This is a genomic window from Kribbella rubisoli, from assembly GCF_004217145.1.
Taxonomy (GTDB): Bacteria; Actinomycetota; Actinomycetes; order Propionibacteriales; family Kribbellaceae; genus Kribbella; species Kribbella rubisoli.
Map to the genome: position 1 here is coordinate 509,718 of NZ_SHKR01000011.1, position 53,439 is coordinate 563,156.

At 67.4% G+C, this 53,439-nt stretch carries 64 protein-coding genes (2 of these 64 running past the window's edge); 36 read left to right on the top strand and 28 right to left on the bottom strand.

Translation table 11 applies throughout. From position 1 onward, the window contains the following. Together EV645_RS05090 and EV645_RS05095 are read right to left on the bottom strand one after the other, a co-directional pair. Positions 1–602, bottom strand: the 5' portion of a protein-coding gene (locus EV645_RS05090; protein WP_130440227.1) for an ABC-2 family transporter protein. The gene continues 151 nt to the left of window position 1, outside the view; only the first 602 of its 753 coding nucleotides appear in the window; it begins with the start codon at positions 600–602; its stop codon lies off the left edge, out of view. Then, positions 599–1,567: an ABC transporter ATP-binding protein gene (locus tag EV645_RS05095; protein WP_130440229.1), complete on the bottom strand. Its 969-nt coding sequence runs from the start codon at positions 1,565–1,567 to the stop codon at positions 599–601. Before EV645_RS05095 ends, EV645_RS05090 begins: the two co-directional genes overlap by 4 nt. Positions 1,568–1,629: 62 nt before the next feature. Between EV645_RS05095 and EV645_RS05100 the strand changes: the two genes are divergently transcribed. After that, entirely contained in the window at positions 1,630–2,556 is a 927-nt protein-coding gene (locus EV645_RS05100) for a helix-turn-helix transcriptional regulator (protein WP_130440231.1), read from the top strand. 3 nt (positions 2,557–2,559) lie between these two features. On the opposite strand, the gene EV645_RS05105 is transcribed toward EV645_RS05100, so the two are convergent. Next, a complete protein-coding gene (locus EV645_RS05105) occupies positions 2,560–2,919 on the bottom strand; it encodes a VOC family protein (RefSeq protein WP_130440233.1) in 360 nt (119 codons plus the stop codon). Between the two features lie 51 nt (positions 2,920–2,970). Here EV645_RS05105 and EV645_RS05110 point away from each other — a divergent pair, with 51 nt between their 5' ends. Continuing rightward, positions 2,971–3,558, top strand: a complete 588-nt coding sequence (locus tag EV645_RS05110; protein WP_130440235.1) for a nucleotidyltransferase family protein — start codon at positions 2,971–2,973, stop codon at positions 3,556–3,558. On the opposite strand, the gene EV645_RS05115 is transcribed toward EV645_RS05110, so the two are convergent. From EV645_RS05115 to EV645_RS05125, 3 genes are all read right to left on the bottom strand, one after another. Next, positions 3,538–3,759 carry a hypothetical protein gene (locus EV645_RS05115; RefSeq protein WP_157997006.1) on the bottom strand — a complete coding sequence of 74 codons (222 nt, stop codon included), beginning with the start codon at positions 3,757–3,759 and terminating at the stop codon, positions 3,538–3,540. The genes EV645_RS05110 and EV645_RS05115 overlap by 21 nt on opposite strands. Positions 3,760–3,824: 65 nt before the next feature. Further along, the gene (ychF, locus tag EV645_RS05120; RefSeq protein ID WP_130440239.1) at positions 3,825–4,901 is read right to left on the bottom strand and encodes a redox-regulated ATPase YchF; all 1,077 of its coding nucleotides are present in this window, start codon (positions 4,899–4,901) and stop codon (positions 3,825–3,827) included. Positions 4,902–4,943: 42 nt separating this feature from the next. Then, the gene (locus EV645_RS05125) at positions 4,944–5,474 is read right to left on the bottom strand and encodes a GNAT family N-acetyltransferase (RefSeq protein WP_130440241.1); all 531 of its coding nucleotides are present in this window, start codon (positions 5,472–5,474) and stop codon (positions 4,944–4,946) included. A gap of 67 nt (positions 5,475–5,541) precedes the next feature. Between EV645_RS05125 and EV645_RS05130 the strand changes: the two genes are divergently transcribed. The 9 genes from EV645_RS05130 to EV645_RS05170 all read left to right on the top strand — a co-directional run bounded on the left by EV645_RS05130 (position 5,542) and on the right by EV645_RS05170 (position 13,305). Further along, the gene (locus tag EV645_RS05130) at positions 5,542–6,408 is read left to right on the top strand and encodes a DUF817 domain-containing protein (RefSeq protein WP_242000221.1); all 867 of its coding nucleotides are present in this window, start codon (positions 5,542–5,544) and stop codon (positions 6,406–6,408) included. A 79-nt stretch (positions 6,409–6,487) separates the two neighbouring features. Further along, positions 6,488–7,261, top strand: coding sequence for a polysaccharide deacetylase family protein (locus EV645_RS05135; protein WP_130443517.1), 774 nt, complete (start codon positions 6,488–6,490; stop codon positions 7,259–7,261). Positions 7,262–7,284: 23 nt separating this feature from the next. Beyond that, positions 7,285–8,289 (top strand): methyltransferase, encoded by a 1,005-nt coding sequence (locus EV645_RS05140; RefSeq protein WP_130440243.1) that lies wholly within the window; start codon positions 7,285–7,287, stop codon positions 8,287–8,289. A 40-nt stretch (positions 8,290–8,329) separates the two neighbouring features. Beyond that, a complete protein-coding gene (locus tag EV645_RS05145; RefSeq protein ID WP_130440245.1) occupies positions 8,330–9,499 on the top strand; it encodes a DNA recombination protein RmuC in 1,170 nt (389 codons plus the stop codon). Between the two features lie 46 nt (positions 9,500–9,545). After that, entirely contained in the window at positions 9,546–10,085 is a 540-nt protein-coding gene (locus EV645_RS05150) for a DinB family protein (RefSeq protein ID WP_130440247.1), read from the top strand. A gap of 97 nt (positions 10,086–10,182) precedes the next feature. After that, positions 10,183–11,355 carry a glycoside hydrolase family 64 protein gene (locus EV645_RS05155; protein ID WP_130440249.1) on the top strand — a complete coding sequence of 391 codons (1,173 nt, stop codon included), beginning with the start codon at positions 10,183–10,185 and terminating at the stop codon, positions 11,353–11,355. A gap of 39 nt (positions 11,356–11,394) precedes the next feature. Further along, positions 11,395–11,733, top strand: coding sequence for an ArsR/SmtB family transcription factor (locus EV645_RS05160; protein WP_130440251.1), 339 nt, complete (start codon positions 11,395–11,397; stop codon positions 11,731–11,733). Beyond that, positions 11,730–12,179, top strand: a complete 450-nt coding sequence (locus EV645_RS05165; RefSeq protein ID WP_130440253.1) for an SRPBCC domain-containing protein — start codon at positions 11,730–11,732, stop codon at positions 12,177–12,179. Before EV645_RS05160 ends, EV645_RS05165 begins: the two co-directional genes overlap by 4 nt. A gap of 7 nt (positions 12,180–12,186) precedes the next feature. After that, positions 12,187–13,305, top strand: coding sequence for an aromatic ring-hydroxylating oxygenase subunit alpha (locus EV645_RS05170; RefSeq protein WP_130440255.1), 1,119 nt, complete (start codon positions 12,187–12,189; stop codon positions 13,303–13,305). Here EV645_RS05170 and EV645_RS05175 read toward each other — a convergent pair. Further along, positions 13,289–13,897, bottom strand: coding sequence for an NAD(P)-dependent oxidoreductase (locus EV645_RS05175; RefSeq protein ID WP_130440257.1), 609 nt, complete (start codon positions 13,895–13,897; stop codon positions 13,289–13,291). The genes EV645_RS05170 and EV645_RS05175 overlap by 17 nt on opposite strands. Before the next feature lie 75 nt (positions 13,898–13,972). On the opposite strand from EV645_RS05175, the gene EV645_RS05180 reads away from it, so the two are divergent. The 3 genes from EV645_RS05180 to EV645_RS05190 all read left to right on the top strand — a co-directional run bounded on the left by EV645_RS05180 (position 13,973) and on the right by EV645_RS05190 (position 15,610). Continuing rightward, positions 13,973–14,332, top strand: a complete 360-nt coding sequence (locus EV645_RS05180) for a winged helix-turn-helix transcriptional regulator (RefSeq protein WP_130440258.1) — start codon at positions 13,973–13,975, stop codon at positions 14,330–14,332. A gap of 93 nt (positions 14,333–14,425) precedes the next feature. After that, on the top strand, positions 14,426–14,968 hold the full coding sequence (locus EV645_RS05185; RefSeq protein WP_130440260.1) for a SigE family RNA polymerase sigma factor: 543 nt from the start codon (positions 14,426–14,428) through the stop codon (positions 14,966–14,968). A gap of 3 nt (positions 14,969–14,971) precedes the next feature. Next, positions 14,972–15,610, top strand: coding sequence for a hypothetical protein (locus EV645_RS05190; protein WP_130440262.1), 639 nt, complete (start codon positions 14,972–14,974; stop codon positions 15,608–15,610). On the opposite strand, the gene EV645_RS05195 is transcribed toward EV645_RS05190, so the two are convergent. Both EV645_RS05195 and EV645_RS05200 read right to left on the bottom strand, forming a co-directional pair. Further along, positions 15,603–16,643: a 4-hydroxy-3-methylbut-2-enyl diphosphate reductase gene (locus EV645_RS05195; protein ID WP_130440264.1), complete on the bottom strand. Its 1,041-nt coding sequence runs from the start codon at positions 16,641–16,643 to the stop codon at positions 15,603–15,605. The two genes, EV645_RS05190 and EV645_RS05195, sit on opposite strands and share 8 nt — an antisense overlap. A 139-nt stretch (positions 16,644–16,782) precedes the next feature. Further along, positions 16,783–17,280: an HAD domain-containing protein gene (locus EV645_RS05200; RefSeq protein WP_130440266.1), complete on the bottom strand. Its 498-nt coding sequence runs from the start codon at positions 17,278–17,280 to the stop codon at positions 16,783–16,785. A gap of 46 nt (positions 17,281–17,326) precedes the next feature. Between EV645_RS05200 and xseA the strand changes: the two genes are divergently transcribed. Together xseA and EV645_RS05210 are read left to right on the top strand one after the other, a co-directional pair. Continuing rightward, positions 17,327–18,541 (top strand): exodeoxyribonuclease VII large subunit, encoded by a 1,215-nt coding sequence (gene xseA / locus EV645_RS05205; RefSeq protein ID WP_130440268.1) that lies wholly within the window; start codon positions 17,327–17,329, stop codon positions 18,539–18,541. Between the two features lie 17 nt (positions 18,542–18,558). Then, positions 18,559–18,753 (top strand): exodeoxyribonuclease VII small subunit, encoded by a 195-nt coding sequence (locus tag EV645_RS05210; protein ID WP_242000381.1) that lies wholly within the window; start codon positions 18,559–18,561, stop codon positions 18,751–18,753. A 6-nt stretch (positions 18,754–18,759) separates the two neighbouring features. On the opposite strand, the gene EV645_RS05215 is transcribed toward EV645_RS05210, so the two are convergent. Beyond that, positions 18,760–19,422 (bottom strand): TetR/AcrR family transcriptional regulator, encoded by a 663-nt coding sequence (locus EV645_RS05215; protein ID WP_130440272.1) that lies wholly within the window; start codon positions 19,420–19,422, stop codon positions 18,760–18,762. A 40-nt stretch (positions 19,423–19,462) separates the two neighbouring features. On the opposite strand from EV645_RS05215, the gene EV645_RS05220 reads away from it, so the two are divergent. Next, positions 19,463–20,068: a flavodoxin family protein gene (locus EV645_RS05220; RefSeq protein WP_130440274.1), complete on the top strand. Its 606-nt coding sequence runs from the start codon at positions 19,463–19,465 to the stop codon at positions 20,066–20,068. Positions 20,069–20,093: 25 nt separating this feature from the next. Next, positions 20,094–20,414, top strand: coding sequence for a DMT family transporter (locus tag EV645_RS05225; RefSeq protein ID WP_130440276.1), 321 nt, complete (start codon positions 20,094–20,096; stop codon positions 20,412–20,414). 19 nt (positions 20,415–20,433) lie between these two features. Here EV645_RS05225 and EV645_RS05230 read toward each other — a convergent pair whose 3' ends face one another. Beyond that, positions 20,434–21,090, bottom strand: coding sequence for a nucleotidyltransferase family protein (locus EV645_RS05230; protein WP_130440278.1), 657 nt, complete (start codon positions 21,088–21,090; stop codon positions 20,434–20,436). 165 nt (positions 21,091–21,255) lie between these two features. After that, positions 21,256–21,870, bottom strand: coding sequence for a DUF4245 domain-containing protein (locus EV645_RS05235; protein ID WP_130440280.1), 615 nt, complete (start codon positions 21,868–21,870; stop codon positions 21,256–21,258). 149 nt (positions 21,871–22,019) lie between these two features. On the opposite strand from EV645_RS05235, the gene glpX reads away from it, so the two are divergent. From glpX to EV645_RS05250, 3 genes are read left to right on the top strand one after another with little or no spacing between them, the layout of a single operon-like run. After that, the gene (gene glpX, locus EV645_RS05240) at positions 22,020–23,054 is read left to right on the top strand and encodes a class II fructose-bisphosphatase (protein WP_130440282.1); all 1,035 of its coding nucleotides are present in this window, start codon (positions 22,020–22,022) and stop codon (positions 23,052–23,054) included. Then, positions 23,051–24,001, top strand: a complete 951-nt coding sequence (locus tag EV645_RS05245; RefSeq protein WP_130440284.1) for a carbohydrate kinase family protein — start codon at positions 23,051–23,053, stop codon at positions 23,999–24,001. The genes glpX and EV645_RS05245 overlap by 4 nt, the downstream gene beginning before the upstream one ends. A gap of 1 nt (position 24,002) precedes the next feature. Then, positions 24,003–24,473: a hypothetical protein gene (locus EV645_RS05250; RefSeq protein WP_130440286.1), complete on the top strand. Its 471-nt coding sequence runs from the start codon at positions 24,003–24,005 to the stop codon at positions 24,471–24,473. Here EV645_RS05250 and EV645_RS05255 read toward each other — a convergent pair. Next, the gene (locus tag EV645_RS05255) at positions 24,470–25,138 is read right to left on the bottom strand and encodes a FadR/GntR family transcriptional regulator (protein WP_130440288.1); all 669 of its coding nucleotides are present in this window, start codon (positions 25,136–25,138) and stop codon (positions 24,470–24,472) included. The genes EV645_RS05250 and EV645_RS05255 overlap by 4 nt on opposite strands. Before the next feature lie 185 nt (positions 25,139–25,323). Between EV645_RS05255 and EV645_RS05260 the strand changes: the two genes are divergently transcribed. Then, complete coding sequence (locus EV645_RS05260; protein WP_242000222.1) at positions 25,324–26,652, top strand: 2-isopropylmalate synthase; 1,329 nt, start codon at positions 25,324–25,326, stop codon at positions 26,650–26,652. After that, complete coding sequence (locus EV645_RS05265) at positions 26,640–27,428, top strand: ABC transporter ATP-binding protein (protein ID WP_130440290.1); 789 nt, start codon at positions 26,640–26,642, stop codon at positions 27,426–27,428. Before EV645_RS05260 ends, EV645_RS05265 begins: the two co-directional genes overlap by 13 nt. Here EV645_RS05265 and EV645_RS05270 read toward each other — a convergent pair. Next, entirely contained in the window at positions 27,370–28,179 is an 810-nt protein-coding gene (locus EV645_RS05270) for a hypothetical protein (RefSeq protein ID WP_130440292.1), read from the bottom strand. The two genes, EV645_RS05265 and EV645_RS05270, sit on opposite strands and share 59 nt — an antisense overlap. Positions 28,180–28,319: 140 nt before the next feature. Here EV645_RS05270 and EV645_RS05275 point away from each other — a divergent pair, with 140 nt between their 5' ends. Continuing rightward, complete coding sequence (locus EV645_RS05275; protein WP_130440294.1) at positions 28,320–28,754, top strand: hypothetical protein; 435 nt, start codon at positions 28,320–28,322, stop codon at positions 28,752–28,754. Next, positions 28,745–29,275 carry a hypothetical protein gene (locus EV645_RS05280; protein ID WP_130440296.1) on the top strand — a complete coding sequence of 177 codons (531 nt, stop codon included), beginning with the start codon at positions 28,745–28,747 and terminating at the stop codon, positions 29,273–29,275. Before EV645_RS05275 ends, EV645_RS05280 begins: the two co-directional genes overlap by 10 nt. On the opposite strand, the gene EV645_RS05285 is transcribed toward EV645_RS05280, so the two are convergent. Continuing rightward, positions 29,268–29,972 carry a DUF1707 SHOCT-like domain-containing protein gene (locus EV645_RS05285; RefSeq protein ID WP_130440298.1) on the bottom strand — a complete coding sequence of 235 codons (705 nt, stop codon included), beginning with the start codon at positions 29,970–29,972 and terminating at the stop codon, positions 29,268–29,270. The genes EV645_RS05280 and EV645_RS05285 overlap by 8 nt on opposite strands. A 95-nt stretch (positions 29,973–30,067) precedes the next feature. On the opposite strand from EV645_RS05285, the gene EV645_RS05290 reads away from it, so the two are divergent. The 3 genes from EV645_RS05290 to EV645_RS05300 all read left to right on the top strand — a co-directional run bounded on the left by EV645_RS05290 (position 30,068) and on the right by EV645_RS05300 (position 32,620). Further along, entirely contained in the window at positions 30,068–30,379 is a 312-nt protein-coding gene (locus EV645_RS05290; RefSeq protein ID WP_130440300.1) for a hypothetical protein, read from the top strand. Between the two features lie 102 nt (positions 30,380–30,481). Next, complete coding sequence (locus tag EV645_RS05295) at positions 30,482–32,146, top strand: fumarate hydratase (protein ID WP_130440302.1); 1,665 nt, start codon at positions 30,482–30,484, stop codon at positions 32,144–32,146. Between the two features lie 45 nt (positions 32,147–32,191). Next, positions 32,192–32,620 carry a nitroreductase/quinone reductase family protein gene (locus EV645_RS05300; RefSeq protein ID WP_157997007.1) on the top strand — a complete coding sequence of 143 codons (429 nt, stop codon included), beginning with the start codon at positions 32,192–32,194 and terminating at the stop codon, positions 32,618–32,620. Positions 32,621–32,622: 2 nt separating this feature from the next. On the opposite strand, the gene EV645_RS41765 is transcribed toward EV645_RS05300, so the two are convergent. The 3 genes from EV645_RS41765 to EV645_RS05310 form a co-directional block, all read right to left on the bottom strand. Further along, positions 32,623–32,781: a hypothetical protein gene (locus EV645_RS41765; protein WP_157997008.1), complete on the bottom strand. Its 159-nt coding sequence runs from the start codon at positions 32,779–32,781 to the stop codon at positions 32,623–32,625. A gap of 576 nt (positions 32,782–33,357) precedes the next feature. After that, positions 33,358–33,936, bottom strand: a complete 579-nt coding sequence (locus EV645_RS05305) for a DUF402 domain-containing protein (protein ID WP_130440306.1) — start codon at positions 33,934–33,936, stop codon at positions 33,358–33,360. An 83-nt stretch (positions 33,937–34,019) separates the two neighbouring features. Then, positions 34,020–35,423 (bottom strand): class II fumarate hydratase, encoded by a 1,404-nt coding sequence (locus EV645_RS05310; RefSeq protein ID WP_130440308.1) that lies wholly within the window; start codon positions 35,421–35,423, stop codon positions 34,020–34,022. A gap of 78 nt (positions 35,424–35,501) precedes the next feature. On the opposite strand from EV645_RS05310, the gene EV645_RS05315 reads away from it, so the two are divergent. Next, a complete protein-coding gene (locus EV645_RS05315) occupies positions 35,502–35,879 on the top strand; it encodes a DUF3224 domain-containing protein (RefSeq protein WP_130440310.1) in 378 nt (125 codons plus the stop codon). On the opposite strand, the gene EV645_RS05320 is transcribed toward EV645_RS05315, so the two are convergent. After that, positions 35,864–36,508: a spermine/spermidine synthase domain-containing protein gene (locus EV645_RS05320; protein ID WP_198681470.1), complete on the bottom strand. Its 645-nt coding sequence runs from the start codon at positions 36,506–36,508 to the stop codon at positions 35,864–35,866. The two genes, EV645_RS05315 and EV645_RS05320, sit on opposite strands and share 16 nt — an antisense overlap. Positions 36,509–36,783: 275 nt before the next feature. Here EV645_RS05320 and EV645_RS05325 point away from each other — a divergent pair, with 275 nt between their 5' ends. Next, complete coding sequence (locus EV645_RS05325; protein WP_130440312.1) at positions 36,784–37,644, top strand: hypothetical protein; 861 nt, start codon at positions 36,784–36,786, stop codon at positions 37,642–37,644. Between the two features lie 41 nt (positions 37,645–37,685). On the opposite strand, the gene EV645_RS05330 is transcribed toward EV645_RS05325, so the two are convergent. The 3 genes from EV645_RS05330 to EV645_RS05345 all read right to left on the bottom strand — a co-directional run bounded on the left by EV645_RS05330 (position 37,686) and on the right by EV645_RS05345 (position 42,103). Beyond that, a complete protein-coding gene (locus EV645_RS05330; protein WP_130440314.1) occupies positions 37,686–38,390 on the bottom strand; it encodes an aggregation-promoting factor C-terminal-like domain-containing protein in 705 nt (234 codons plus the stop codon). Between the two features lie 171 nt (positions 38,391–38,561). Beyond that, the gene (locus EV645_RS05335; protein ID WP_130440316.1) at positions 38,562–39,893 is read right to left on the bottom strand and encodes a PhoH family protein; all 1,332 of its coding nucleotides are present in this window, start codon (positions 39,891–39,893) and stop codon (positions 38,562–38,564) included. Positions 39,894–41,323: 1,430 nt separating this feature from the next. Then, positions 41,324–42,103 (bottom strand): isoprenyl transferase, encoded by a 780-nt coding sequence (locus EV645_RS05345; protein WP_130440318.1) that lies wholly within the window; start codon positions 42,101–42,103, stop codon positions 41,324–41,326. 260 nt (positions 42,104–42,363) lie between these two features. Between EV645_RS05345 and trhA the strand changes: the two genes are divergently transcribed. Next, complete coding sequence (gene trhA, locus EV645_RS05350; protein WP_130440320.1) at positions 42,364–43,059, top strand: PAQR family membrane homeostasis protein TrhA; 696 nt, start codon at positions 42,364–42,366, stop codon at positions 43,057–43,059. Between the two features lie 20 nt (positions 43,060–43,079). Here trhA and EV645_RS05355 read toward each other — a convergent pair whose 3' ends face one another. The 3 genes from EV645_RS05355 to EV645_RS05365 form a co-directional block, all read right to left on the bottom strand. Next, positions 43,080–43,409 carry a hypothetical protein gene (locus EV645_RS05355; RefSeq protein WP_198681471.1) on the bottom strand — a complete coding sequence of 110 codons (330 nt, stop codon included), beginning with the start codon at positions 43,407–43,409 and terminating at the stop codon, positions 43,080–43,082. Positions 43,410–43,450: 41 nt separating this feature from the next. Further along, a complete protein-coding gene (locus EV645_RS05360) occupies positions 43,451–44,374 on the bottom strand; it encodes a phosphotransferase family protein (RefSeq protein WP_130440322.1) in 924 nt (307 codons plus the stop codon). A gap of 396 nt (positions 44,375–44,770) precedes the next feature. Then, complete coding sequence (locus tag EV645_RS05365) at positions 44,771–44,959, bottom strand: hypothetical protein (RefSeq protein ID WP_130440324.1); 189 nt, start codon at positions 44,957–44,959, stop codon at positions 44,771–44,773. A gap of 519 nt (positions 44,960–45,478) precedes the next feature. Between EV645_RS05365 and EV645_RS05370 the strand changes: the two genes are divergently transcribed. From EV645_RS05370 to EV645_RS05380, 3 genes are read left to right on the top strand one after another with little or no spacing between them, the layout of a single operon-like run. Next, entirely contained in the window at positions 45,479–46,807 is a 1,329-nt protein-coding gene (locus EV645_RS05370; RefSeq protein ID WP_130440326.1) for a hypothetical protein, read from the top strand. Positions 46,808–46,811: 4 nt separating this feature from the next. After that, the gene (locus EV645_RS05375) at positions 46,812–47,159 is read left to right on the top strand and encodes a hypothetical protein (RefSeq protein ID WP_130440328.1); all 348 of its coding nucleotides are present in this window, start codon (positions 46,812–46,814) and stop codon (positions 47,157–47,159) included. A gap of 24 nt (positions 47,160–47,183) precedes the next feature. Further along, positions 47,184–48,035, top strand: a complete 852-nt coding sequence (locus tag EV645_RS05380; protein WP_130440330.1) for a zinc ribbon domain-containing protein — start codon at positions 47,184–47,186, stop codon at positions 48,033–48,035. A 53-nt stretch (positions 48,036–48,088) separates the two neighbouring features. On the opposite strand, the gene EV645_RS05385 is transcribed toward EV645_RS05380, so the two are convergent. Further along, a complete protein-coding gene (locus EV645_RS05385; protein WP_130440332.1) occupies positions 48,089–48,538 on the bottom strand; it encodes a MarR family winged helix-turn-helix transcriptional regulator in 450 nt (149 codons plus the stop codon). Between the two features lie 53 nt (positions 48,539–48,591). Here EV645_RS05385 and EV645_RS05390 point away from each other — a divergent pair, with 53 nt between their 5' ends. Further along, positions 48,592–49,743 (top strand): phosphotransferase, encoded by a 1,152-nt coding sequence (locus EV645_RS05390; protein ID WP_130440334.1) that lies wholly within the window; start codon positions 48,592–48,594, stop codon positions 49,741–49,743. A 59-nt stretch (positions 49,744–49,802) separates the two neighbouring features. After that, positions 49,803–50,312, top strand: a complete 510-nt coding sequence (locus tag EV645_RS05395) for a hypothetical protein (protein WP_242000223.1) — start codon at positions 49,803–49,805, stop codon at positions 50,310–50,312. On the opposite strand, the gene EV645_RS05400 is transcribed toward EV645_RS05395, so the two are convergent. Together EV645_RS05400 and EV645_RS05405 are read right to left on the bottom strand one after the other, a co-directional pair. Next, positions 50,309–51,739 (bottom strand): M28 family metallopeptidase, encoded by a 1,431-nt coding sequence (locus EV645_RS05400; RefSeq protein WP_130440336.1) that lies wholly within the window; start codon positions 51,737–51,739, stop codon positions 50,309–50,311. The genes EV645_RS05395 and EV645_RS05400 overlap by 4 nt on opposite strands. A gap of 72 nt (positions 51,740–51,811) precedes the next feature. Beyond that, a protein-coding gene (locus EV645_RS05405) for a M4 family metallopeptidase (protein ID WP_130440338.1) crosses the window boundary here: on the bottom strand, positions 51,812–53,439 show its 3' portion. It continues 427 nt past the right edge of the window; only the last 1,628 of its 2,055 coding nucleotides appear in the window; its start codon lies beyond the right edge, outside the window; the stop codon is at positions 51,812–51,814.

The window sequence follows — 53,439 nt, forward strand, 5'->3', positions numbered from 1 at the left end:
AACGGCAGTACCTCCGCGACCCGGCGCCACGTATCCGGCAGCAGTGCGATCGGCGCCGCCGTACCACCGAGCAGGAACGTCAACTGACTGCCGAAGCCCACGACCGCATGTACGCGATCGGTCCAGAACGCGGTCAGAGCGAGCAGGAACGTCCACAGGAACACGAGGATCGCGGCGAGCATGACGTACGGCGTACTGCGCAACACGGCTGTCCAGTCGAAGCCGACCTGCAACGCGATCCCGGTGAGCAGGACGATCGGTGCCCCGAGCAACGTCAGCCACGCGCGGATGGCGAGGTTCATCCCGATGACGCCGATCACGACCGGTTGCGGACGGAGCAGTTCGTGGCTCAGCGTTCCGTCGTAGATCCGCTCGGAGAACGTGTGCTGCTCGAACGACTCCGTCATCAGCGTCACCAGGATGACCGCGACGTAGTACCGCGCGATGGACGGATCGTCCGGGTAGACGGCCGACCAGACGAACAATCCGATCAGCGGCGCGACGACCGCCTGCACCACGAGTGTCAGCAGGAACCACCACGCGCCCGACCACTCCAGCACCTCCTGTCGGAGCCGGAATCCCAGCAGTACTGCGGTTCTCATCGCAGCCCCTCGCGGTACGCCTGGTCGATGACCTTCTCCAGCGGTGGCTCCTCCACGGCGAGATCCACGACTTCCATTGCCTGCAGCAACCGTCCTGTTGTCGCCGCCACCTCGTCGCGCGGCACCCGCAGTACCCACTGCCCGTCCGCCTTCTCGACCACCTCGCCGAACGCGGTCGGATCCCCTTGGGTCGAGATCCGGATCAGCTTGTACGGCGACAACCGGGCGGACAGTTCCGCGAGCGGGCCGTCGTACTGGACCTTGCCGTGGTCGATCAGGATCAGGCGCGGGCAGAGGGATGCGACGTCGGCCATGTAGTGACTGGTCAGGAGTACGGTCGCGCCGGTCTGCTCGACGTACTCCGAGACGAACTCGCGGATCTGGCTCGCGGCGCTGACGTCGAGGCCGATCGTCGGCTCGTCGAGGAACAGGACCTCTGGGCGGTAGATCAGGGCCATCGCGAGGCCGACGCGCATTCGTTCGCCGAGGCTTAGCGCGCGGAGTTGTCGTTCCAGCAGGGGTTCGAGGTCGAGGAGGGCTTCGAGGTCGGTGAGTGTACGGCGGAACGTGGGGCGCGGGACGTCGTACAGCAGGCGCTGGTACTCGAGGGAGTCCATCACGGTCAGCTCCTGCGACCCGCCGACCGGCTGGCTGCCGCGGACGAACGCGATGCGCTTGAGGAAGGCCGAGCGACGCTGCCACGGGGTCGAATCGAGGACGCGGACATCGCCGCCGGTCGGGTGCAGGATCCCGGAGAGGATCTTCATCGTCGTGGTCTTGCCGGCGCCGTTCGGACCGATGAAGCCGGACACCTGCCCCGGCGCGATCGTGAACGAGACCTGATCGAGGGCCTGGACCGTCTTGTACTCGCGTTTCACCAGCGAGCCGAGCGCGGCGCGGAGACCGCCTTTGCGCACCGGAGCCTTGTAGGACATCGAGAGGTTTTCGACTTCGACGGCAGTCATGAGCCCGACGGTAGGAAGAAAAGACGCCCATTGATGGCTTATTTTCCTGAGATGATCGGTGCATGCGTGCCGAACGGCTCCTCCGCCTGCTCCTGCACCTGCAGACCCGCGGGCAGTCGACCGTCGCGCAGCTCTCCGCCGCGTTGGGGGTCTCGCCGCGGACGATCCAGCGCGATCTCGAGGTGCTGAGCCTCGCCGGCGTTCCCGTGTACTCGATCCGCGGGCGTGGTGGCGGGTGGACGATCCTGCCCGACTACCGCACGCGGATGACCGGCCTCACCCCGTCGGAAGTCATGTCCGTCTTCGTCGGCGCGACCGCGCACGTACTGGCCGACCTGGGCCTCGACGCCTCCAGCGACCAGGCCGTCACCAAGCTGATCGCTTCCCTTCCTGAGGGCACTCGCCGCGAAGCGGAGTACGCCCGTCAACGCCTCCTCATCGACCACGCCGGCTGGGACGACCGCCGTGAAACCCCACGCTGGCTGGACCTGTGTCGCGAGGCCCTGTGGGAGGAACTGCGCCTGGCGATCATCTATGCAGACGGCTTGGAACCGTTTGAAGTCTCGCCCTTAGGCCTGGTAGCCAAGGCCCGCACCTGGTACCTGGTAGCAGCCCGAACCGACGGCCGCCTCCGCACCTACCGCCTGTCCCGCCTCACCTCAGCCACCCTCACCCGCACCCCCTTCACCAGACCCCCCGACTTCGACCTGGCCACCTACTGGACCCAATCCCAACGAGAGTTCCAAGCCTCCCGTCCCTCGTACCCCATAACCCTAAAAGTCCGAGACCACGCAGTACGCCGCTTCCGCCCCACCCACCCCATGGTCCCCGCCCTCAACGGCTGGTGGATCCTCCACACCGACCTGGAAAACCCCCACGAAGCCTGCGCCGCAGTCCTAGCCCAAGCCGGCGCCGCCATCGTCCTAGAACCCCCAGAACTACAAACCTCGGTCCGCGACGCCGCCCAGCAGATCGCAGAATCGCACTGACCTTCAGGCCTGCTCGGTGGCGATCATGAAGTTGTAGTCGGCGAGCTTCACGGTGAAGGAGCGAACACCCCACGGGCGTTGCTCGATGGGGCCTGGGTGTTGGTGGGCGGCCTGTACGTCGTCGATCGTGTCGGCGGGTACTTCCACGTAGAACTGCACGCCCGCACCGCGGTGGTCGCGCGCATCGGCCGGAAGGAACTGCTCGGAATCGACCCCGAGCATCACCTGCCCGCCGTGCAACTCGACAACAGCCATCGGATCCCCCGAGTCCTTCGGGGTCGAGTACGCCAGCGTCCACCCGTTCGCCACAAACTCATCGGCAGCCGCATACGGATCCGAGGTCGCCAAGATAGGAGTAAGCACGCACGACATCCTGCCGGAGAATGTCGGTGGTAGCAGCTAGCTTCTCCAACCATGTGGACGACAACGTTGGCGACCGTCGCCGAGCGGCTGAACAACGCCCACATCGACTGGATGCTGCTCGGCAGCGCGGCAACGGCGCTTCGCGGGGTTTCGATCGTCCCCGGCGACATCGACATCGCCGTACTTGCAGCCGACGACATCACCCACGCGGCAGCTGTCCTGCCGACGCCATCCGAGCCACCCGATCCAAACCTGTGGTTCAGCACCCTCGCCCAGCCGAGCCTTCAGTGGGGCGATGCAGACGAGCGCTGGTACTTCGGCCGCTGGATGATCAATGACGTCAAGGTCGAGCTGGCCCACATCGCCGCACCCGACGTCGCCGAGCTGCTGGTCGAGACCCGAAGCCCGCTGGTATGGCGTGAACGCCAAACCCTCACCTGCCACGGCCGACTCATCCCGACCGTCCCCGTCGAGGTACAACTCGCCACGATGATGGCCCGCCAGCAGCACACTCGGATCGCCGCGACCATCGCCCACACACCGCTCGACCTGCAGCTCCTACGCCGCGCGATCACCGACAAACAGTCAGAGACCCCCGACCTGCTAGTCCCCGAGCAACTACGACGGCTGCTGACCTAGGTATGCGGCGTGCATGTCGGACCAGAGCTCACTGAGGCTTTCGGTGAGATCGGTCAGCCGGTCCAGCTCTTCGCGCTCATCGCCGGATGCGGTCCGGAGGTTGCCGTACGCCTCGGCGTTGAACTCAGCGGCTGCGGCCGCGACTGCGCCGGCGAACCCGGCCATCTCCGCCCTGGGAAGATCCGCACGCAAAGCACTCACGTAAGCACCTTCGGCCCGGTCATACGCGTCTTCGAACTGTTGCAGGTCTGCCATGGCAGTAAGTCCTACACGTTGAACCTGAACTCCACGACGTCGCCGTCTTGCATGATGTAGTCCTTGCCTTCTATGCGGACCTTGCCGGCGGAGCGGGCGGCGGTCATGGTGCCGGCGGACATGAGGTCGTCGTACGAGACGATTTCGGCCTTGATGAAGCCGCGCTGGAAGTCGGTGTGGATGACGCCGGCGGCCTCGGGGGCGGTGGCGCCGCGTTTGATCGTCCAGGCGCGGGATTCCTTGGGGCCGGCAGTCAGGTACGTCTGCAGGCCGAGGGTGTCGAAGCCGACGCGGGCGAGTACGTCGAGGCCGGGCTCCTCGATGCCCATCTCGGAGAGCATCTCGCGGGCCTCGTCCTCGTCGCCGAGCTCGACCAGCTCGGCCTCGAACTTCGCGTCGAGGAAGATCGCCTCGGCCGGCGCGACCAGGTCCCGCATCTGCTGCTTCAGCGATTCGTCGGCGAGCTCGTCGGCGTCGCAGTTGAAGACGTAGATGTACGGCTTGGCGGTCATCAGCATCAGCTCGCGGATCGCGTCGCGATCCACGTCGGTCGCGATGACCGGCGTACCGGCCTCGAGGTGCTTCTGCGCCTCGCGGACCGCGTCGAGGACTGCGACCGACTCCTTCTTCAGCCGGGCTTCCTTCTCCAGCCGCGGGATCGCCTTCTCGACGGTCTGCAGGTCGGCGAGGATCAGCTCGGTCTGGATCGTGGAGATGTCGTCGGACGGCGAGACCTTGCCGTCGACGTGGGTGACGTCGTCGTCGCGGAACACCCGGGTGACCTGGCAGATCGCGTCCGACTCGCGGATGTGGCTGAGGAACTTGTTGCCCAGCCCCTCACCCTCCGACGCGCCGCGGACGATACCGGCGATGTCGACGAACTGGACGGTGGCGGGGATCACCTTCGCGGAGTCGTACAGCTCGGCCAGCTTGCCCAGCCGTGCATCCGGTACGCCGACCACCCCGACGTTCGGCTCGATGGTCGCGAACGGGTAGTTCGCGGCGAGCACGTCGTTCTTGGTCAGCGCATTGAACAGGGTGGACTTGCCCGCATTGGGGAGCCCGACGATTCCGATGGTGAGTGCCACGGGCGTCAAGGTTACGCGGCGAACACCGAAGTACCCCAATCGTCAGAGCACGAAGGCCTCCAGTGAGGCGCCGTACCAGCGCTCCACCCGGCCCAGCGATCGCATCCCCAACCGCCCGCACACGGCCAGCGAGGCGACGTTGCCCGGCCGGACGACCGCGTAGATCTCGCCCACGCCCGCCTTGAACCCGTGCGAGATCGCGCCCCGCGCCGACTCCGTCGCCAGCCCGCGGCCCCACGCGTCGGGATGGAAATGCCACCCGACCTCGACCTCGCCGCGGCTCGCGCTCCCGTCCGACGGCTCGGGCAGCGGCACCAGTAATACAGTCCCGGCGACCGTCCCGGTGAGCCGCTCCTCGACCGCCCAGACGCCGTACGTCGCATCGCGGTTGCGCTCGTTCCAGCGTGCGATCGTGCGCCCAGCTGCGTCTCGATCCGCCATCACCCGCGGCGAGGCGCCCAGCCAGCGCGACACCTCCCAGCGCCGATAGATGTCGAACACCCGGTCCCCGTCCGTGTCCACCCAGTCGCGCACCACGAGCCGGTCGGTCTCGTACACAATCTTCGGATCCATCGCGACACCTCCCCAACCGTTCATTTATCGGTCCCAACCAGCGGCGGGCAAGCGACGTCTCCACTCTGTGACCACTTGGACGGATCGCATCGGGGTTCCCTCACGCTTCGTGTTCGCCTGCCTGCAATTCCTGCGGTTCGGCTGCCTGGAACTGGTGTCGTGCCTGTTCCCGGCGTTCCTGTTCGCGGGCCTGGCCATCTCGAAGTACGTCGACCTGCCGATCGCCCGGTACGACGCTTTGCTGATCTATTGCATCGGCCTGACCCTGCTGTTCTGGGTGGTTCGCCTGGAAACCTGGCGCGAGGTCGCGGTGATCTTCGGATTCCACCTGGTCGGCCTCGGGCTGGAGCTCTTCAAGGTCCGCGTCGGCTCCTGGCAGTACCCGGGCGACGCCGTGACGAAGATCGCCGGCGTACCGCTCTTCGCCGGCTTCATGTACGCCGCGGTCGGCAGCTACCTGTGCCAGGCGTGGCGACGGTTCGACCTCCGGGTCAGCAACTACCGCCCGTTCCTGACCACGATCTTCGCGGTGCTGATCTACGCGAACTTCTTCACCCACCAGTGGCTCCCCGACCTGCGCATCCCGATCGCGCTCGGCCTACTGATCGTGCTGCGCCGTACCTGGGTCTTCTTCACCGTCGGCGTACGCCGGTACCGCATGCCGCTCGCGGTCTCGTTCGCGCTGATCGGATTCTTCTTGTGGATCGCCGAGAACGCCGGCACGTTCCTCGACGCGTGGAACTACCCCGACCAGGTCAACGTGTGGCATCTCGTGCACCCCGCCAAGTTCGGCGCCTGGTCGTTGCTGGTCAGCATGAGCTTCGTGCTGGTCGCCAGCGTGAAGTCGCTCGAAGGCCGGCTCTACCACCGTGGCACGACCGCAACAGTCGAGATCGCACCGCAACATCACAACGCCAACCCTTCTGACAGGTAAGGCGTCTTCAGGGATGTGAGGCTGCCCGCAGGGGGAGCTGTTGCTGGGGAACAACCGCCCGATTTTGCAGGGGAGCATGATGTCGCGAAAGCTTGCCGCCTTCGTCGCGACCGGTGTGGCGCTGGCCGTCGTCGTCGGGTCGCTACTGGTTCTGGCGCTCGGCCACCAACGCCAGCCGGAACCGACCGCGGCAACCACGCAGACCTCGACGTCCACCACGCCGTCGCCGACGGCGACCGATACGCCGACGCTGAACGCACCGCCGTCGACACCGCGCAAGCCGGCACCGAACCCGACCGCAGCGCTTGCCACAGGCAACAAAAAGGTGCTGTTCTTCAGCTTCGACGACGGACCGGACCCGCTCTGGACACCGAAGGTGCTGCAGGTGCTCGCGAAGTACGGCGCCCACGCAACGTTCTTCGAGCTCGGCGCGATGCAGACGGCGCACCCGGGTCTCCGCGAGCAGGTGCTTGCCGCCGGCAACACGATCGGCAGCCACTCGATCACGCATCCGCAGCTGACCGCGATCACACCGGCCCGTCGGCACCACGAGATCTTCGACGGGCCGAAGTCGACCTGCTTCCGCCCGCCGTACGGCGCCTCGAACCCGAAGGTCCGCGCCGACATCAAAGCGGCCGGGATGGTCCAGGTGCTCTGGGACGTCGACCCGCGCGACTGGGCCCGCCCCGGGACGAACGCGATCGTCCACAACATCATGACCCACGCGCACAACCACAACATCATCCTGATGCACGACGGCGGCGGGAACCGTGCGCAGACCGTCGCGGCCCTCGACAAGGTCCTCCCGCTGCTCAAAGCACAGGGCTACAGCTTCCCAGCCATGGACTGCTGACCGCCGGCGGCGCAGAATGCGCCATGGATGCTTCCCGGGAGTTGCAACGCCTGGCCAGCGGGTACCAGGTGACACAGGCGATCCACGTCGCCGCCCGGCTGGGACTCAGCGACCTGCTCGCGACCAGCCCGAAGAGTCTGTCCGAGCTCGCCTCAGCGACCGGCACCGACGAAGAGGCGCTGGCCCGGCTCATGCACGCGCTCACCGCACTCGGCCTCTACAGGGTCGACGGTGACGCTTATGCCAATACGGAGCTCGGAGAGGGGCTGCGAGTCGACGTGCCGCGCTCGGTCGCCGGCTGGGCCCGGTTCATCGGCACCGGGTCGCACTGGGAGGCATATACCGGGCTCGAAGAGAGCATCCGCACCGGCGAGACGGCCTTTCCCGCCGTCCACGGAGAGCCGGTGTGGGAGTACCGCGCCAAGCATCCGGACGAGCAGGCGGCGTTCGACGCGGCCATGACGTCCAGGTCGGACGCGGTGGCCGATGCGGTCCCCGCGGCGTACGACTTCAGCCGCTACCGCACCGTGGTCGACATCGGAGGGGGCCGCGGACGGTTGCTGACCAGGATCCTCGAGCGCAATCCGTCGGTCAGCGGCGTGTTGTTCGACCAGCCCGACGTGGTCGCGGGTGCGGACGATCTGCTCGCGGCATCCGGCGTCGCGGCGCGCTGCAAAGTCGTCGGAGGCAACTTCTTCGAGAGCGTCCCGGCCGGTGACGCGATGGTCCTGAAGTCGGTGATCCACGACTGGGCGGACGCCGAGTCGATCGAGATCCTCCGCACCTGCCGCCGCGCGCTGCCCGCGGACGGCCGCGTACTCCTCGTGGAGCAACTCCTCGACCGCTCCCCCGATCCCGTCAGTACGGCGTTCTCAGACCTCAACATGCTGATCATGACCGGCGGACGGGAACGCACCACCGATCAGTACGACGCGTTGTTCGCCGCGGCCGGACTCAGCCTCAGCGACGTCGTACCCACGGCCGGCCAGTCGTTCATCATCGAGGCGACACTCCGACACCAGGCGTAGTTTTCAGAAACTGTCGGTGGGCTTCGGCACTATCAGTGACATGTCCGGTGCGACGGTGTTGTTGGTGCTGCTCTTCCTCGCGGTGGGGCTGCTGCTGGGTGCTGCGTTCGGCGTGTTGTGGGTGCGCGGGCGCGACGGCGCCGAGCTCGCGCGGATCACGGCCGAGCGGGACGCGGCCGAGGATCGTGTGGTCGAGCTGACGCAGGAGCGGACGTCGGTCGGCCAGCAGATGGGCGGGCAGGCCGTCGTCAAGGACGCGCTCGATCGCCTGCACGCACAGCTGAATCAGCTCGAGAAGGGGCGCGCCGCCTGGCAGAGCCAGCTGCATGAACAGGTCAACGAGGTGCGGATGAGCGGCGAGGCATTACGCCGCGAGACGGCGTCGCTGTCGACCGCACTGCGAAAACCGCAGGTCCGCGGACGATGGGGCGAGCTGCACCTGCGGCGGACGGTCGAGCTGGCCGGCATGGTCGCGCACTGCGACTTCACCGAGCAGACGACGACGTTCGGCGAGGACGGCGTACTGCGGCCTGACCTGGTCGTGAGGCTTGCCGAGGGCAAGAACATCGTCGTCGACTCGAAGGTGCCGCTGGCCGCGTTCCTCGATGCGAGCGAGTCCGACGACGCGGCGTACCGCGAGGATCGATTGCGTGCGCATGCTCGGCATCTGCGGACGCACGTCGATCAACTGGCGTCGAAGGCGTACTGGACGCGGCTGTCACCGTCACCCGAGTTCGTCATCCTGTTCGTGCCCGGTGAGTCGTTCCTGTCCGCGGCCCTCGACACGGAGCCGTCCCTGCTCGAGTACGCCGCTGAGCGCCGCGTGATCCTGGCGACGCCGACGACGCTGATCGCGACGCTGCGAGCGGCGGCGTACGCGTGGAACCAGTCGGCGCTGACCGAGTCTGCGCAGCAGGTGTTCGAGCTCGGCCGGGAGCTGTACGAGCGGCTCGGCACGATGGGCGAACACCTCGGCCGGGTCGGTCGATCGCTCACGTCCGCGGTCGAGGCCTACAACGGGACGGTCGGTTCGTTCGAGCGCCGCGTCTTCATCACCGCGCGCAAGCTCCGCGATCTGCACGTCACCGAGTCCGAGCTGACCGCGATGGAGTCGATCGAGGCCTCCGTCCGCCCGCTCACCGCGCCCGAGTTCCTGGCCATCGAGGACCCGCAGCCCACCAGACATTGGCCGCCCACTCAGGCCGGGTAGATGTTCCGGAAGGTGATCGTCCGGAACCCCGGATAGCCTCCTCGCCATGGACATCCTCACCGGACCGCCGGTCGCCGGCTCGGAAGCCGACACGCTGATGGGTGCGCTCGAACGCAATCGCCGTACCTTCGCATGGAAGTGCGGCGGGTTGGACGCGGCCGGGCTGACCAAGCAGCACCCGCCGTCGACCGTGACGCTGGGCGGACTGCTCAAGCACCTCGCACTGGTCGAGGACGAGTACTTCACCGGCCGGCTGCTCGGCCGGCAGCTTGGCGCCCCGTGGGACGCGGTCGACTGGGACGCCGACCCGGACTGGGAATGGCACAGCGCGGCGGAGGACTCGCCCGAGGAGCTCATGGCGTTGTGGGAGGCGTCCGTCGAGCGCTCCCGCTTGGCAGTCGCCGAGGCGCTCGCCACCGGCGGCGTCGACCAGTTGGCCCGATGGACCGGGCGCGACGGGAGCTCGCCGAGCCTGCGCTACATCCTCGTCGACCTGATCGAGGAGTACGCGCGCCATACCGGCCACGCCGACCTGATTCGGGAATCCATCGACGGCCTCACCGGAGAAGGTGTTCCGCAGCCCTAATTGTCGGAAAGCCGACAGTGGTGGGCCGTTGACAGTCGGTGGTCACCTCACGACACGATGAGAGCGCTCTCTCGGGGGGCCGACGTGAGGAGGAACCATGCGCTTCAGAACGCGAATGCTGGCTGTCGTCGCGGCCGCCGCGACCGTGGCCGGCGGCTTGTCGGCGCACGCGGACCGGCCGGCGGATGCTGCGGTGCCGGCAACGATCCCATTGACGATCACGAACAACTCGGGCCGCGGCGACGCCGTCTACCTCTACAACCTGGGCACGAACCTGGCCACCGGTCAGCAGGGCTGGGCCGATGCGAGCGGCACGTTCCACGCCTGGCCGGCCGGCGGCAACCCGCCGACGCCGGCTCCGGACGCGTCGATCGCCGGACCGGGTAACGGCCAGTCCGTCACGATCCAGATGCCGAAGTTCTCCGGCCGGGTCTACTTCTCGTACGGCCAGAAGCTCGTCTTCAAGCTGACCACGGGCGGCCTGGTGCAGCCCGCAGTACAGAATCCGAGCGACCCCAACCGGAACATCCTGTTCAGTTGGTCGGAGTACACGCTCAACGACGGCGGGCTGTGGATCAACAGCACCCAGGTCGACATGTTCTCCGCGCCGTACGCCGTGAGCGTCAACGGGAACACAACCGGCCACCTGAAGGCGGGCGGCTACAACGCGGTCTACAACGCACTCGACGCCAGCGGTTGGGGCGGCCTGATCCAGAAGGCACCCGACGGTTCCGTCCTGCGGGCACTCTCCCCGCTGTACGGCGTCGAGACCGGCGCACTGCCGGCGAGCGCGATGGACGACTACATCAACCGCGTCTGGTCGAAGTACAGCTCGGAGACTCTGACGGTCGCACCGTTCGGCGACCAGCCCAACACGAAATACTTCGGTCGCGTGTCTGGCAACGTCATGAACTTCACCAACAGCTCAGGTGCGGTCGTCACGTCGTTCCAGAAGCCGGACTCGGCCAGCGTGTTCGGCTGCTTCAACCTGCTCGACGCACCGAACGACCAGGTCCGCGGGCCGATCTCCCGCACGCTCTGCGCGGGTTACAACCGCTCCACGCTTCTGACCAACCCGAACCAGCCCGACCCCAGCGACGCGAACTTCTACCGGGACGCCGTCACCAACCAGTACTCGAAGAACATCCACGCCCAGATGGCCGACGGCCGCGCGTACGGGTTCGCCTTCGACGACGTCGGGAACCACGAGGCTCTCGTCCACGACGGCAACCCGCAGCAGGCCGACCTGATCCTCGATCCGTTCAACTGAGGCTTGACTCTTTGGTTCGTTAGTGGCAACTTACCGTTCGTGGGGACTTACGGATCACTCGAAGCGGCGGGACCGGTGCTGGATGCGCTCGGGGATCCGACGCGCCGGGTGATCCTCGAGACGCTGCGGACCGGCGGGCCGTGCTCGGTCGGTGTTCTGGCCGAGCGCGTGCCCGTCAGCCGTCCCGCGATCTCGCAGCACCTGAAGGTGCTCGGGGCGGTCGGCCTGGTGCGGCACGAGTCGCGCGGCACCCGGAACATCTACCGCGTCCACCAATCCGGTCTCGACGAGCTGCGCAACTGGCTCGACCGGTTCTGGGGCGACGCGCTCGATGCGTACGCCGACCACGTCAGGCGGACCGAGGAGGAACGGAAATGACTGTGGAGCAAGACATCTCACCGTTGGTGAAGACCGTTGTGGTGCCAGTCGGCGTCGAGCGGGCGTTCGAGGTATTCACCGCGGAGACGTCGGCGTGGTGGCCGCTGTTCAGCCACTCGGTCGGCGAGGCCGCGGCGAACGAGGTCCGGCTCGAAGGCGCAGTCGGCGGCCGCATCGTCGAGTACGGCGCCGAAGGCGAGCTCGCGACCTGGGGCACGGTGTCGGACTGGGACCCGCCGTCAACGGTCGGCTTCAGCTGGCACCCCGGTGGCGACCCGGCCGAGGCGGGTCAGGTGACCGTCACATTCACCCCGACCGGCGACGGCACCGAAGTACAACTGGTGCACTCCGGCTGGGAACGCCGCGGCGACGGGGCACGCGCCCGCCTCGGCTACGACACGGGCTGGGATTACGTGCTGGGCAAATACGTCGAATTCGCCCGATAGTGGGCAGATGACAGCTCCCGTTGACGCTCGTGCCTTGGAAGCTTCGTTGCGGCCGCATGGTGAATCGGTCATGTTGCCGCGCGAGGCGTATACCGATCCCGCCGTGCTCGCCTGGGAACGCCGGCATTTCTTCGCCGGTACGTGGACCTGCCTCGGCCGCGTCGACGAGTTGTCCGACGGTACGACGCAACGCGAGGTGACGGTCGGCGATATCGCGACGATCGTGACGTTCGGCGAGCGACCGCGGGCGTTCGCCAACACGTGCCGGCATCGCGGTCACGAGCTGCTGCAGCGCGACGAGACGAGCGAGCGGCGTGCGGTGGTGTGCCCGTACCACGGGTGGTCGTACGAGCTCGACGGCTCGGTGAAGGCGGCGCCGCGGATGGGCGACGGCTTCCATACCAAACCGTATGGTCTGGTCGAGTTGCCGGCCGAGGTCTGGCAGGGCTGGCTCTTCGTGAACGCGACCGGTACGGCGACGTCGTTCGCGGATCACGTCGGCGGACTGACCGAGCTGGTCGCGCCGTACGCGCCGGAATCCCTTGTTCTGAAGGCCCGGCACGCGTACGACGTCGCGTCGAACTGGAAGACGATCGTGGAGAACTACCACGAGTGCTACCACTGCCCGCTGATCCACCCCGAGCTGTGCAAGGTGTCGCCGCCGACGTCGGGCGACAACTGGAATCTTCCAGGCGCGTGGGTCGGCGGGCTGATGGACTTGCGACCGGACGCCGAGACGATGTCGCTCGACGGCCGGTCCCACGGGGTACAGCTCGAAGGCGTCGACCCGCGACGAGTGAACTACCTCGGTCTGTTCCCCAACTTGCTGATCTCGCTGCACCCCGACTACGTGATGACGCATCGCATGGAGCCACGTACGCCGAGCCTGACGGCGATCGAGTGCTCCTGGTATTTCCGGCCCGAGGTCAAGGATCCGTCGTACGCCGTGGAGTTCTGGGACATCACGAACCGCGAGGACTGGGCCGCCTGCGAATCGGTCCAGCGCGGCGCCGAGTCCCCGCACTTCCGGCCGGGTCCGCTGTCGCCCGCGGAGGACGCCGTCTACCAGTGGGTGACGATGCTTGCCCGCGGCTACCTCGGCAAACCTCTCAGTACCCCAGCGTGAAGCGCTTCCGATTGTTGGCCGGCTGCTCGAGTTCGTTGATCAGGGCAACCGCGTAGTCCTCGGCGGAGATGTGCTCGCCGATCGGCTCGTCCTGGCCGAGGCGGAACACGCCGGTGCGCTCACCCGGCGCGATCGCGAGGGCCGGGGACAGCATGGTCCAGTTCACGTCGCTCGCACGCAGGTTCTCAAGTGCCTGCGACACCGTCAGAGACTCGTTCTTGTACTCCGCCGGGAAGTCCGGGCTGTCCACCACACGGTTGCCGTTGACAACCAAGCTGCCGGCGCCGCCGACCACGATCAACCGGGTCGCCGTCCCCTGTACCGCGGCGATCAGGTTGTCGACCGCGTCCAGGTAATCCTGGTGATCTCCGCCGGTCCGGCTCGGCCCGATCGCCGCGACCAGCGCGTCCGAGACGGCCGCAAGCTCCTTGGCCGAAGCGACGTCGTCGGCGTTCGCCTGCACCGCGCGGACCTCGGCCGGCAATTCGCCGCCCGACCGGGTGACGCCGGTCACCTCGTGGCCGCGGCTCGCCGCCTCGGCCGCAACCCGGCTCCCGACCATGCCACTTGCTCCGTACACCGCGATCTTCATCGTTGTCCTTTCGTCTGCGATCGCGCCAACGGTATCTATTGGTAACTGGCTACTTCAACGTGCTATAAGTACCTTGTGGTAACCAAAGGGAACGTGTTCGACCCGAACTGCCCGACCCGGGTGATCCTCGACCGGATCGGCGACAAATGGACGGTGCTCGTCGTCCTGCTGCTGCGCGACGGCCCGCTCCGCTTCACCGAGCTCCGCGACGGCATCGGCCGGGTCGCGCCGAAGGTCCTCACCCAAACCTTGCGCCGGATGGAGCGCGACGGCCTCGTCAGCCGCGAGGTCTTCGCCGAGATCCCGCCCCGCGTCGTCTACACGCTGACCCCGATGGGCGCGTCCCTGATCGAGCCGATCAGCGTCCTGACCGACTGGGCAGAGACGCACATGCCCGCGATCAGCAAGGCCCAGACGCAGTACGACGCGGTCTGAACATCACAAGCTCCGCACTGTCGGATTACAGCTCAACCTTTCGGAACCCTTGCCTCATCACACTCCTGACCGGGATGAGACGAGGGGTGTGGGATGGATCCAGGACGGGATCGGGAGTTCGCGGACTTCGTGGACGGGCGGTTCACAGCGCTGCAACGGTTCGGGTACTTGCTGACCGGGGAATGGCATCTAGCCGAGGACCTGGTGCAAACCTCACTCACCAAGGTGTGGTTCCACCGGAACTCGTTGCGCAGCGGGAACGCGCTCGAGAGCTACACCCGCACAGTCATGGTGAACACCAGCACCCAATGGTGGCGCCGCAAGTGGAAGGGTGAGACGCCGACAGAGCATCTCCCCGAGCCCGCAGCGCACTCGTCGGGGCAGTCCTCGGGGCAGTCGGAGTACGGCGTCGTGGACGACCGCGACTTGTTGCTCAGGGCACTCGCCACGCTCCCCCGCCGTACTCGCGCGACGCTGGTCCTGCGGTACTTCGAGGACCTGCCCGAGGCCGAGATCGCCCAGATCATGGGTTGTTCGCTCGGCACCGTGAAGAGCAACGTCTCCCGCGGGCTGGCCAAGCTCCGCGAGCATCACCTGGTCGCCGCCGTCTCCGCCCCTGCCCAGAAGGAGGGCTGAGTCATGACCGAAGACCTGAAGACCCAGTTCAACCAGCTCGTCGCGGACCCGCCGCCCCCGAGCACCGTACCGAGCGAGGCCGTCTTCGCCCGAGTCCGCACGGTACGCCGCCGCCGCACCGCCGGCGTGATCACCGTCGCCGCCGCCGGCGTACTCGCAATAGCTCTTGCCCTAGGCAACGTCACCGACATCGGCGGCGCCCCGCCGGTCACCAACACCCCAGGCGCTCCCAAGTCCGTCATCACCGGCCCGCCGACAGTCGCACCGAAACCCCCGCCACCGATCACGGTGCTCCTGAAGCCCTCGATCAAGGGCCGTACGGTCGGGATGACCGTCACGGTGTCGGGGAGGGCGTACGTCCCAACGGCAATCCCCGAAGGCACGCTATTGCCGGAGGACTCGTTCATGAACCTGTCCGGCGGCACCGACTACTCCTTCGGCGAAGGCGATCCGGGCGGCTCCGACGGCGGTTCGATCGACTGTACGCGGAAGAAGCTGAAGGTCGGGTCCGAGACCTACGTGATCCCGGAGACGCACGTCTTCAAGAAGCCGGGGACCTACAAGTTCACGTACACGATCCGCTACTGCGGCACGAAGGGCTGGTTCCCCACCACTGCGACGACGCAGCTGGTGGTCAGATAGTCCAGGCGTGGTCTGAGGTGCCGGTGGTGGGGAGGCCGGCTGCCTTCAGGTCGGTGCGGAGGTCGCGGGGGAGGGCGAAAGTGAGGCTCTCCTCCGCGGTGGTGACTTCGCGTACGTCGCCGTAGCCGCGTTCGGCGAGCCAGCGCAGTACGTCGCGGACCAGCACCTCCGGGACGCTCGCGCCGCTGCTGACGCCGACCGAGTCGACGCCGTCGAGCCAGGCCTCGTCGATCTCGTCCGCGTAGTCGACCAGGTAGCCGGCCTTCGCGCCGTGCTCGACCGCGACCTCGACCAGGCGTACCGAGTTCGACGAGTTGCGGGAGCCGACGACGATCATCAGGTCGGCCTCAGGAGCAAGCTTCTTCACCGCGGCCTGGCGGTTCTGCGTGGCGTAGCAGATGTCGTCGCTCGGCGGGTCCTGCAAGTGCGGGAAACGCTCGCGCAGGCGGCGTACCGTCTCCATCGTCTCGTCGACGGAGAGCGTGGTCTGCGACAGCCAGACGACCTTCTCGGGGTCGCGGACGGTGACGTTCGGTACGTCGTCCGGCCCGTCGACCAGCGTCACGTGCTCCGGGGCCTCGCCGGACGTGCCGATGACCTCTTCGTGACCCTCGTGACCGATGAGGAGGATGTCGTAGTCGGTCGCGGCGAACCGCTTCGCCTCGTGGTGGACCTTGGTCACCAGCGGGCAGGTCGCGTCGATCGTCTTCAACTGCCGCGCGGCCGCCTCCTCGTGCACCACCGGGGCGACACCGTGCGCGGAGAAGATCACCGTCTCCCCCTCCGGCACCTCGGAGGTCTCGTCGACGAAGATCGCGCCGCGCTTCTGCAGCGTCTGCACGACGTACTTGTTGTGCACGATCTCCTTGCGCACATACACCGGCGGACCGTACAGATCGAGCGCCTTCTCCACCGCGACGACGGCCCGGTCCACGCCCGCGCAGTACCCCCGCGGCGCCGCAAGCAGCACCCGCTTGGTCTCTACGGCGGTCGTCGTACCGGTGTCCTCAGGCTGGCCAGTCACGATCCCCATCGTACGGGCCGGGGCTAACGGTGCAGGCGGGCGTCGGACGTCCGTGCTCTGACCTTGTGAGCAGCATCACGACAAGAGACCTGAAAGGAGCCGTCCGCCCTGTCCGGACGGCTCCCCCGTGGGAGGTGTTACCAGCACGTCAAGTATCTGTCCTGGAGCCCTTGTCCACAAAGGATTTATCGTCTGCCCACGACTGGATCGCGGCGAAATCCGTTGCGGTCAACCCGATCCGAGCATCGACTGGATAGACCAACTGATGGTCACCTGTGAACTCCGTTTCATCGGCCTCGTCATCCACCCAGACGAACGGACGATCGCCTACCCATTCAGCGATGTACGGCGTCTTCCAGGAACCCTTGCGTACCGGCCTGCGATCGGGCCAGGTGATTGTCGGCAGCTCAGGCAGACCGAGGAGAGGACCGAGGAGGCGGTTGGCACCGTGTTCCCAGCTGCTGGCCCAGACCAGGTCGAAGGTGTTCGCGAGTGCGTTGAGTTGCACGCCGTGCTGCTGGTTGAGGAGCAACCGCCACGTTTTCGCACCCTCCGTGATCTCGTGCCGCTCGTAGCCGGGTGGGATTCCGTCGGCGCGGTGCGGGTTGAGCGGGCCGTCGAAATCCAACAGCAAGAGTGGGCGCATTACTCAACGTTAGGGTTTGTCGGTGGTGGGCCGTAGGGTCTTGGGCGTGGCTTTGGAGACGTCGCCGGAAGCACCCGCGGCCGTTCGCACGATCGCGAACGGTATTGCCGGCTGGATCAACCAGCTCGGCGCCGTGTGGGTCGAGGGGCAGCTGACGGACGTCTCGATCGGGCGCGGCACGACGACGGTTTTCGGCACGCTGCGGGACACCGACGCGGACATCTCGCTCCGGTTCACCTGCAATCGGCGGGTGTTCGAGACGGTCGAAGTGCACGACGGCTCGCGGGTTCTCGTCCACGCCAAGCCGAACTTCTTCGCCCGCCGCGGCACGCTCGCGCTCGCCGTCAGCGAGATCCGCCACGTCGGCATCGGTGAGTTGCTGGCGCGGATCGAGCGGCTGAAGCAGCTGCTCGCGGCCGAGGGGCTGTTCGAGCCGTACCGGAAGAAGAAGCTGCCGTTCCTGCCCCACACGATCGGCCTGATCTGCGGGCGCGACTCGGCTGCGGAGCGCGACGTGCTCGAGAACGCCAAGCGGCGTTGGCCCGCGGTCGCGTTCCGGATCGAGTATGCGTCGGTGCAGGGCCCGTCCGCGGCCGGCGAGGTGATGACGGCGCTGCGGAAGCTCGACGCGGATGATTCGGTCGAGGTGATCGTGATTGCGCGCGGCGGCGGTTCTTTGGAGGACCTGCTGCCGTTCTCGGACGAGGGGCTGATCCGGGCGGTTTCGAAGACGAGTACGCCGGTGGTGAGCGCGATCGGGCACGAGCCTGATTCGCCGCTGCTCGACCTGGTCGCGGACCTGCGCGCGTCGACGCCGACCGACGCGGCGAAGCGGATCGTGCCCGACGTACGCGAGGAGCTGGACGGCGTGCGGCTGCTGCGCGAGCGCGGATCGCGCGCGATCAGGTCCTGGCTGGATCGGGAGACGCATGCGCTGGCGGCGATCCGCTCGCGGCCGGCGCTGGCGGCGCCCGTGACGGATCTGCAGCGACGCTCCGATGAAGTCGCCGCGCTGATCGAGCGCAGTCGCCGTACGCTGACGCATCGGCTGGATCGCGCGAGCGACGACATCACGCACCGGCTGGCGAGCGTGCGGGCGTTGTCCCCGAAGGCGACGCTGGAGCGCGGGTACTCCGTGCTCCAGCTGGCGGATGGCACCGCCGTACGGGAAGTGGCGCAGGTGGCGCCCGGTGACGTGCTGCAGGCACGCGTCACCGACGGCCGCTTCGCGGTCGAAGTCAAGTCCGAGGAGAACAAGTGAGCGCCGACCGACCCGAGATGACCTACGAGCAGGCCCGCGAGGAACTCGTCGAGGTAGTCCGCAAACTAGAAGCCGGCGGCACCACCCTCGAAGAATCCCTGGCCCTGTGGGAACGCGGCGAAGAACTAGCCACCACCTGCCAACGCTGGCTCGACGGCGCCCGCGAACGCCTGGCCAAAGCCCAAGCCACCCACGAAGAAAAACCCAACTGACCCTGCTTATTCGTTGCCGTCGTCAACGGTCGGGTCAGCGGCGCTGACCGGCAGCAGGCTGGCTGCAACAGCATGTAGGCCGGACTTCAGGCGGTCCAAGGGGAAGCCCTGCGTGCGGAGGGCGTGGTGGAGGTCGGCTGCTAGGGGGGCTAGTAGGGCGTGGGCGGTGTAGTCGGCGTCGAGGGTGGGGTGGGCTGCTTCGATGAGGTGGGACAGGTGGCGGTGCCAGAGGTGGTACGAGCCGATTCGGTAGCGGGCGCCGTCTGAGGCGTTCTCGCTGTCCATGAAGAGTTCTACGTGGCGGTCCAGGAGATCCAGGTAGGCGTCGAGGAACGCCGTCACGCGGGTGAGCGGCGGCGCGCCGGGGCCGAGTGGGGGCGGACCGGTGAGGATCTTCGCCTGGAGTTCCTGTTCGCGTTCGTCCAGTAGCGCGACCGCCAGGCCGGCACGGTCGCCGAACCGGCGGAAGACCGTGCCCTTCCCCACGCCTGCCTCCGCGGCGATCGCGTCGAGGGAAACGTGCTTCACGCCGTGCTCGGTGAACAGCCGGTCGGCCGCCTCGAGCACGCGCAGCCGGTTGCGCCGCGCGTCCGCACGTTCCGGGCGCGGTTCACCCACCACCGGCAGACCCCGTTGTGAAGCGGACTGCGGTCCGGTACTGTTGTTCATGAGACGGACTGTAGTCCGCTAAGCCTTCAGGAGGAAGCACATGAGCACGACACCAGCCACCGCGACCGTCGCGGTTGCGTATCACTCGGGTTATGGGCACACCGCGAAGCAGGCGGAGGCGGTCGCGGCGGGTGCCGCGTCGGTGCCGGGAACCGTGACGGAGCTCGTTCCGCTCGATGAGCTGACCGAGGGCGTGTGGGAGCGGCTGACCGCGGCGGACGCGATCATCTTCGGCGCGCCGACGTACATGGGGAGTCCGAGTTGGGTGTTCAAGAAGTTCGCCGAGGAGAGCGTGCGGATCTGGGCGGCCGACCTCGGCTGGCGGGACAAGATCGCGGCCGGATTCACCAACTCCAAGGCGATGTCCGGCGACAAGCTGAACAGCCTGGTCGACCTGGCTGTGTTCGCGGCGCAGCACGGAATGATCTGGGTCGGCCTGGACATCTACCCGGGCTGGGCGGAGAGCACCGCGAGCATCGAGGACCTCAACCGCCTCGGCAGCTGGATGGGCGCAATGGCCCAGTCCGACGCGGACCTCTCAGCCGAGAAGGCACCCCCGGCTACCGACCTCCGTACGGCGGCCGCTCTCGGCGCTCGCGTCGCGCAGGTGACGCATCGACACCTCCGAGGAGCCCTGGCCGCGTGAGCACATACCTAAGCCGGGCTGACTGATGACGTGGCTGGTACTGCTCGCGGCAGCGGCGTTCGAGATTGCGTTTGCGCTCAGTCTGAAGCCGAGCGAGGGCTTCAGCCGGTTGTGGCCGACGGCCGGCGTGCTGGTGTTCGGCGTGATCTCGGTCGTGCTGCTCGCGAAGACGCTCGATCGGCTGCCGATCGGCACGGCGTACGCGATCTGGACCGGGCTCGGATCCGTCGGGGTGGTGACGCTCGGCATCATCCTGTTCAACGAGCCGGCCACCCCGGCGCGACTCGCGTGTATCGCGCTGATCGTCGCCGGCATCGTCGGCCTCCGCCTCGCGGGAGCCGAGTAGCGAGCCTGAGCTGAGGGATTCAGCTGGAGGCGTGACGTCGGCGGCGCGGGTGGGTCGCGAGCGGGAGCGGGTGCGTGTCGAGTGGCAGTTCCTCGGCGGCGACGGCCCCGCCCGAGATCATCCGGTGGTACGCCGCCCACGTCGTCGCCCGCGGCGGAATGTTGCCGATGGCATCGACCTTGGTGACGGGGTGGGCGCCGTTGTGGATCGGGTTCCACAGGTCGGAGTCGCTGCGCAGCTCGCGGAGCTCGCCGAACAGCTCCCGCCCGAACCAGCACGGGTAGCTCTCGCCGTCGTCGTACCGCGTGACACCGATCGGGGTAGCCGCCTCGGCGACCAGCGACCACACGGCCGCCGAGGTGATCCCCGGCTGATCACCGAGCAGTACGACGATGCCGTCCGCGCGCCGGTCGACCGCGTCGAGAGCCGGCACGATCGACGAACTGTCGGTGTCGGAGTGCGGCGACTCGACCACCCGGACCCCGTCGAAGTCGATCCGGTCGTGAATCTGCTCGGACGCGCTGCCCAGCGTCACGACCAACTGGTCGAATCCGCAGTCCCGCGCCGATTCCAGCGACGAGCCGAAGAGAGTGCCGCCCTGATAAGCCAACAATTGCCAGGGAGCGCCGAGATGTGGTGAGCCATTTGCGCCCAGTAGGAGGCCCGTCACGAACATCGCCGGATCAACTCCCCGCCCGGGACGGCGTGAGCATGGTGGGCATGACTGCCAGGGCCCTCTCGCTAGTCCCCGAGCGTCAGAAGCCGAGCTTCGATGGAACCCTCTGCTGCGGGCGCGTGTCAACGACCGTCCGGAAAGTGGTCGGGAATGCCCGGAAATTGGTCAGCGTAAGACGGAAGCAAACGCTTCAAGTGCGGGATAACCCGCATTTCCGGTAACGATCGTGGTGACTCCGGAACCGACCAGTATCAAGGCGTTCTCGCCCTTGCGGTCGAGCAGAACCTTGCGCTGCCAGGTGACGCCGGCCACGGTCGACGTACCGTCGTCGGAAGTCCGGCCGAGTTTCTCGGCCAGGAATTTGCCGCCGGTGACATTGGACTGCTCGAGCCCGACGTACTTCTTCTCGGTGGTGACGACGCCCAGGTGCCAGGTCATCGGCTCCTGCTCGGGCTTGCGGAATTCGACGCTGGTCGCGACCCAGCCGGTCGGCATCGGCTCGGGCCCGCGCACCCAGGGGGCGACCGCCTTCGCGTCCTGCAGTTGCGCGGTGTACTCGATCGCCTTGGGCGTCTCGGCCGGCTTCGACCGCCAGGTGACCAGGATCAGGAACGCGACCACCACCAGGCAGATGACCATCGCGAACACCATGTTGCCGACGGTCTGCGACTTCCTTTTGTCCCGTCGGTACGCCTGGCGGTACTCGTTCGCCTCCGCCTGGATCTGGGCGTGTTCGCGCGCCGCAGCCTCGTTGCGAGCACCCTGACCTGTCGAACTCATACGGACAGTGTCTCGCGAGGCGCAATCCGCCCGAACAGCGCCCAGGCTCGTTGGCTACGATCCGTTGGCATGAGCGAGCGCAGCGAGCGACCAATAAGCAGAGCCGACCTGTCGCTCAGGCTGGAGCCGAGCGCCGGCGAGGTGGAAGCATGAGCGACCCGACCAGCCCACCGGCCCACCTGGAGGTCGAGGCGCATGCGCCCGACCGGAACCTCGCCCTCGAGCTGGTCCGGGTCACCGAGGCCGCGGCGATGGCGGCGGGGCGCTGGGTCGGCCGCGGCGACAAGAACGGCGCCGACGGCGCGGCGGTGAACGCGATGCGGACGCTGATCGGCACGGTCGGGATGAACGGCGTGGTGGTGATCGGCGAGGGCGAGAAGGACAACGCCCCGATGCTCTTCAACGGCGAGCAGGTCGGCGCCGGCGAGGGCCCGGAGTGCGATGTCGCGGTCGACCCGGTCGACGGTACGACGCTGGTCGCGAAGGGCATGAACAACGGAATCGCGGTGATGGCGGTCTCCGCGCGGAACTCGATGTACGACCCGTCCGCGGTCTTCTACATGGAGAAGCTCGTCGTCGGACCGGAGGCGGCCGAGGTCGTGGACATCCGGCTCCCGGTCGCGGAGAACATCCGCCGCGTCGCGAAGGCCAAGGGCTCCTCGGTCGACGACGTCACCGTCGTACTGCTGGACCGGCCGCGGCACGACGAGCTGGCCACGCAGATCCGGGCGACCGGCGCGCGGATCAAGTTCATCTCCGACGGCGACGTGGCCGGCGCGGTCGAAGCGGCGCGTCCGGACACCGGCCTGGACATGTTGCTCGGCATCGGCGGCACGCCGGAGGGCATCATCGCCGCCTGTGCGATGAAATGCCTCGGCGGCAAGATCCAGGGCAAGCTCTGGCCGCGCGACGATGCGGAACGGCAGAAGGCGCTCGACGCGGGCCACGACCTGGACCAGGTGCTGGACACCGACGATCTGGTCAGCGGTGACGACTGCTTCTTCGTCGCGACCGGGATCACCGACGGCGAGCTCCTCCGCGGCGTCCGGTACGGACGGTCCACCGCGCGGACCCACTCGCTGGTGATGCGATCGCGCAGCGGCACGATCCGCAGTATCGAGAGCGAGCACCAGCTGTCCAAGCTGCGCGCCTACTCCTCCATCGACTTCGAGCACGCCCGATGAGCGCACCCGTCCTCGTCATCGGCGAGGCCCTTGTCGACATCGTCGGTTCCACTGCCAAAGCCACCACCCGCAACGGGAACGGGAAGGCCAAGGCGATCCCGGGCGGGTTCGCCGCGAACGTCGCCGTCGGACTGGCCAGGATGGGTGTGCCGACCGAGTTGGTGGCGCGCTTCGGCACCGACCAGTACGGCGATCTGCTCGGCGCGCACCTGTTCGGCAACGGGGTTCAGCTCGCTCCTGGGTCGGTCGATCCTGGGTTCCGGACCAGCACCGCAACGGCGACGCTGGACGCCGAGGGCGTGGCGTCGTACCAGTTCGACATGACGTGGGATCCGCCGGCGTTGTCGCTGCGGCGCGGTTGCCCGGCGATCCACACCGGCTCGATCGCGACCATGCTCGAGCCCGGTGCGACGGCGATCCACCGGTTCCTGGAATCGGTCGTCGACCAGCCCGTCACGGTGACGTTCGACCCGAACGCGCGTCCGGCGATCACCCCGGATCCGGTGGCCGCTTGGGCCGCCGTACGGAAGTTCGCCGCGCTGTCCGACCTGGTCAAGCTGAGCGACGAGGACTGCGCGTTCTTCCGTCCGGGGGTGTCGCTTGATGACATCGCGACCGAGCTGCTGACCGAGAAGCGGACGCAGTGCGTGGTCATCACGCGCGGCGGCGAGGGCGCGATCGGCGTCGGCCGCGACGTACGGGTCGAGGTGAAGGCGCCGTCAATCGAGGTGGTCGACACCGTGGGAGCCGGCGACTCGCTGATGGCGGCGCTCATCACCGGTCTGCTCCAGCGTGACTTGCTCGGCGAGCGGCGGCTGGCCGGGCTGACCTCCGAGGACCTGCGCGACGTCGTGGACTACGCGGTGAAGGCGGCTGCGATCACCTGCACGCGGCACGGCGCCGACCCGCCGACCGCGGCCGAGCACACTGCGCGGTGGGGCGCCTGACATGTCGGCGGAGACGTGGACGTCCGAGCTGGAGTCCAAGGGCAGCGTGGTGTTCCTGCCACGCCGCGGCCGGCTGGCGTTCCGGCTGGCCGGCTTCGCGCTGCTGATGGTGCTGTCCGCTTGGACGAACGTCGACCATCTCCGCGCTGACGGTGTCTCCGGTGCGCTCGGCGTACTGCGGCTGACGGCGCTGGCCGCCTTCGTTTACGGTACGGCGCTCACCGCGTGGCAGCTGATCACGAACCGCCCGGTCATCACGGTCAACGCCGAGGGCATTACCCGTGGGCGCAACCTGCCCTGGTCGGGCATCACCAGCATCGATGGGCCGACAGGTCTCCCGCTCGCCCGTACGGTGCAGGTCAACCCGGCGGACCGGCGTACCCGGCCGATCTCCATCCCGCAGGACAACGTCGAGGACCTGGAAGCCCTGACGCCCTGGCTGCGGTCACTCCTGGATCAGCACCGCGACTAGGTCAGGGTGCTGCGGACTGCACTGAGGTGGGCGCGGGAGCGTGCCGCGGCGAGGTCGGGATCCTGGAGACGGATTGCTTCGGCGATCGCCGCGTGGGCGGCCTGGTCGTTGCGGTGGCGGTGCTGGTCGTCGAGCTTCAGCATGTCGATCATCGCCCGCCGGATCCGCGGTGCGAACGAGTCGAACAGCTCCGTGAGTACGGCGTTGTGCGCGGCGACCACGACCGCGCGATGGAACGCCATATCGGCCTCGATGTACCAGTCGTCGGGCGCGCTCAGCGCCGCACGCTTGCGGTCCGTCAGCGTGTAGCGGAAGTTCTTCAGGTCGGCCGGGGTACGACGGGACGCCGCGAGCCGGGCGCCTTCGGTCTCGATCGCGAGCCGGCCCTCGAGTACGTCGGTGATATCGGCCTTCCGTAGCACCTTGTCCCAGTCCTCGGCGGCCTGTAGCGCGATGACGAACACGCCCGCGCCCTGACGGCTCTCGAGCACGCGGCGGCCGGCGAGTTCGCGCACGGCCTCGCGGATCGTCGACCGGCCCACGCCGAGCTGCGTGGCCAGCGTGGTCTCGCCGGGAAGCTTGGCGCCGACCGTCCACTCACCACTTCCGATCCGGCGCAACAGCTCCTCAGCGGCCTGCTCGGCCAGCGGGTGACGACGAATCATCGGACCATTCTACGAGACCTCAGGTTGTCAGGTTGTCTGAGGAGTTGGTAGCGTGCTCGGCATGCGCAAGCTTTCGGGTCTCCTCCTTCTTGGCCGCCACGGCGGGAGCTGATTCGACCGGCGCTCCCTCCGTGGAGTGCTCTCGCCCGCCGGTCCTCCCATCGCTCCGGAAGGACCACCCGCTGATGAACCGGCAACTGCCCTCCCCCATGCCCAGCCACCGCTACCGCGACATCTTCGCCAAGGTCCCGGTCGCGCCGGTCGACCGCACCTGGCCGGACCGCCGGATCACCACCGCACCGCTGTGGGTGCCGGTCGATCTCCGCGACGGCAACCAGGCGCTGGCCGAGCCGATGGATCCTTCGCGCAAGCGGAAGTTCTTCGAGCTGATGGTTGCCATCGGCTACAAAGAGATCGAGGTCGGGTACCCGTCCGCGTCACAGACCGACTTCGATTTCGTGCGATTGCTCGCCGAGTCGGATCTCGTGCCGGCCGACGTCACCATCGTCGTGTTCACGCCGGCCCGGGCGGATCTGATCGCGCGGACGGTCGAGTCCGTCGCCGGGATGCGCGGCGACGTGGTGATCCACATGTACGCCGCGACCGCGCCGACGTGGCGGGACGTCGTACTGCGTCGTACGCGGGACGAGCTGGCGTCGATGATCTACGCGGGGTCCGAGGAGATCCTGCGGCTGGCGGGCGATTCCGTGCGGTTCCAGTTCTCGCCCGAGGTGTACAACCTGACCGAGCCGGACTATGTGCTGGAGTTGGCGGATCACCTCACCAAGCAGTGGGACGCGACGCCGGAGCGGCCGGTGATCATGAACCTGCCGGCGACGGTCGAGGTCGCGACGCCGAACGTGTACGCCGACCAGATCGAGTACATGCACCAGAACCTGCCTCGCCGCGACGGGGTGATCCTGTCGGTGCATCCGCACAACGATCGCGGTACCGGCATCGCCTGCGCCGAGCTCGCCGTACTCGCCGGTGCGCAGCGGGTCGAGGGCTGCATCTTCGGCAACGGCGAACGCACCGGGAACGTGGACATCGCGACGCTCGCCCTCAACCTGCACGCGCAGGGCGTCGACCCGATGGTCGACTTCTCCGACATCGACCGGATCCGGGACGTGGTCGAGTACTGCACGCGCATGCCGATCCACCCGCGGCATCCGTACGTCGGGGAGCTCGTCTACACGGCCTTCTCCGGGACGCACCAGGACGCGATCCGCAAGGGTTTCGCCGTACAGGACGACGGCTTCTGGGACGTGCCTTACCTGCCGATCGATCCGGCTGACGTCGGGCGCGGATACGAGGCCGTCGTCCGGGTCAACAGCCAGTCGGGTAAGGGTGGGATCGCGCACGTGCTGGAGTCTGTGTACGGCGTACGGCTGTCGGCTGCACAGGAGCGGGAGTTCGCGCAGCATGTGCAGCGGCGTACGGACGAGACCGGGCGCGAGGCAAGCCCGGAGGAGCTGAAGGCGTTGTACGAGGAGGTTTACGGGTGCTCGAACTGAAAGATGTCGACTTCGTCCGGGACGGCAAACTGCTGCTGTCCGGGGTGTCGCTGACCGTCGGCGAAGGTGAGCGGTGGGCTCTGCTCGGGCCGAACGGCGCGGGCAAGAGCACGATGCTCGGCCTCTGTGGCGCCGTCACGCACCCCACCCGCGGCACGGTCGAGATCCTCGGGAAGCGACTCGGCACGGTCGACATCCGTACCCTGCGCGAGTCCATCGGTCACGTCAATCCGAGGCACGCGCTGCGCTCGCCGCTCTCCATCGTCGACGTCGTCCTCACCGGTCTGACGGGCACCATCGAACGCATGCCCCGCTGGGAACCGACGCCCGCGCAAACAGCTCGCGCCTTGGAGCTGATCGACCTGCTGGGGGTCAGCAACTTGGCCCACTCCCCCTGGACCACTCTCTCCCAAGGCGAATGCGGCCGAGCCCTCATCGCCCGAGCTTTGATTGCCGACCCTCGATTGCTGCTCCTGGACGAGCCGTCAACCGGCCTCGACGTAGCCGCCCGCGAACAACTACTCGAAACCCTCGACCACATCCACACCACTCACCCCCACCTCGCCTGGCTCCTCGTCACCCACCACCTGGAGGAGCTCCCTACCTGCACCACTCACGCCACCCTCATCCGCGAAGGCCGCATACTCGCCGCCGGCCCGGTAGACGACGTGGTCACCACCCCGCTGATCTCCGAGACCTTCGCCCACCCGATCCAGATCAACCGCCACGCCGGCCGCTGGACCGCCACCGCCCGGCGAGGAACCCGATCAGGCTGAGCAACCCCAGTCCGGCACACCCGGCGGAGAGCCAGAACCAGAACGAGGCATCCGACCGTGCGGACTCCACGGTCCACACACATCGCCCGGCGGCGGGCCGGGTGACGACGTACTCGACCGGAACGACCTCACCGACCGCGAGGAAGTGCTCGCCGGGGTCCCGGCCGGTTTCGATGACGTAGTCCGCACCTGCGACGGAGTACCGGATGTCGACCGAACCGGAGCCCTTCTCCCACCACGCGGGCTCATGCACGGTGACCACCGTCCCGCTGGTCGTCGCGGTCGGCCCGTCCCACGGCCGCGCCAGCTGCCGGTGGTGCACCCACAGGCCCCCGAACGCCAGCGTCATCAACACGAAGAAAAGCACGAGGCTCACGGGTACGAGCGGTTCGCCGCGCCCTCGCCATCCGAGGGACGCGGCGGCGTGTCTGCCGGCCGGCTTCTCGCCGGTCGCCGTCTCGAGGGGGCTGACCCCTCGGACCCAGAGGACCGCCACCACAACCAGACTCAGCAACAGCCAGGCGATCAGGACGCCGCCACCGATCAGCGCCCCGATTCCGGCTGCGTCGCCGACCGAACTCTGGCTCGCAACTCCCACCAGGGCACCGACGCCGGCACCGACGGCTCCACACAGCACGATCGCCGCGACCGACGCGACAGAGGCCAGGGGCGAGCCGGAGTCCAGGAACGCATACGCCGCCGCCGGCCCACGCACAAACCCCCAGCTGAGCACCACCCTGAGCCGCCCCATGACCCAAGTGTCGTGCATTACAGTGACTCTGCTCCGGGGGTGGAGTCGTGAGGCTGGGGGTCGGCGTGGCAGTAATGGGAGAGCGACTGCCCGAGGCATGGATGGTGGAGCTGCACCGAAACGGCCGGGTGGAGTTTCCATTGCGACGGTCAGCGGCCTGGTTGCTGATCTGTCCGCTCTTGTTCACGACGGCGATCGTGGCGGGCACCGTTCCGGACATGCTCGACAGCGGCTGGCCTGTCCTCGGCTGGCTGCTCATCGTGGGGTACGTCGGCGTCGCAGGGCTGCTCGCCTGGCAGCTCGTGACCCAGCGGCCGGCGATCGTCGTTGACCGCCGAGGCATTCACTGCGGCCGTCGCCGGTTCATCGCGTGGAGCGAGATCAGCTCGATCGGCCCGGTCTCGGGACCGAAACTGGCGCGCCACCTCCTGGTGTTCCCCAAAGACGTGTGGGCGAAGAACCTCGCGCTCAGCCAGCAGAACGTGAACGACCTACAGACCTTCCGCGCTTGGCTCGACGAGTTGCTCGCCGAACAACGCCGTTCGGCCACGCCGGAGGGTCAGAAATGGCAATGATCGGGGATGGGCCCACCGAGGTGTGGACCGCTGAGTTGCGGCGGACCGGACGGGTCGTGTTCCCGCTCCGGCGCCGGCCGCTGCTCCGACGAACCCTGTCCGGCTCGGTCTTTCTGATGGTGGTGATTGCCGCGCAACTACCCCATGTGCTGAAGAGCGGAGGCCTCCTGCGCATCGTGGCAGGCGTGGTGACGGTGGCGTGCGCGATCGACGTTTGCTTCAACATCTGGCGGCTCGTCACCCAGCGGCCCGCGCTGACGGTCGACGGTTCCGGCATCCGGATCGGGCGCAGGCGGTTCGTACCTTGGAGCGAGATCGGGGCCGTGACCGAACTGGACGGTTCGGCCGGTGACCCTTACTTCACCGTCGTACCGAGCGGCCGCGGGCGAAAGCTCCGGCCCGGTCGGGACCACGTACGCAACGTGGCGGCGTTGAGATACTGGTTCGTCGCCCAACTCCAGGAACACCGCTCGACGGCTGGAGGCCGGAGAGCACCCGCGCCGACTCAGGACATTAGGTGAGGCCTAGGCGTTTGCTGAGGCGGGGGCCTCGTTTGATTTTGATTTCGCCGAGGATGGCGGTGCCGCGGATGTGGAAGCGTTTCGGGGCGGTCGGCTGGGCGTTCGGGTCGGGGACGGCTTTGAGGCCGGCTTCCTGTTCGGAGACGGAGCCGAGGATCGGGTTGCTGTCGAGCAGGACGATCGCGTTCGCGGGGACGCGGATCTTCACGTCGGCGAGGATCGACTTCACGTCGACCTGGATGTCGTCGTACGGGATGTTCGCCTCGGTGTAGTCGAGCGTGACGTCGCCGAGGACGGCGTTCACCTCCTGCCGCTGCGGGACGAGCCAATTGCCCATCCGCTTGGTCTCGGACATGAACACGTTGATCACCGGGCCGGTCTCGACCATCGCGCCGCCGTACTGCGGGGTGACCGACGGGACGCCCGCCGTACCCGGAGCGCGCGGACCGTTCGGCAGGTCGGCGGTCAGCTCGACGAGGTCGCCGTACGTCTTCGAGCCGTAGAGCGTCTCGAGCCGCTCCTCCAGCTCGCCGTACGACAACCGGCCTTCGCCCGCGGCCTCGCGCAGTACGTCGGCGACCTCCTCCCGCTCGAGGTCGGACACCCGCCGCCGCAACGCCAGTTCATCACCGGTCGCCGCCTGCGAGGGCACGGCATCCTGCGGTCGATTCTCCTGAGGAACGTCATCCTGAGCCACGGCAAAACCATACGCGCGGCGCCCGCCCGCTGCTGCCCGTTTCTTCCCCGATTCACCCCTGACTCCATCCCTGACCAGGCTTCATACTGTCGAGCATGAACTGGGGCGAGGTACGCAACGGGAGACTTCTGGCGGGCCTGTATCTGGCCGCGTTCACGATGGTGGTCGCCGGGGTCATCTGGATCCTGATCCTGCAATGGAGCGGATCGGACGCGACGATCGTCGCCGCCACGATCCTGTTCCTCGCCGGCGGGCTGACGATCATCGCCCTGGCCGTCGGACTCCGCGCCCGGGCGGCGCCGCCGAAGAATCGGCTGACGAAGGACACCACCGGGTACCAGCGGCTCTACCACCGGTTCGCGCTCGGGCTCGAGCTGCCGGGGGCTTGGCGGGCCGTGCGCGGGTGAGGGTCACCTCACCTGCGGGTGAGACGGAGGTCGCGTCGGAGCGGGGCGGAGGGAGAACTAGGCTTTGGGGCGTCCAGTCCTCTCCTCCTGGAGGTATGCCCGGTGTCTGCCGACTTCAACTACTCCGATCTGTTGCCGTTGGGTGTTGACGAGACGGAGTATCGGCTGCTGACGACGGAAGGTGTCAGCACTTTCACGGCGGGCGATCGGACGTTCCTGCAGGTGCAGCCGGAGGTGCTGCAGGCGTTGACCGCGGAGGCGATGCACGACATCTCCCACTACCTGCGGACCGCGCACCTCGCGCAGCTGCGGCGGATCATCGACGACCCGGAGGCTTCCGGGAACGACCGGTTCGTCGCGCTGGACCTGTTGAAGAACGCGAACATCTCGGCCGGCGGCGTCCTCCCGATGTGTCAGGACACCGGCACCGCGATCGTGATGGGCAAGAAGTCCGAGGGTGTGCTGACCGGCGCGGTCGACGAGGAGTGGATCAGCCGCGGCGTGTACGACGCGTACACCAAGCTGAACCTGCGCTACTCACAGATGGCCCCGCTGAACATGTGGGACGAGAAGAACACCGGCTCGAACCTGCCCGCCCAGATCGAGCTGTACTCCACGCCGGGCACCACCGACCCGGCGTACAAGTTCCTGTTCATGGCCAAGGGCGGCGGCTCGGCGAACAAGTCGTTCCTGTACCAGGAGACCAAGGCCGTCCTGAACCCGGCGCGGATGATGGAGTTCCTGGACGAGAAGATCCGTTCGCTCGGTACGGCGGCCTGCCCGCCGTACCACCTCGCGGTCGTGGTCGGCGGTACGTCGGCGGAGTACGCGCTGAAGACCGCGAAGTACGCCTCCGCGCACTACCTGGACACGCTGCCGACGACGGGTTCGCCGGTGGGGCACGGGTTCCGGGACGTCGAGCTGGAAGAGGAGGTCTTCAAGCTGACGCAGGAGTTCGGGATCGGCGCGCAGTTCGGCGGGAAGTACTTCTGCCACGACGTCCGCGTGATCCGCCTCCCGCGGCACGGCGCGTCCTGCCCGGTCGCGATCGCGGTGTCGTGCTCGGCGGACCGGCAGGCGCTGGCGAAGATCACGCCGGAGGGTGTGTTCCTGGAGCAGCTCGAGCGCGACCCGGCGCGGTTCCTGCCGGACACCACCGACGAGCACCTCGACGACGCGGCCGACGTCGTACGGATCGATCTGAACCGGCCGATGAGCGAGATCCGCGCGGAGCTGTCCAAGCTGCCGGTGAAGACGCGGCTGTCGCTGAGCGGGCCCCTTGTGGTGGCGCGCGACATCGCGCACGCGAAGATCAAGGAGCGGCTGGACGCGGGCGAGGAGATGCCGCAGTACCTGCGCGATCACGCGGTGTACTACGCGGGGCCGGCGAAGACGCCCGAAGGCTATGCGTCCGGGTCGTTCGGGCCGACGACGGCTGGGCGGATGGATGCGTATGTCGACCAGTTCCAGGCGGCCGGCGGTTCGTTCGTGATGCTTGCCAAGGGCAACCGGTCGGCGAAGGTGACGGCGGCGTGCAAGGAGCACGGCGGGTTCTACCTCGGCTCGATCGGCGGCCCGGCGGCGCGGCTGGCGCAGGACTGCATCAAGTCGGTCGACGTGCTGGAGTACGCCGAGCTCGGCATGGAAGCGGTGTGGAAGATCCAGGTGGAAGACTTCCCGGCCTTCATCGTGGTGGACGACAAGGGCAACGACTTCTTCACCGATACCCGCAAGCCCGTCCCGCTGACAGTGCGCCCGCGTAGTTGACCTGACGATCTGATCGTCGCACCCTCAGAAATGGGGGTGGTGGCGATGGGCAAGCGCATGTTGCGGGTCGGGAATCGGATCGGCGTATGGCTGTACAAGACGTCGGACGGCCGCGTCGGGAGTGGGAGCAAGGACGTGCTCGTCCTGATGCTCACCACGCCCGGCCGGCGGACCGGCGTACCGCGGTCGACCTGTGTGCGGTACCTCGAGACCGCGGACGGGCTGTTGGTCTGGGGAACCGGGTCGGGGTCGCGTCATGACCCGGACTGGTTCTGCAATCTGCGCGCGGCGGACTCGACCGACGTGCAGATCGGCGCCGAACACACCCAGATGCGCATGCGTGAGCTGACCGGCGCCGAGCGGGGAACGATCTGGACGGACGTCATCCTCCGCGAGGATCCGGGCATCGGCCGGTTCGCGACGAAGGCACGGCGTACGATCCCAGTCGCCGTACTGGAACCGCTGGAGGGGTGACCTCAGCCGGCCTTGGTTTCTACCGCCTCGGGGAGCTTGAGCATCAGCGTCTTCGCGGCCTGAACGAGATCGGCTTCATTGTGGCCGAAGGCCTGGAGGTAGCTCCGGAGGGCGGATCGCAGTATCTGGAGCTCCTCGTCCTGCAACTCGATGGTGTACATGATTCCAAGGTAAGTCCGAACCGGCAGGATGGAAGCGCTCGTGACCCACCTGTGTTGTCAGCTCCCCGGCCAGCCCGCCAAGGTGAGGATCTCCGCCGCTGTGTCCGCCACGGCGCCGTCGTTGTGGACGGTGAAGTCCTCGATCGGCTGATGGGTCTCGGCAAAAGGCAAGAGCCGTGGCCAGATCCCACTCCGGGCCGCGGGTGGTGCGGGTGCGAGCCTCGATCAGCTCGGGGGCCGTGACGATACGCACGACCTGCACCGCGCAATCGGGCAGCGCAGCGGTGTAGGCGGCGCGGAGCTCGGCCGAGAAAACCGGGCCGCTGGCGATCAGGAAGTCGGCGCCTGCCGCTCGGTACGTCCGCCAGACGGCGGCGAGGTTGTCGATGCGTAGGTGGTCGCTGAAGCGTAGGCCGGAAGTTGGCGCGGGTCGCCTGGGACCGCCGAACTGGGCGACGGCGTCCAGGTCCAGTACGCCGGTGGTGTGGCCGGCGCCCGTCAGCACGCCCCCGATCGCCTGGGCCGTGGTGGTCTTGCCGACACCGCTGCCCCCGGTGAGAAGCAAGGCGCTGGGCATCAGCTGTGAAGCTCCTCCGCGATCAGGGTGGGCTGGTGGGTCGTCGGTGCGGCGGGAACACGCCAGCTGGGTGGCGGGGTCCAGAACTGCCAGTCGTCGGAGAACGGGGAAGACCATGCCTCGATGTCGCGGATGGCGGCGTGGGCGTCACCAACGATCCGCTCGGCATCGGCGACGGTGAAGCGTCCGGCGGCGACGGCTCCTTCCAGCTCGTCCTCGTCCTTCCACTCGATGGTGCGGTCGGGCTTCATCCACAGGTCGAGCACGTGATCGACCGTGCTGGTACGCCGGGATGCCCAGTCGCGGACATGCTCGCGCTCGAGGTTCACATACCACCCGAGGAACGTCCCGTCCTCGCCCCAGAAGTACCAGACCGACCACGGCTTCCCGGGCGGCGATACCTTCAGGATCCCGGTGCCGTGCCAGATGTCGAGCTTCAGCACCCGCTCCTCGGTGAACATCCCGACCGGACCGGCATGCCGCGTCTCCCGCCCGTCGACGAGGACCGGTTTGAGCAAGGGCGTACCCGGCGCGAGCCAGGCGACCAGCCCGTCCGCGTCGTCACGCACGACCGTCATCGGCCGCACGTTCGGCTTGTCCGCGTGCCTCCCGGTCCCTTCGTACACCCACTCGATCGTTGTCCCCGGCTCCCAAAAATCGGTCACGAGTCCGCCGGGCGGGTCATGGAGAGTACGTCGAGGGCCGCGTCCAGCTGCTCCTCGGTCAGGTCTCCCTTCTCGACGTGACCGTTCTCGATCACGACCTCGCGGATCGTTTTTCCTTGTTTCAAAGCACTCTTGGCCACCGCAGCGGCGTTCTCGTAGCCGATGTAGCGGTTCAGCGGTGTCACGATCGACGGCGAAGACTCGGCCAGTGCGCGAGCGTGATCGACGTTCGCAGTGATGCCGTCGACGCAACGATCCGCCAGCAGGCGCGAGCTGTTCGCCAGCAGCGTGATGGACTCGAGCAGGTTGCGCGCGATCACCGGGAGCATCACGTTCAGCTCGAAGTTGCCTCCGGCACCGGCCACCGTGATCGCGGTGTCGTTGCCGATCACCTGCGCGGCGACCATCAGCGTCGCCTCGCAGATCACCGGATTCACCTTGCCCGGCATGATGCTCGAGCCCGGCTGCAGGTCGGGCAGCGAGATCTCGCCGAGCCCGGCGCGCGGGCCGGATCCCATCCAGCGCAGGTCGTTGCAGATCTTCGTCAGGCTCACGGCGACGGTCTTCAGTTGCCCCGACAGCTCAACGAGTCCGTCGCGGGCACCCTGCGCCTCGAAATGGTCCTCGGCCTCGGTCAGCTCCAGACCAGTCCGTCGGTTCAGCTCGGTGATCACCGCAGCCGCGAACCCGGGCGGTGTGTTGATCCCAGTCCCGACCGCCGTCCCGCCCAGAGGCAGCTCGGCGACCCTGGGCAGCGTCGCCCGCACCCGCGCGGCGCCCCGGCGGATCTGCTGCGCATACCCGTTGAACTCCTGGCCGAGCGTCACCGGCGTCGCGTCCATCAGGTGCGTCCGCCCGGACTTCACCACGTCGGCGAACTCAGATCCCTTACGAGACAGGGAATCCGCGAGGTGCTCGAGCGCCGGCAGCAGCTCCTGCACGACGCCCGCGGTCGCGGCGACGTGGATCGCCGACGGGAAGGTGTCGTTGCTCGACTGGGACGCGTTGACGTCATCGTTCGGGTGTACGTCGTCGCCGAGCGAGCGGGTGGCGAGGGTCGCGAGGACCTCGTTGGCGTTCATGTTCGTCGACGTCCCCGAGCCGGTCTGGAAGACGTCGATCGGGAACTCGTTGTCGAACTCCCCCGCGGCAACCATGTCCGCCGCGGCAACGATCGCGTCCGCCCGGCCCGCGTCGATGACGCCGAGCGAGGCGTTCACCACCGCGGCCGAAGCCTTGATCTGTGCCAGTGCGTGCACGAGCGCCGGCGCGAGCGGCCGCCCGGAGATCGGGAAGTTCTCCACCGCACGCTGCGTCTGCGCCCGCCACAACGCGTCCCGAGGCACCTTGACCTCGCCCATCGTGTCGTGCTCGATCCTGAATTCCACGTCATCACCCATACCTGCAGAGTACGTCGCTGAGCGTTGTCGGAACGCCCTGATAGACAAGCTGTGGACAACGACACAGGAGGGGACTGGATGAAGTTCACCCAGGCATTCGAGATCACCCAGTGGGACCAGGCGGCGTACGACGAGGCAGGTTCGATCCAGCTCGGGCGGGCAACGGTCGGCAAGGCGTTCACCGGCGGCGAACTGGAGGGCACCAGTTCGGCCGAGCTGTTGATGGCGGGGACGGCGGACGGCCCGGCGGCGTACACCGCGATGGAGCGCTTCAGCGGGACGCTCGGCGGGCGGAAGGGGTCGTTCGTCATGCTGCACGGGGCAACGGCCGATCAGAGTTCGTCTCCTGGCCGGATCGTTGCGGCCGAGGGAGATCTGGCCGGGCTGACCGGCACGGTCGAGTATGTGCACGACGAGCAGGGCGCTCGGGTCACAGTGGACTACGAGCTGCCCTGATAAACGTAATAGGTCTCGTCCCGGTCCTGCAGACGGACCGGGACGGGCGTGACCTGGCATTTGCCGAAGACCGTCGTGACGGCTGACTCCAAGGCAGCAGATGCAGACGACGACCAGACGGTGAGGACGCCGCCGTCGCGCAACTTCACCCGGCACGTGGCAAGGAAGTCGGAGGTGTAGATAGCTGAATTCTCGTTGTAAACAAGGAAGTCCGGACCGTTGTCGACGTCCAGCAGAATCGCGTCGACGGACGCGTCGGGCAGATCCGTGACGACAGCGCGCACATCGCCGACCACCACACCGACCCGCGGGTCGTCGAGAATCGACGGGACCAGGCCTGAGCGCATCCACGCAACCAGGTCCGGCTCGATCTCCGCGACGATCACCTGCCCGAGACGGGAGTCGGCCAGCAGCGCACGCACCGTGTACCCGAGTCCCAGTCCGCCGACAAGCACCCGCTCAGGCCGCCGTACCGCCTCGAGCGCAGCAGAAGCCAACAGCTCCTCGCTGGACGTCTCCTGGTCGTCCATCACGAAGACGCCGTTCACCCGCAGCTCCAGCGCCCCATCCTCCCGACGCCGCAGTGCGAGCTCACCCCGCTCGCTGCAGGCCCGCGCAATCTCCGCCACGCACACATCCTCCCTCACCCATTGCGTCCGAAGATCTGCGGGCTGTAGCCCGCAGATCTTCGGACGCAATGGGTGAGTTCTCCACAGGTGAGGGAGTGCGGAGTCGGGGGTGAGGGGTGTCGCGGCATGTTGTCGGTATGACAGGGAGTGGATGTACAGGAGAAGCGCGCTGCGGGCACTGCAGCGCGCGCCGACGGCGCCGGCAACTTCGAGACCTGGCCAGAGAGCTGGGAAGCCAGCAGGCCGGCGTCGTATCGCGCTCCCAGCTTGCTGGGTTGGGGCTCACGCGTTGGCAGATCGCGGCCGAGCTGAGGGCGCGGCGCTGGGCGGCGTACCACCGTCAGACTCTCGCAATACACACCGGTGAGCTGTCTGAGCCGGCTACCTGGTGGTCGGCGATCTTCGAGGTCGGACCAGGTGCCGCCCTCGACGGGGCGACGGCTTTGCGCGCGGCAGGGATGCGCGGGTTCGACGACGTACTGCACGTGTCGACGCCGAAGTCTTGCCGGCCACGCCGGCCACGCGACGTCCAGGTCCACGAGACGCGCCGCCGCCAGCCGGGCGATCTGGTCGAGGCCGGCCTGCCACGCGTCCGTCCCCCGATCGCTGCGATCAGAGCTGCGCTGTGGGCACGCTCGGACCGGCAGGCCGCCCTCGTGCTCGCCATGTCGGTGCAGCAGCGAATCACAACCTCCGAGGCCTTGACCACGGCATTCGCCGCTGTCCGGCGACATCGCCGACGGAACCTGATCGGTCTGGTTCTCGGCGACCTGGCCAAGGGTGCGCAGTCGATCGGTGAACTCGACTTCGCCCGCCTCTGCCGGACGTACGGCCTTCCTGAGCCTGATCGGCAAACCCGGCGGAGGGGGCCCCATGGCGGCTATTACCTCGACTCCGCCTGGACGCCGTACGGCGCCGTCGTGGAGATCGAGGGAGTCCACCATCTGGAGGCTGCACAATCTCTGGCCGATGCCAGTCGGCAGAACGAACTCACGATCGGCAACGATCGCGTACTGCGGATCCCCGTCATCGGCCTTCGAGCCACCCCCGACCACTACATGGCCCAAGTAACCCGCCTCCTCCACTCCTGCGGTTGGCGGCCGACAACACAACGTCCGAAGATCCGAGGGCTATAGGCCACAGACCTTCGGACGTAAGCACTGGGGGAGTGGAGAAGTCAGTACCAGCCCTTGGCCTGCGAGTGGCCCCAGGCGGAGCACGGGGAGCCGTAGGTGGCTTCGATGTAGTCCAGGCCCCACTTGATCTGGACGACCGGGTTGGTGCGCCAGTCCTTGCCGTACGCCGCCATCCGGTTGCCGGGCAGCGCCTGCGGGATGCCGTACGCCGTCGACGTCGGGTTGTCGGCGTCGACGCGCCAGCGGGACTCCTTGTTCCAGAGCTTCTCCAGGCAGCTGAACTGGCTCTGGCTCCAGCCGTGGTCGGGGAGGAGGTTCATCGCGACCTCCTTGGGCGTGCCCTCGTACTTCTTCCGCTCGGCGTCGCGGCTGGCCCGTTCTTCCTGGACCGAGCGGTCGGCCTGCTGCAGCGCCTCGTACCGGCGCAGGGCGGCGTTCTTGGCGGCGTTCTTCTGATCGGCCGCGTCCTGCAGCGCGATCTGCTGCTGTGCGACGGCCTCGACCTGGTTCCGCATCCGGACCGCGTCAGCGGCCGCGTCGGCGGCGTCGGTCGGCTTCGCGGTCGGCGACGTGGCCGGGCCGGAGAGGACCTTCCCGCTGTTGATAACGGCCATCTCAGCTCGCCCTGAGACCTTCTCCGAGGCGCTGCTACTCCCGGGGGAGCTGAAGAGGTCGATACCCGCGACAACGGAGACGACGGCGATCCCTGTAACCGCGAGAGCCGTGACGGAGCGCTTCGCTTTCATCTGTCCTTCCGAGAAAACCCGACCCCCGTCGGCTGCAACGAGAACATACTCTGGCGTAAACCGTCCGTGATCACAAGCAGGTCACAGACGAACGGCGCGGCCGCCGCGTGGCGACCGCACCGTTCTTACTTACGCTTTACAGAAGTTATGACCCAATAACTTCGATGCTCCTTACAACTGCAGGTCGTCGAGCATCTCGGTGACGAGCGCCGCGATCGGCGACCGCTCCGAGCGGGTCAGGGTGACGTGCGCGAACAACGGGTGACCCTTCAACTGCTCGACCACCGCGACCACGCCGTCGTGCCGGCCGACACGTAGGTTGTCCCGCTGGGCCACGTCGTGGGTCAGCACGACCCGCGAGTTCGCGCCGACCCGGGACAGGACCGTGAGCAGCACGTTCCGCTCCAGCGACTGGGCCTCGTCCACGATCACGAACGCGTCGTGCAGCGACCGGCCGCGGATGTGGGTCAGCGGCAGCACCTCGAGCATGCCGCGGTCCATCACCTCGTCGATCACGTCACCGCTGGTCAGCGCGCCGAGCGTGTCGTAGACGGCCTGCGCCCACGGCCCCATCTTCTCGGACTCGGTTCCCGGCAGGTACCCGAGCTCCTGCCCGCCGACCGCGAACAGCGGCCGGAACACGATGACCTTCTTGTGCTGCCGCCGCTCCATCACCGACTCCAGGCCGGCGCACAGGGCCAGCGCGGACTTACCGGTACCGGCGCGGCCGCCGAGCGAGATGATCCCGACATCGGGATCCAGCAGCAGGTCGAGCGCGACCCGCTGCTCGGCGGACCGCCCGCGGATCCCGAACGCTTCGCGATCACCGCGGACCAGCCGGATCCGCTTGTCCGGCATCACCCGGCCGAGCGCGCTGCCACGGTCTGACAGCATCACCAGACCGGTGTGCGTCGGGAACTCGCCGGCCTGCGGCAGCTCCACGGAGCCGTTCTCGTACAGGTCGTCCACGACGTGCGTCTCGACCTCGAGCTCGGCCATCCCGGTCCAGCCGGACTCCAGGGTGAGCTCAGCGCGGTACTCCTCGGCCTGCAGGCCGCACGCCGACGCCTTGACCCGCATCGGCAGGTCCTTCGAGACCAGCGTGACATCCTTGCCCTCGGCCATGAAGTTGCAGGCCACGGCCAGGATCCGGCTGTCGTTGTCGCCGAGCCGGAAACCGGCCGGCAGCGTCTCCGGGTCGGTGTGGTTCAGCTCGACCCGAAGAGTTCCACCCTTCTCCCCCACTGGCAGGGGCGCGTCCAGACGTCCGTGCAGGATCCGGAGCTCGTCGAGCAGTCGCAGCGCGGTGCGGGCGAAGTAGCCGAGTTCCGGGTGATGCCGTTTTGCCTCCAATTCGGTGACAACGACCACCGGGACGACCACCTCGTGCTCGTCGAACCGCAGCATCGCGTGCGGGTCCGAGAGGAGCACCGAGGTGTCCAGCACGAAGGTGCGCTGGTCCGGTGTTGATGAGGTACTTGACGCCTTGGCGTGGATGGCCATGTCGCACGTCCTCTTCTAGGCCGTGACGTACACCCTCGCCCCGGCCCGCCAGTGGTTAGGTGATGGGTCGGGTGCCGCCCTCGGGGTCCGGTGTTGACCCCGTCCGCGCCGCCGCATGAGCGGCAACGGCGATCAGTGAGTTCGAGACCTGAGGTCTCGGGGACTCCGTTCGGCCCCTCATGGGGCAACCGGCTGGAACGAGATTCTCAAACTGATCGGGCCTCCCGTGACAGCCGGCTTCCCCTCCGACCGTCTCTGCCAGAGTAGGAGCCCACCGCAAACGGCGCAGCCCGACACGCCAGGCCACGGGGTTAACAGGGCGTTACACGTTCAACCAGCCGAGGGAGCACGCTCACTCCGGCGGGTGATCCGGTACGCCGGTCCGCCCGGCCACGCTCGGTACATGAAGAAGAACTGGCCGTCCTGGACCGGGTACGCCACCGCCGCATGGTCCCTGCTGTACGGCGTACTCGGCGCGTACTGGAGCTTGGGCGGCGCGGGCTACCCGTTCGCGCGTGTATCGGACGATCGCGCCACCGCGTCGATCCTGGAAGGTACGCCGGTGCACGTGGTCGCGCCGGTGATGGCAACGATCGGGCTCCTCGGCGCCGTACTTGCGGTCGTGATGACCCGCATGCGCCCGCGCGGATCGGTCCTGCAGACGATTGCCGCCGTACTCGCGGTCGGACTCGCGCTGGTGGTCCCTGACTACACACTGATCGCGGTCGTTGCCCTCTCACCGGTGATCGTGGTCTTCGCGTTCACCGGCGTACCGGGCGCGCAGGGTGGCGTCGGCGACATCCTGTACTGGCATCGGGTGAACCTGATCATCCTGTTCATCGGCGGCGTTCTGTGGGCGGCGACCGCCATCGCGTACCACCGGCGGAGCCGGGACGTCTGCGTGTCGTGCGGTCGAGGAGCATCAGAGGTGGCGTGGCAGAGCCCCACGGCCGCGCTGCGGTGGGGGAAGTGGGCCGTCGGCGTCGCGGTGGTGGCGAACCTTCCGTACGAGTTCACCCGCGTCGCCTGGTACCTCGGCTGGCCGGTCGGTATCAGCGATGGTTTCCACCAGATGATGGCCGACACGCCGGGCATGCTCGAGATGGGCCTCGGCCTGGCCGTGATGGGGCTCGCCGGCGGCGTCCTCACCCACGGCCTCGTGCACCGCTGGGGCGAGATCTACCCGCGCTGGATCTGGTTCAAGGCGGGCAAGCGGGTCCCGCCGCTGCTGGCGATCATCCCGGCCTCGATCGTTGCCGTCGTACTCATTCCTGCGGGCCTGATGAACACCCAGCTCCCCCTCGACGGCGACAACTGGGCGATCAATGCCCCAGGCATCCTCTGGGTCCTCTGGGGAGCGGCTCTCGGTACGGCGACGTACGCCTACTACCTGCGCCGCCGTACGACGTGTGCACGCTGCGGACGCGGCGTCACGTCCCGAAGCGACGCTCTCGTTGGGCGTAGCTCCGGATCGCACGAAGGAAGTCGACGTGCCGGAAATCCGGCCAGAGCGCTTCGCAGAAGTAGAACTCGCTCAGCGCGCTCTGCCAGAGCAGGAATCCGCCGAGGCGCTGCTCACCCGACGTACGAATGACCAGGTCCGGGTCCGGCTGGCCCTTCGTGTACAGGTGCCGGGCGATGTGCTCGACGTCGACGCGGTCGGCCAGCTCCTCGATCGACATGCCCTTGGCGGCCTCCTCGAGGAGCAGCGAGCGGACCGCGTCGGCGAGCTCGCGACGTCCGCCGTACCCGACGGCGACGTTGACGAACAGGCCCTCGTTGTCGTGGGTCGCGGTCTCGGCGGCCTTCAGGGCCTCCGCAGTACTGCCGGGCAGGAGGTCGAGCGCGCCGACCGGGTGGATCCGCCAGCGGCCGATCGCGGTCAGCTCCTCGACGGTCTGCTCGATGATCCGCAGCAACGGCTCCAGCTCGTCGGCCGGGCGGGTCAGGTTGTCGGTGGACAGCATCCACACCGTCACGACCTTCACACCGACGTCGTCGCACCACTCGAGGAACTCGGAGATCTTGTTCGCCCCGGCCTCGTGGCCGCGCGACACCGGGTCGCCGACCTGGCGGGCCCAGCGCCGGTTGCCGTCGATGATGACGCCGATGTGCCGCGGGATCCGGTCCGGCGACAGCGATCGCATCAGCCGGCGCTCGTACAGGCCGTAGACCGCGTCGCGCAGCTTCTGCTTGCCAGGTGTCCGCATGGGCAGGTTGCTCTCCTCAAAGACTCTCGGTCACGAGGCTAGCCCACATCTCGGTATGGGTGAGAGCCCTCGGAGTGCCACACAGAAAGCTGCCGGCGAGGCCGAACTTTCCTCGCAGTTCGTGCGTCGTAAACGCGGCCGGTGGTGCGCCGACCGGGTGACGTCGCCTACATTTCATCCTTCTGACCCATGCAACCTACGGTTCCGTAGGTTACGGTTGCGTAGGTATAAACTGCCCGGCACCCCTCGAAAGGACGGCGATGACCGCTACCAGCGCCCAGCCCGAGGAACTCGGTCACCGGCTCTCCGGCCGGCTCGGCCCGCTCAAACCGAAGCTGCGCGGATGGCTGCACGCCGGCACGTTCCCCTTCGCCACAGCCGCCGGCATCGTCCTGATCTGCCTGGCTCCGCACGCCAACGCCCGGTTGGCCGCTGCGGTCTATACCGCCGGCGCGATGCTGCTGTTCGGCATCTCCGCCCTGTATCACCGCTTCTACTGGGGCCCGACCGGCGAGGCGATTCTGCGCCGTCTGGACCACAGCAACATCTTCCTGCTGATCGCAGGCACCTACACCCCGCTCGGCATGGTCCTCCTGCACGGCCAGGACCGGGTGCTGATGCTCGGCCTGGTCTGGGGCGGCGCGACCGCCGGAATCCTGTTCCGCATCTTCTGGCTGAGCGCGCCGCGCTGGATCTACACGCCGATCTACCTCGCGCTCGGCTGGGTCGCCATCTTCTGGATGGGCGACATCTACCACGCCGGCGGCGCCGCTGTAGTCACCCTGATCGCGGTCGGCGGCGGGCTGTACTCGATCGGCGCAGTCGTCTACGGCACCAAGCGCCCGAACCCCTCCCCCCGCTGGTTCGGCTTCCACGAAATCTTCCACGCCTTCACCGTGGCCGCCTTCATCTGCCACTACATCGCCGTCAGCATCGCGACGTACCACGCCGGCTGACCCCCGGCCACGCGGGACTTCTAGCGCTTGTGGCTGAAGGCGGCTAGGAGGACGACGAGCGCGACCCCAGTGGCTGCGTGAAACGTGCCGCGGGGAGGTGCTTTCAGTACGTCGTGGTCGCCGTCGCTGCTGAGTAACGACCAGCGGGAGCGGGCCGAGAGTGCTGAACCGACGGAGAGCACCGAGCCGGCCGAGAAGGCGGAGAGGGTCGATCCGACCGACGCGACCGACAGTGCGGAGCCGACCGATCCGACGCTGAGCACCGAACCCACCGATCCGATCGACAGGATCGAGCCGCGGCTTGCGATCGACAGGAACGAGTCTTCTGACCGCAACGACAATCCGCCCATGCTCGGCATTCTGACACGAGCAGACGTACTTCGGCGGACGGTCAGACGAGCAGCGTCTCGAGCTCTGGTAGACGGCTGAACATGTCGGGGAGACCGCGCACGCCATTGCGTACGGACTCGTGTGACAGCGCGAGGTCAGGGCCCGTACCCACCTCGACACCGGCCAGGCAGCGGAGGACGTTCCACCGTGTGTGCCCCAGCCAACCGCCGATCATGAACACGAACCAACTCGGTCCCGACGGCGGCAGGGCTCCACCCCCTGCGACATAGCCGTCGAGAACCGAACGGAAGATAGCAGGCTGGATGTCGTCGAAGCCCGGCCCCTTCGACAGGCTCAGCGCGGTCGAGCCGAGCTCACCGGCCAGATCGAGCCTCCCCGAGAGCTCCCAGTCGAGCAGTACCGGCCGGCCATCTCGAGCGAGCAGGTTCCACGGCTGGATGTCCTTGTGGGTCAGTACGACGGGGCCCGGCCGCTCGCAGGTGTCGACGAAGTACGCGATTGCGAGGAACGTCTCGACCTGGCTGGCGAGTTCCTCGGCCCACGGCTGCCCGGTCGCCACCGCCCGCTCTGCGAGCTCGGGCCAGTCCGGTGGCATCGGATCCTCGGTCGACATGTCGGTCCACTCGACGTCCAGCCCGTGGAGGCGAGCGAGGATCTCACCGATCTCGAACGCGGACGCCGCCGACACCGGCGCTTCGGGAACAGTCTCCCCGGCGACCCACCGGTGCACGAGCACATCGCGGCCGGCCAAGATCGGCTCTGGCATCGGAACGCCGGCGGCGAAGGCTGCCCGCTCGAACCTGAACACGTCCTCGATCCGATACACCCAGCGGCGGTCGACGAGGTTCAGCTCCTTCACCGCGAACGACCCCTGGTCGGTGTCGAGCCGGTACATCCGGTTGGCGAACCCACCGTGGACACGGATCATCGGCCCGGTCGGCGTACCGAGCTGCGAAAGATCCACCCGGCGCACTCTAGGACGCAGAGCTCATTGATGCACCGGAATTCTCCGGCGCGACTGGAAGGGCAGGCAATCGTCCCGCAACCCGCTGGGGTGCGATTGCGGGGCACAACCTGTGGCCGCATCGTGGATGTATGGACTTCGATGCGGCGACCGTCGAGCTGTACGGGCTCACGCCCGAGCAGTTCACCGCTGCCCGCAACGACCTTGCGAAAGCGGCCAACGCCGCCGGGTGACCCGCACACCGCCACCGCACTCAAAGCTCTCCGCAAACCGACGCTCGCGGCATGGCTCGCCCCCAAGCACCGCCCTCCCGCCGACGACCCCGTGAAGCGACGCCGCACAGAACTCGAGTCCCGCGCCAGAGAGGCCGACGCCGAGTACACCCAAGCCGAAGCCCTACGCCTCCAGGCCGAAGCAGAACTCGACGCCCACGAACACCTCGAAGCCGACCTCAAATCCACCATCGAGCGCCTCACCGAAGAACTCGACCACGCCAACCACCAACTCCGCGACGCCGAACGCCACACCAGACACCTCCAACGCGAACGCACCCGAACCACCCGCCGAGCCACCCAAACCCAACACCGCCGAGACACCAACCACCAACGCCTAGAAGCCCTCGACGGCTGACCAAACCCGACAGCCGCCCCGCTGATCGTCGCCAGTGATTTCTCCGCAGACAATCCCGGCCGAAAGAATCTTTCCCGCTCCGGTCGGCGGATGACATCGATGTCGGCGGCAACTAATAAAACGATTGCTCTGATGGGAAAGCTGTTTATCTATTTCTTTTCCGCATCCCGGCTGGACCAACCGAATTGTTCATCGTAGTGTGCTCCGCGGGGGGCGGGGCATATGCAGTGTTATTCCTGTGGGGCGGAAAATCGGCTTGCAGCGGTGTACTGCGGCACGTGTGGGCAGAAGCTCGGCGGAGTCGCGACCAACGGGGACAGATTCGTCGACCACGTGATGCCGGTCGACAGTCCAACGACCGGCAGGCGCATCGCAGTACTTCCGGCGGCAAATGGAACCTTGCCGACAGAAAATGGAATCAGGGCCAGATCCGAGCAGCGGGCTTCGGACGCGACCCGCTATCTGTGCGCGGCCGTGCATCTCGACAGCCGGATCGCGGACCAGGTCATCGACGACCTGCTGGAACAGGACTACCGGGCGGCGCCGTCGTCCCCGGACGTCGACCTGGTTCCGGTGGTCCTGCACGCGCTGGCGGCCCGCAGGCGACAACTCACGCGCGACGTGATTCTCGTCGTGCTGATGATCGCGATGGCCTGGTTCCTGGTCTCGCTGCACTCGACGGCGTTCCTGGTCAGCATCGCCCTCGCCTGGGCGGCGGTGCTCGGCGAGACTCTGGTGGCGACGTACGGCGTACTCGCGCACGACCTGCGGCCGGGCAACTTCCACCCTGCGAGGGTGCCCCGTCCAGCCAGTTCCAAGGCACGCAAACGTCTGGAGCAGATCGAGGAATTCGGTCGATCCAACGTCTCCGTCTACAGCTCGTATGTACCGTTCGTCGGCCACGGCCGGACGGTCGAGGCCTGGTCGGCCGCCCTGGCCCTCCGCGGCACGGCGAATCGGAAGGCGGAACCCTTCACCACCTCGGACATCCACGACTTCGTGCTGGCCAGGATGCGCGAGATCCCCGTCGGCACGGTGGAAGTCTCCGATCGGATCTACGTCGACGGCCGGGACATCCGCGGCGACCGCCGCTTCCTTGCTGGTGATCTGTCGGTGCCCAGAGCACATGTGGATCCCTCGCTCATCCGCAGCCTGATGGTCGAGCCCGAGGATCGTGCGCGGCCCTATCTGTCCTTCCAGATCAAAGGCTGGCGGGGTCAGCTGGTGCTGTCGACGTTCCTGCGCTTCGTCGTGACCTCGAAGGAAGTCTTCATCGAGGTCAGCCACTCGCTACTGACTCCGGTTCGGGACGAGTTCCAGGTGGTGGACCGGCTGCTACCACAGCCCACTGCACGGCAGGCAGTGGTGCTCGCTGGGAAGTCGGCCGCCATGCTTTTGATCTACCTCGTCCGGGCGCCCATGGCGTTGGCCAAGGCAATCACCCGCCCGCTCGCCGCGGAACTCCGGACGGCGCGGCAACGCCGGGAGATTCTCGGGGCCTTGCACTTCAATTACGGCGCACCGGTCAGTCCGCGCGAGACCGTCAGTGATCCGCAGTTCCAGCGTTATTTCCAGAAGCTCGACACATCGCACTACGTCAAGGTTCTCGAGAAGCGCCTCCTCGACGCCATCGTTGATTTCCTCGAAGCGCGGGGGATTGACACGTCGGAGTTCGACGAGAGAAAGCAGACGATCGAGAACAACGGTCTTTACGTCGCCGGCAACCTCGTGGCGGGAAGCGTCGCGGTAGGTGCCGGAGCGCGGGCGACAACGAGGGCCGCCAAGGCCAGAAGAAGGCGATGAGCCGATGGAGAAGAACAACGGCATCAGCGTCGGCGGGAACTTCGTCGCCGGAGCGGTCGCGGCCGGCAAGCACGCCCGGGCGACGAACATTTCGACAGGCGATTCCCTGGGCGCTGCCAGGACCCAGATGCAGATGCTGCTCGACTTGGTGCACACACACACCGGCGAGCTGACGCGCCCCGACGAAACCATCGCCGCGGCCGAGTCCGCACGGAGGGAGCTCGAGGCCGACGAGCCCGACAAACCGAAGATCCTCGGCCGGCTGATGACCGTCGCATCCGGAGCCGGCGCGATCGCCGCGATCTCCGAAGCCGTCACCGCTGTCCACGAAGCGATCGCGGCGCTGCTATGAATCTCAGTGGTCGGGGATGACCTGATGCCCACCTTCTGCACCGAATGTGGCACCAGCCGCGAAGGCGACGAGTCGTTCTGCGTGAACTGCGGAACCAGGTACGACGACGCCGTACGCGGTGATCGACCTGCCGACACGCCGGACGAAGCGCCGGAGGAGTCGGTAGGCCATGGCGCCGGCTGGTATGTCGGTCTCAGCGTGGCCCTGGCGGCCATCCTGATCGGCGCGGTCATCGGCGGCGGCGCCCTGCTGCGGAACCGTGTGTCGTCCGCGGACGTCACGGATGCTCCGATCAGCGGCGTGCGGCTGAACAGCGACGGGTACATCGTGACAGGCGGGCCGGGCGAGGAATCGACGCCGGGCCTCGACGAGCCGTCGTACTCCGAGGAGCCGTCGTACACGGAGGAGCCGCAGTACACACCGGAGCCGACACTGACGTACACGGAAGAGACCCTCCTCCCGACGACGGCGCCGAGCCTAGGCAACGCGATCGTCTCCGCGGCACCGGAGATCGCGAACAACGCGACGGCGCGAACGGTCGTTGCCCTGCTCACCGGCTACTTCACCGCGATCAACGAGAGGGACTACACCGAGTACCGGAAGGTGGTTACGCGCGGAGCGCGGCAGACCCAGGCCGAGTTCGAGAAGGGGTATCGCACCACGAACAACGCTCAGGTGCAGTTGCGTGAACTCGGAATCGGCGAGGACGGCCGGCTGATGGCAACTGTCGACTTCGTCAGCACGCAGGATGCCGCGGACGGTCCGGAAGGGCAGACCTGCACGCGGTGGACCGTCGCCAAGTTCTTCGAGAAGGATGGCTCCAAACTCCGCATCGGCAAGGCTCTCAAAGGCCACAGCTCCGCCTTACCTTGCTGATCCTCTCGATCCTCGATGCCGCAGGCGTGTCCTTTGGTGGCGTGACCGAGGCGCTAGCTGCCTAGTTCGCGAAGGGTTTCCCGTAGGGCTTCGTAGCGGGTGGGGCCTAGGCGGGTGGACCAGATTTCTTCGACGCGTTCGATGGCGGCTTGGCTGTAGGCGGCTGCTTCGTCGCCCTTGGGGGTGCGGCGGACCAGGCGGACGCGGCGGTCGGCGCGGAGGCGGTCGGATTCTACGTAGCCGAGGCGTTGGAGGTAGTCGACGTGTTGGCCGAGGCCTTGTTTGGTCATCACCGCGACCTCGGCCAGGTCGGTGATGCGGGCGCCGTCGGGCGGGATCATCTCGAGGAGGCGGTAGTGCGAGACGCGCAGTCCGGGGTAGAGGTCCTCGGAGGAGGCCAGGATCTCCTCCCGGATCCGCTTCAGGGCGGCTCCGAGCAGGCCGGCGATGTGTCCGGACCACGGCCCCTGCACCCGGCCCGATACGTCGTTGACGGAAGTCATAAAGCCACTTTACTATGCCGTTAGTAAGGTGGCTTTACTTCTTGGGGGGAACCATGATCACCGCACTCGAACCGCTCGGGCGAGATGCCCTGCCCGACGACGAATTCACCGCCCTGGTCCGGACGATCACCGGCGATCCACAGGCCGTGCCCGCCGACGTACGGGTCGAGCCGGTCGACTACCCGATCGGTACGCCGAGCACCGAGTCGCTCAACCGGGTCTTCGGCATGTCCAAAGGCGTCAAGTGGTCGTGCTTCGTGAAGAAGTTCCAGTCGGTCCGGCACTGGCCGATGATCCACATGCTGCCCGAGGAGTTCCGCGCGCTGTTCATCCACAACCTGCCCTGGCAGCTGGAGATCGCTGTCCACCGCAGCGATATCGCCGACCTCCTCCCGGAGGGCATGCGACTGCCGGCGACGTACCGGATCGACGTGTACGACGACGACCGCGCCACGCTCTGGATGGAGAACATCACCCAGGAACCCGGTCCTTGGCCGATCGCCCGGTTCGAGCGTGCGGCGTACCTGCTCGGACGCCTGTCCGCGCGTCGCCAGCCGCACATGGTCGAACCGTTCCTCCCCCGCGAGCACGTCACGACTCCGGGCATCGGACTGCGCTTCTACTCAGAGGGTCGGGTGAGCCGCGCCGCACTGCCCGCGCTGGCAGACCCCCAGACCTGGAAGCACCCACTGCTGAGCGCAGCGGTCTGCAACCTCGGCGAGCACGGCCTACGGGACGATCTGCTCGAGCTGGGCGAGCGCATCCCCGCAGTACTCGATGCACTCGAGGCGTTGCCGCAGTGCTACCAGCACGGGGACGCGAGCCCGCAGAACCTCCTGGTACCGCAGGGCAAGCCGGACGAGTTCGTGGTGATTGACTGGGGCTTCGACTGCCCGCAGGCCGTCGGGTTCGACCTGGGGCAGCTGCTGATCGGACTGGCTCACGCCGGCGAACTGGCACCGGAGGCGTTGCCCGTGGTGCACAAGGTCATCCTCAAGTCGTTCCAGGACGGGCTCAAAGCCGAGGGAATGCAGGTGTCCGAGGACGAGGTGCTGTACGGGTACCTGGGCTCGCTCCTGGTCCGCGCAGCGTTCACCGCGCTGCCACTGGAGCTACTCGGCAATGCCGACGCGTCGAAAGAGCTGTTCGAGCAGCGCGTCCAGCTGACCCGCGCAATGGTCGACCTGGTCACACCGGTGATCTGAGAACATTTCAGTCCTGTCACAGCTGCAACGAACACCCCGCCTCCGTGTATCCATAGTGCGTGACGAACCTGAGCAGATACACAGCATTGGCCGCCCTGGCAGGACTCGTGCTGAGCGGATGCGGCAGCGAGTCCGGCGCGGGCGGCACGCCCACAACCAGCAACACACCGTCACCCACGATGCCGTCGGTCACGCAGTCCACACCGGTCGGCGCCGGCCTGCCACTGACGGTCAGCCGCACCGGCGGCTTCGCGGGTTTCGACGACCAGGTGCTGATCAGCCCTGACGGCGTCGCGACGGTGAGCGGTCGCGGCAAGGAAACGATCCGGTGCAAGCTGGATCCGAGCTTGCTGGCGACCATCACCGCGGCCGCTCAGCAGGTTGACTGGGCCAGCCTGGTCGCGACCAAGCCGACCACGAAGCACCCGGACGACATGATCCTTGCGGTCACGGCGAACGGGAAGACTGCCCGGATCGAGGACCCGAAGGTCAAGCCGCTGGCGGCCCCGGTGAACAAACTGCTCACCGAAGCCGCCATCCCACCAGGCAAGCTCTGCACGAAGATTTAGCTCGCGGTCACCGCGAGATCGTCGATCACGAAGCTCGTCTGCAAGGACGAATCCTCCTGGCCGACGAACTTCACCGTGACCGTCTTTCCCTTGTACGGCGAGAGATCGAGCGTCTTCTGCACGTACGACGTACTCTTGTTCAGATTCGAGTACGTCGCGAGCGTGGTCGTCGTGGAGCCGTTGACGACCTGCACCTTGACCGTGTCGTACACCGTCGACGAGGTGGTCTCGGCGGAGTCGATCCGGATCCACAGCGACAACGCGGACGCCGTCGCCGAGGCCGGGATCGCCACCGCTTGGCCGATGTTCTCGGTGCTGCTGCGGCCGTTCCCCTGCAGCCATGCCTTCCAGGTCCCGGTGCGGGCCGGTCGACCGGTGTTGCTGGTGATCACGCCGGTCGTCCCCGTCCAGTTCGCCGTACCGGACTCGAAGCCTGGGTTCTGCAGGAGGTTGTCACCGGTCGGCGGCGGGCCGCCGGTGTAGTCCTTCTGCGCGTACGTCCAGATCATGTAGCCGATGGCATCGATCTGGCGGTCCAGCGAGGTCAGGTCCAGGTTGCTGATCGTGTCGCAGGACCGGTGGTAGCACGGGTCGAACGCCTGCCCCGCAGTACCTCCCCACTTCGCCGCCTGGGCGGACGTCTTGGTCTCCTCGGCGCCGGAGAACGTCCCAGCCGTTGGGATTCCCAACGAACGGAACGCCGCATGATCGGAGCGGCCCTGTACGTCGATGAACTCGGTCTGCACGCTCTTGCTGGTGAAGTACGAGACCAGGTCGTCGCGAGCGCCGTTGCCGGCCGGGTTGTCGTCGTAGACGAAGTACCCCGGGTTCGGCGAGGCGATCATGTCGAAGTTCAGGTACAGCGCGATCTTGTCCCGCTCGGCCGCGGGCAGGTTGTTCACGTAGTACTTCGATCCGAGCAGGCCGAGCTCCTCGGATCCCCAGAACCCGAACCTCAAACGGTTCCTGGGCGTCTGGCCGCTGGCAGCGTAAGCGAGGGCGGTTTCTAGTACGCCGGCGCTGCCTGAGCCGTTGTCGTTGATCCCCGGACCGGCGCTGACGCTGTCCAGGTGCGAGCCCGTCATGACGACATGGTTCGCGTCGCCGTGCGGCCACTCCGCGATCACGTTGTACGACGTACCCGCCGAGGTGCTGAACGACTGCAGAGTGGTGGTGTAGCCGGCCGCGTCCAGCTTGGCCTTCACGTAGTCGGCCGAGGCCTTGTACCCCGGCCGGCCCGTGTACCGGTTGCCACCGTTGCTGGTGGCAATCGACTGCAGCTGGTCGAGGTGGGCCTTGGTGTTGGTGACCGAAATGTCCGGTGACTCGGCCGCGGTAGCGACGTTGCCGTGGGCAATCAGCGCGCCGGCCGCCAGTGCGCCGGTTGTCAGCGAGGTGGCGAGCGCGGCGACGAGGAGCTTGTTCATGGACCGATCTCCTTCGGCCAAAGGGATCCGGGGCACGGACCCGGGCGGTGGGCCCGCGCCCCGGACGTCGGGTCAGCTCGCGGTCAGCGAGGTGTCGTCGATGACGAAGCTGGTCTGCGCGGAGGAGTCCTCCTGGCCGACGAACTTCACCGTGACGGTCTTGCCCTTGTACGCCGAGAGGTTCAGCGTCTTCTGCACGTACGACGTGTTCTTGTTCAGGTTCGAGTACGTCGCCAGCGTGGTCGCGGTCGAGCCGTCGACGACCTGGACCTTCACCGTGTCGTACACGGTCGCGGTGGTGGTCTCGGCGGTGTCGATCCGGATCCAGAACGACAGGCTCGCGGTCGTCGCCGACGCCGGGATCGCGACCGACTGGCCGACGTTCTCGGTGGTGGCGCGGCCGTTGCCCTGCAGCCACAGCTTCCAGCTACCGGTGCGTGCCGGGCGGCCGGTGTTGTTGGTGACCGGGCCGGAGGTGCCGGTCCAGTTCACCGCGCCGGACTCGAAGCCCGGGTTCTGCAGCAGGTTGTCGCCGGTGGGCGGCGGCGTGGTGCCACCACCGCAGGCAGCGGAGCCGGCCGGGACCGCGATACCGCTGAACGCGGCCTCGATGCCCTTGCACTCCGCGGAGTCCGCGCCGTACAGCTCCTGGGCGGACGTGATCGCGCCTTCACGAGCGTCCTTGTAGGTGCTGCCCGAGCTGAGCTTGGTGCTCAGCGTGCGGTACCAGACCTTCGACGCGACGTCGCGGCCGACACCGCTGAAGGTAGCGCCGTTGCAGGCGGTGCTGTTGTAGGAGACACCGTTGATGACCTTGCTGCCGGTGCCCTCGGAGGCCAGGTAGAACCAGTGGTTCAGCGGGCCGGACGAGTAGTGCGGGTCGAGCCCGCCGGTGCTGGTCGACCAGCAGTCCACGCTGGCACCGTCCTTCGACGGCTTGTCCATGTAGCGCAGCGGCGTACCGTCGCCGTTGATGTTGATCTTCTCGCCGATCAGGTAGTCACCCGGGTCGCTCGAGTTGTTCGCGTACCACTCGACCATCGTGCCGAAGATGTCGCTGGTCGCCTCGTTCAGGCCGCCCGCGTCACCGGAGTAGTTCAGGTTGGCGGTCGCCTCGGTGACACCGTGGCTCATCTCGTGGCCGGCCACGTCGATCGCGGTCAGCGGGTGGGTGTTGCTGATCCCGTCGCCGTACGTCATCTGGGTGCCGTCCCAGAACGCGTTCACGTACGAGCTGCCGTAGTGCACACGCGAGCGGGCGCCCTGGCCGTTGTTGAAGATGCCGTTGCGGCCATGGACGTTCTTGTAGTAGTCCCAGGTCAGCTGGGCGCCATAGTGCGCGTCCACACCGGCGGTCTGGCGGTTCGACGCGGCGCCGGTCCCCCAGGTGTCGTCGGGGTCGGTGAACGTGGTGCCGTTGCCGGAGGTCGAGCCGTTCAGGTCGGTGGTGTAGTTGCCGCCGCGGCTCGGGTCCGTCATGGAGAAGCTGCCGGAGGATCCCGACGTACCGATGGTGACCGTGCCGGCGTACATCGAGTTGCCGGTACCGGTCTTGACCTCGTCGTCCTGGTCGAGAACAGCCCCGGTCTTGGCGTCGATGAACGAGTGCAGCACCGACGGGGTCTGGTCGGGCTTCACACCGGTGGTGACGACCTCGTAGGCGAGCACGGGCTTGGCCGGCGTCACGAAGACGACCAGCT

Excerpts from the sequence above, each read along its gene's own strand:
- EV645_RS05095 (WP_130440229.1), bottom strand. The coding sequence starts at position 1,567 with ATGACTGCCGTCGAAGTCGAAAACCTCTCGATGTCCTACAAGGCTCCG.
- EV645_RS05100 (WP_130440231.1), top strand. The coding sequence starts at position 1,630 with ATGCGTGCCGAACGGCTCCTCCGCCTGCTCCTGCACCTGCAGACCCGC.
- EV645_RS05110 (WP_130440235.1), top strand. The coding sequence starts at position 2,971 with ATGTGGACGACAACGTTGGCGACCGTCGCCGAGCGGCTGAACAACGCC.
- EV645_RS05125 (WP_130440241.1), bottom strand. The coding sequence starts at position 5,474 with ATGGATCCGAAGATTGTGTACGAGACCGACCGGCTCGTGGTGCGCGAC.
- EV645_RS05135 (WP_130443517.1), top strand. The coding sequence starts at position 6,488 with ATGTCGCGAAAGCTTGCCGCCTTCGTCGCGACCGGTGTGGCGCTGGCC.
- EV645_RS05140 (WP_130440243.1), top strand. The coding sequence starts at position 7,285 with ATGGATGCTTCCCGGGAGTTGCAACGCCTGGCCAGCGGGTACCAGGTG.
- EV645_RS05145 (WP_130440245.1), top strand. The coding sequence starts at position 8,330 with ATGTCCGGTGCGACGGTGTTGTTGGTGCTGCTCTTCCTCGCGGTGGGG.
- EV645_RS05150 (WP_130440247.1), top strand. The coding sequence starts at position 9,546 with ATGGACATCCTCACCGGACCGCCGGTCGCCGGCTCGGAAGCCGACACG.
- EV645_RS05155 (WP_130440249.1), top strand. The coding sequence starts at position 10,183 with ATGCGCTTCAGAACGCGAATGCTGGCTGTCGTCGCGGCCGCCGCGACC.
- EV645_RS05165 (WP_130440253.1), top strand. The coding sequence starts at position 11,730 with ATGACTGTGGAGCAAGACATCTCACCGTTGGTGAAGACCGTTGTGGTG.
- EV645_RS05170 (WP_130440255.1), top strand. The coding sequence starts at position 12,187 with ATGACAGCTCCCGTTGACGCTCGTGCCTTGGAAGCTTCGTTGCGGCCG.
- EV645_RS05175 (WP_130440257.1), bottom strand. The coding sequence starts at position 13,897 with ATGAAGATCGCGGTGTACGGAGCAAGTGGCATGGTCGGGAGCCGGGTT.
- EV645_RS05185 (WP_130440260.1), top strand. The coding sequence starts at position 14,426 with ATGGATCCAGGACGGGATCGGGAGTTCGCGGACTTCGTGGACGGGCGG.
- EV645_RS05190 (WP_130440262.1), top strand. The coding sequence starts at position 14,972 with ATGACCGAAGACCTGAAGACCCAGTTCAACCAGCTCGTCGCGGACCCG.
- EV645_RS05195 (WP_130440264.1), bottom strand. The coding sequence starts at position 16,643 with ATGGGGATCGTGACTGGCCAGCCTGAGGACACCGGTACGACGACCGCC.
- EV645_RS05200 (WP_130440266.1), bottom strand. The coding sequence starts at position 17,280 with ATGCGCCCACTCTTGCTGTTGGATTTCGACGGCCCGCTCAACCCGCAC.
- EV645_RS05210 (WP_242000381.1), top strand. The coding sequence starts at position 18,559 with ATGACCTACGAGCAGGCCCGCGAGGAACTCGTCGAGGTAGTCCGCAAA.
- EV645_RS05215 (WP_130440272.1), bottom strand. The coding sequence starts at position 19,422 with ATGAACAACAGTACCGGACCGCAGTCCGCTTCACAACGGGGTCTGCCG.
- EV645_RS05220 (WP_130440274.1), top strand. The coding sequence starts at position 19,463 with ATGAGCACGACACCAGCCACCGCGACCGTCGCGGTTGCGTATCACTCG.
- EV645_RS05225 (WP_130440276.1), top strand. The coding sequence starts at position 20,094 with ATGACGTGGCTGGTACTGCTCGCGGCAGCGGCGTTCGAGATTGCGTTT.
- EV645_RS05230 (WP_130440278.1), bottom strand. The coding sequence starts at position 21,090 with ATGTTCGTGACGGGCCTCCTACTGGGCGCAAATGGCTCACCACATCTC.
- EV645_RS05235 (WP_130440280.1), bottom strand. The coding sequence starts at position 21,870 with ATGAGTTCGACAGGTCAGGGTGCTCGCAACGAGGCTGCGGCGCGCGAA.
- glpX (WP_130440282.1), top strand. The coding sequence starts at position 22,020 with ATGAGCGACCCGACCAGCCCACCGGCCCACCTGGAGGTCGAGGCGCAT.
- EV645_RS05245 (WP_130440284.1), top strand. The coding sequence starts at position 23,051 with ATGAGCGCACCCGTCCTCGTCATCGGCGAGGCCCTTGTCGACATCGTC.
- EV645_RS05250 (WP_130440286.1), top strand. The coding sequence starts at position 24,003 with ATGTCGGCGGAGACGTGGACGTCCGAGCTGGAGTCCAAGGGCAGCGTG.
- EV645_RS05255 (WP_130440288.1), bottom strand. The coding sequence starts at position 25,138 with ATGATTCGTCGTCACCCGCTGGCCGAGCAGGCCGCTGAGGAGCTGTTG.
- EV645_RS05260 (WP_242000222.1), top strand. The coding sequence starts at position 25,324 with ATGAACCGGCAACTGCCCTCCCCCATGCCCAGCCACCGCTACCGCGAC.
- EV645_RS05270 (WP_130440292.1), bottom strand. The coding sequence starts at position 28,179 with ATGGGGCGGCTCAGGGTGGTGCTCAGCTGGGGGTTTGTGCGTGGGCCG.
- EV645_RS05280 (WP_130440296.1), top strand. The coding sequence starts at position 28,745 with ATGGCAATGATCGGGGATGGGCCCACCGAGGTGTGGACCGCTGAGTTG.
- EV645_RS05290 (WP_130440300.1), top strand. The coding sequence starts at position 30,068 with ATGAACTGGGGCGAGGTACGCAACGGGAGACTTCTGGCGGGCCTGTAT.
- EV645_RS05300 (WP_157997007.1), top strand. The coding sequence starts at position 32,192 with ATGGGCAAGCGCATGTTGCGGGTCGGGAATCGGATCGGCGTATGGCTG.
- EV645_RS41765 (WP_157997008.1), bottom strand. The coding sequence starts at position 32,781 with ATGTACACCATCGAGTTGCAGGACGAGGAGCTCCAGATACTGCGATCC.
- EV645_RS05305 (WP_130440306.1), bottom strand. The coding sequence starts at position 33,936 with ATGACGGTCGTGCGTGACGACGCGGACGGGCTGGTCGCCTGGCTCGCG.
- EV645_RS05310 (WP_130440308.1), bottom strand. The coding sequence starts at position 35,423 with ATGGGTGATGACGTGGAATTCAGGATCGAGCACGACACGATGGGCGAG.
- EV645_RS05315 (WP_130440310.1), top strand. The coding sequence starts at position 35,502 with ATGAAGTTCACCCAGGCATTCGAGATCACCCAGTGGGACCAGGCGGCG.
- EV645_RS05330 (WP_130440314.1), bottom strand. The coding sequence starts at position 38,390 with ATGAAAGCGAAGCGCTCCGTCACGGCTCTCGCGGTTACAGGGATCGCC.
- EV645_RS05335 (WP_130440316.1), bottom strand. The coding sequence starts at position 39,893 with ATGGCCATCCACGCCAAGGCGTCAAGTACCTCATCAACACCGGACCAG.
- EV645_RS05345 (WP_130440318.1), bottom strand. The coding sequence starts at position 42,103 with ATGCGGACACCTGGCAAGCAGAAGCTGCGCGACGCGGTCTACGGCCTG.
- trhA (WP_130440320.1), top strand. The coding sequence starts at position 42,364 with ATGACCGCTACCAGCGCCCAGCCCGAGGAACTCGGTCACCGGCTCTCC.
- EV645_RS05355 (WP_198681471.1), bottom strand. The coding sequence starts at position 43,409 with ATGGGCGGATTGTCGTTGCGGTCAGAAGACTCGTTCCTGTCGATCGCA.
- EV645_RS05375 (WP_130440328.1), top strand. The coding sequence starts at position 46,812 with ATGGAGAAGAACAACGGCATCAGCGTCGGCGGGAACTTCGTCGCCGGA.
- EV645_RS05380 (WP_130440330.1), top strand. The coding sequence starts at position 47,184 with ATGCCCACCTTCTGCACCGAATGTGGCACCAGCCGCGAAGGCGACGAG.
- EV645_RS05385 (WP_130440332.1), bottom strand. The coding sequence starts at position 48,538 with ATGACTTCCGTCAACGACGTATCGGGCCGGGTGCAGGGGCCGTGGTCC.
- EV645_RS05390 (WP_130440334.1), top strand. The coding sequence starts at position 48,592 with ATGATCACCGCACTCGAACCGCTCGGGCGAGATGCCCTGCCCGACGAC.
- EV645_RS05400 (WP_130440336.1), bottom strand. The coding sequence starts at position 51,739 with ATGAACAAGCTCCTCGTCGCCGCGCTCGCCACCTCGCTGACAACCGGC.